Annotated in this window: 50 protein-coding genes and 3 tRNA genes (1 of these 53 running past the window's edge); 36 read left to right on the plus strand and 17 right to left on the minus strand. The window is 67.4% G+C overall.

Features of this window, described 5'->3' with window-relative positions; translation table 11 throughout:
• Positions 1 to 368 (plus strand): transposase (locus IP92_RS23355; RefSeq protein ID WP_145879772.1); only part of this gene is annotated, 368 nt, incomplete at its 5' end.
• Between the two features lie 231 nt (positions 369 to 599).
• On the opposite strand, the gene IP92_RS23360 is transcribed toward IP92_RS23355, so the two are convergent.
• Positions 600 to 2045 carry a cytochrome P450 gene (locus IP92_RS23360; RefSeq protein WP_229418938.1) on the minus strand — a complete coding sequence of 482 codons (1446 nt, stop codon included), beginning with the start codon at positions 2043 to 2045 and terminating at the stop codon, positions 600 to 602.
• Between the two features lie 159 nt (positions 2046 to 2204).
• Between IP92_RS23360 and IP92_RS23365 the strand changes: the two genes are divergently transcribed.
• Positions 2205 to 3095 (plus strand): helix-turn-helix domain-containing protein, encoded by an 891-nt coding sequence (locus IP92_RS23365; protein WP_145879774.1) that lies wholly within the window; start codon positions 2205 to 2207, stop codon positions 3093 to 3095.
• A gap of 54 nt (positions 3096 to 3149) precedes the next feature.
• Here IP92_RS23365 and IP92_RS23370 read toward each other — a convergent pair whose 3' ends face one another.
• Positions 3150 to 3845 (minus strand): sensor histidine kinase, encoded by a 696-nt coding sequence (locus IP92_RS23370; RefSeq protein WP_145879776.1) that lies wholly within the window; start codon positions 3843 to 3845, stop codon positions 3150 to 3152.
• 154 nt (positions 3846 to 3999) lie between these two features.
• Between IP92_RS23370 and IP92_RS23375 the strand changes: the two genes are divergently transcribed.
• Complete coding sequence (locus tag IP92_RS23375) at positions 4000 to 4512, plus strand: hemerythrin domain-containing protein (protein WP_145879778.1); 513 nt, start codon at positions 4000 to 4002, stop codon at positions 4510 to 4512.
• Here the strand turns inward: IP92_RS23375 and IP92_RS23380 are convergent.
• Positions 4502 to 6157, minus strand: coding sequence for a response regulator (locus tag IP92_RS23380; protein ID WP_145879780.1), 1656 nt, complete (start codon positions 6155 to 6157; stop codon positions 4502 to 4504). The genes IP92_RS23375 and IP92_RS23380 overlap by 11 nt on opposite strands.
• A 236-nt stretch (positions 6158 to 6393) precedes the next feature.
• Here IP92_RS23380 and IP92_RS23385 point away from each other — a divergent pair, with 236 nt between their 5' ends.
• On the plus strand, positions 6394 to 6813 hold the full coding sequence (locus IP92_RS23385) for a hypothetical protein (RefSeq protein ID WP_145879782.1): 420 nt from the start codon (positions 6394 to 6396) through the stop codon (positions 6811 to 6813).
• A gap of 79 nt (positions 6814 to 6892) precedes the next feature.
• Here IP92_RS23385 and IP92_RS23390 read toward each other — a convergent pair whose 3' ends face one another.
• The 3 genes from IP92_RS23390 to IP92_RS23400 all read right to left on the minus strand — a co-directional run bounded on the left by IP92_RS23390 (position 6893) and on the right by IP92_RS23400 (position 12090).
• On the minus strand, positions 6893 to 7894 hold the full coding sequence (locus IP92_RS23390) for a diguanylate cyclase domain-containing protein (RefSeq protein WP_145879784.1): 1002 nt from the start codon (positions 7892 to 7894) through the stop codon (positions 6893 to 6895).
• 308 nt (positions 7895 to 8202) lie between these two features.
• Complete coding sequence (locus IP92_RS23395) at positions 8203 to 11139, minus strand: PAS domain S-box protein (RefSeq protein WP_229418939.1); 2937 nt, start codon at positions 11137 to 11139, stop codon at positions 8203 to 8205.
• Positions 11140 to 11259: 120 nt separating this feature from the next.
• On the minus strand, positions 11260 to 12090 hold the full coding sequence (locus IP92_RS23400) for a response regulator (RefSeq protein ID WP_145879787.1): 831 nt from the start codon (positions 12088 to 12090) through the stop codon (positions 11260 to 11262).
• Positions 12091 to 12400: 310 nt separating this feature from the next.
• Here IP92_RS23400 and IP92_RS23405 point away from each other — a divergent pair.
• The 4 genes from IP92_RS23405 to IP92_RS23420 all read left to right on the plus strand — a co-directional run bounded on the left by IP92_RS23405 (position 12401) and on the right by IP92_RS23420 (position 14157).
• Positions 12401 to 12477, plus strand: a tRNA-Arg gene (locus IP92_RS23405).
• 111 nt (positions 12478 to 12588) lie between these two features.
• Positions 12589 to 12665, plus strand: a tRNA-Arg gene (locus IP92_RS23410).
• Positions 12666 to 12744: 79 nt separating this feature from the next.
• Positions 12745 to 12821: transfer RNA gene (locus IP92_RS23415), tRNA-Arg, on the plus strand.
• A 184-nt stretch (positions 12822 to 13005) separates the two neighbouring features.
• Entirely contained in the window at positions 13006 to 14157 is a 1152-nt protein-coding gene (locus IP92_RS23420) for an alpha-hydroxy acid oxidase (RefSeq protein ID WP_145879789.1), read from the plus strand.
• Here the strand turns inward: IP92_RS23420 and IP92_RS23425 are convergent.
• From IP92_RS23425 to IP92_RS23440, 4 genes are all read right to left on the minus strand, one after another.
• Positions 14145 to 15854, minus strand: coding sequence for a sensor histidine kinase (locus tag IP92_RS23425; RefSeq protein ID WP_158206857.1), 1710 nt, complete (start codon positions 15852 to 15854; stop codon positions 14145 to 14147). The genes IP92_RS23420 and IP92_RS23425 overlap by 13 nt on opposite strands.
• Before the next feature lie 56 nt (positions 15855 to 15910).
• Positions 15911 to 16777, minus strand: a complete 867-nt coding sequence (gene bla / locus IP92_RS23430; protein ID WP_145879793.1) for a class A beta-lactamase — start codon at positions 16775 to 16777, stop codon at positions 15911 to 15913.
• Between the two features lie 197 nt (positions 16778 to 16974).
• Entirely contained in the window at positions 16975 to 17928 is a 954-nt protein-coding gene (locus IP92_RS23435) for a D-2-hydroxyacid dehydrogenase (RefSeq protein WP_145879795.1), read from the minus strand.
• Positions 17925 to 18866, minus strand: coding sequence for a LysR family transcriptional regulator (locus tag IP92_RS23440; protein WP_145879798.1), 942 nt, complete (start codon positions 18864 to 18866; stop codon positions 17925 to 17927). The genes IP92_RS23435 and IP92_RS23440 overlap by 4 nt, the downstream gene beginning before the upstream one ends.
• 193 nt (positions 18867 to 19059) lie before the next feature.
• Here IP92_RS23440 and IP92_RS23445 point away from each other — a divergent pair, with 193 nt between their 5' ends.
• The 7 genes from IP92_RS23445 (at position 19060) to bla (IP92_RS23475) (ending at position 28193) form a co-directional block, all read left to right on the plus strand.
• On the plus strand, positions 19060 to 19275 hold the full coding sequence (locus tag IP92_RS23445) for a hypothetical protein (protein WP_145879799.1): 216 nt from the start codon (positions 19060 to 19062) through the stop codon (positions 19273 to 19275).
• Positions 19272 to 20141 (plus strand): alpha/beta hydrolase, encoded by an 870-nt coding sequence (locus IP92_RS23450; protein WP_145879801.1) that lies wholly within the window; start codon positions 19272 to 19274, stop codon positions 20139 to 20141. The genes IP92_RS23445 and IP92_RS23450 overlap by 4 nt, the downstream gene beginning before the upstream one ends.
• 188 nt (positions 20142 to 20329) lie before the next feature.
• The gene (locus tag IP92_RS23455; RefSeq protein ID WP_145879803.1) at positions 20330 to 21535 is read left to right on the plus strand and encodes an efflux RND transporter periplasmic adaptor subunit; all 1206 of its coding nucleotides are present in this window, start codon (positions 20330 to 20332) and stop codon (positions 21533 to 21535) included.
• Positions 21536 to 21565: 30 nt separating this feature from the next.
• Positions 21566 to 24763: an efflux RND transporter permease subunit gene (locus IP92_RS23460; RefSeq protein WP_145879805.1), complete on the plus strand. Its 3198-nt coding sequence runs from the start codon at positions 21566 to 21568 to the stop codon at positions 24761 to 24763.
• Entirely contained in the window at positions 24760 to 26241 is a 1482-nt protein-coding gene (locus tag IP92_RS23465; RefSeq protein ID WP_145879808.1) for an efflux transporter outer membrane subunit, read from the plus strand. The genes IP92_RS23460 and IP92_RS23465 overlap by 4 nt, the downstream gene beginning before the upstream one ends.
• A 322-nt stretch (positions 26242 to 26563) precedes the next feature.
• Positions 26564 to 27229 (plus strand): purine nucleoside phosphorylase YfiH/LACC1 family protein, encoded by a 666-nt coding sequence (locus IP92_RS23470; protein ID WP_145879810.1) that lies wholly within the window; start codon positions 26564 to 26566, stop codon positions 27227 to 27229.
• 97 nt (positions 27230 to 27326) lie between these two features.
• Complete coding sequence (gene bla / locus IP92_RS23475; protein WP_145879813.1) at positions 27327 to 28193, plus strand: subclass B3 metallo-beta-lactamase; 867 nt, start codon at positions 27327 to 27329, stop codon at positions 28191 to 28193.
• Between the two features lie 34 nt (positions 28194 to 28227).
• On the opposite strand, the gene IP92_RS23480 is transcribed toward bla (IP92_RS23475), so the two are convergent.
• Together IP92_RS23480 and IP92_RS23485 are read right to left on the minus strand one after the other, a co-directional pair.
• A complete protein-coding gene (locus IP92_RS23480; protein WP_145879816.1) occupies positions 28228 to 29496 on the minus strand; it encodes an MFS family transporter in 1269 nt (422 codons plus the stop codon).
• Between the two features lie 227 nt (positions 29497 to 29723).
• Positions 29724 to 30080: a hypothetical protein gene (locus tag IP92_RS23485; protein WP_145879818.1), complete on the minus strand. Its 357-nt coding sequence runs from the start codon at positions 30078 to 30080 to the stop codon at positions 29724 to 29726.
• 174 nt (positions 30081 to 30254) lie between these two features.
• On the opposite strand from IP92_RS23485, the gene ligD reads away from it, so the two are divergent.
• The 3 genes from ligD (at position 30255) to IP92_RS23500 (ending at position 34614) form a co-directional block, all read left to right on the plus strand.
• On the plus strand, positions 30255 to 32921 hold the full coding sequence (gene ligD, locus IP92_RS23490; RefSeq protein ID WP_145879820.1) for a DNA ligase D: 2667 nt from the start codon (positions 30255 to 30257) through the stop codon (positions 32919 to 32921).
• 166 nt (positions 32922 to 33087) lie between these two features.
• On the plus strand, positions 33088 to 33573 hold the full coding sequence (locus IP92_RS23495; RefSeq protein WP_145879822.1) for a hypothetical protein: 486 nt from the start codon (positions 33088 to 33090) through the stop codon (positions 33571 to 33573).
• Positions 33574 to 33798: 225 nt separating this feature from the next.
• On the plus strand, positions 33799 to 34614 hold the full coding sequence (locus IP92_RS23500) for a hypothetical protein (protein WP_145879825.1): 816 nt from the start codon (positions 33799 to 33801) through the stop codon (positions 34612 to 34614).
• Between the two features lie 87 nt (positions 34615 to 34701).
• Here IP92_RS23500 and IP92_RS23505 read toward each other — a convergent pair whose 3' ends face one another.
• Complete coding sequence (locus IP92_RS23505; protein ID WP_145879827.1) at positions 34702 to 36126, minus strand: HD domain-containing phosphohydrolase; 1425 nt, start codon at positions 36124 to 36126, stop codon at positions 34702 to 34704.
• A 43-nt stretch (positions 36127 to 36169) separates the two neighbouring features.
• Positions 36170 to 36643, minus strand: coding sequence for a carboxymuconolactone decarboxylase family protein (locus tag IP92_RS23510; RefSeq protein ID WP_199271858.1), 474 nt, complete (start codon positions 36641 to 36643; stop codon positions 36170 to 36172).
• Positions 36644 to 36831: 188 nt separating this feature from the next.
• On the opposite strand from IP92_RS23510, the gene IP92_RS23515 reads away from it, so the two are divergent.
• Both IP92_RS23515 and IP92_RS23520 read left to right on the plus strand, forming a co-directional pair.
• Positions 36832 to 37596, plus strand: coding sequence for an alpha/beta fold hydrolase (locus IP92_RS23515; RefSeq protein WP_371860966.1), 765 nt, complete (start codon positions 36832 to 36834; stop codon positions 37594 to 37596).
• A gap of 252 nt (positions 37597 to 37848) precedes the next feature.
• Positions 37849 to 38544 carry a PA4824 family protein gene (locus tag IP92_RS23520; RefSeq protein WP_145879829.1) on the plus strand — a complete coding sequence of 232 codons (696 nt, stop codon included), beginning with the start codon at positions 37849 to 37851 and terminating at the stop codon, positions 38542 to 38544.
• Positions 38545 to 38555: 11 nt separating this feature from the next.
• On the opposite strand, the gene ku is transcribed toward IP92_RS23520, so the two are convergent.
• Together ku and IP92_RS23530 are read right to left on the minus strand one after the other, a co-directional pair.
• Positions 38556 to 39632, minus strand: a complete 1077-nt coding sequence (gene ku, locus IP92_RS23525) for a non-homologous end joining protein Ku (RefSeq protein WP_145879831.1) — start codon at positions 39630 to 39632, stop codon at positions 38556 to 38558.
• 10 nt (positions 39633 to 39642) lie between these two features.
• Complete coding sequence (locus tag IP92_RS23530) at positions 39643 to 40641, minus strand: SDR family oxidoreductase (RefSeq protein WP_145879833.1); 999 nt, start codon at positions 40639 to 40641, stop codon at positions 39643 to 39645.
• A 318-nt stretch (positions 40642 to 40959) separates the two neighbouring features.
• Between IP92_RS23530 and IP92_RS23535 the strand changes: the two genes are divergently transcribed.
• From IP92_RS23535 to IP92_RS23590, 12 genes are all read left to right on the plus strand, one after another.
• On the plus strand, positions 40960 to 42615 hold the full coding sequence (locus IP92_RS23535; RefSeq protein ID WP_145879835.1) for a SulP family inorganic anion transporter: 1656 nt from the start codon (positions 40960 to 40962) through the stop codon (positions 42613 to 42615).
• Positions 42612 to 44375, plus strand: coding sequence for a DUF885 domain-containing protein (locus IP92_RS23540; RefSeq protein WP_145879837.1), 1764 nt, complete (start codon positions 42612 to 42614; stop codon positions 44373 to 44375). Before IP92_RS23535 ends, IP92_RS23540 begins: the two co-directional genes overlap by 4 nt.
• A 17-nt stretch (positions 44376 to 44392) precedes the next feature.
• Positions 44393 to 45094: a hypothetical protein gene (locus IP92_RS23545; RefSeq protein WP_145879839.1), complete on the plus strand. Its 702-nt coding sequence runs from the start codon at positions 44393 to 44395 to the stop codon at positions 45092 to 45094.
• A gap of 120 nt (positions 45095 to 45214) precedes the next feature.
• Entirely contained in the window at positions 45215 to 45445 is a 231-nt protein-coding gene (locus tag IP92_RS23550; protein ID WP_145879843.1) for a hypothetical protein, read from the plus strand.
• A 131-nt stretch (positions 45446 to 45576) separates the two neighbouring features.
• Positions 45577 to 46431: an urease accessory protein UreD gene (locus IP92_RS23555; protein WP_145879845.1), complete on the plus strand. Its 855-nt coding sequence runs from the start codon at positions 45577 to 45579 to the stop codon at positions 46429 to 46431.
• 9 nt (positions 46432 to 46440) lie between these two features.
• Entirely contained in the window at positions 46441 to 46743 is a 303-nt protein-coding gene (locus tag IP92_RS23560; RefSeq protein WP_145879847.1) for an urease subunit gamma, read from the plus strand.
• Between the two features lie 29 nt (positions 46744 to 46772).
• Complete coding sequence (locus IP92_RS23565; protein ID WP_145879850.1) at positions 46773 to 47090, plus strand: urease subunit beta; 318 nt, start codon at positions 46773 to 46775, stop codon at positions 47088 to 47090.
• Positions 47091 to 47110: 20 nt separating this feature from the next.
• Positions 47111 to 48811, plus strand: coding sequence for an urease subunit alpha (gene ureC, locus IP92_RS23570; RefSeq protein WP_145879852.1), 1701 nt, complete (start codon positions 47111 to 47113; stop codon positions 48809 to 48811).
• Positions 48812 to 48813: 2 nt separating this feature from the next.
• On the plus strand, positions 48814 to 49329 hold the full coding sequence (gene ureE / locus IP92_RS23575; RefSeq protein ID WP_145879854.1) for an urease accessory protein UreE: 516 nt from the start codon (positions 48814 to 48816) through the stop codon (positions 49327 to 49329).
• On the plus strand, positions 49329 to 50018 hold the full coding sequence (locus tag IP92_RS23580; RefSeq protein WP_145880228.1) for an urease accessory protein UreF: 690 nt from the start codon (positions 49329 to 49331) through the stop codon (positions 50016 to 50018). Before ureE ends, IP92_RS23580 begins: the two co-directional genes overlap by 1 nt.
• 23 nt (positions 50019 to 50041) lie before the next feature.
• On the plus strand, positions 50042 to 50683 hold the full coding sequence (ureG, locus tag IP92_RS23585; protein WP_145879857.1) for an urease accessory protein UreG: 642 nt from the start codon (positions 50042 to 50044) through the stop codon (positions 50681 to 50683).
• Positions 50680 to 51225 (plus strand): HupE/UreJ family protein, encoded by a 546-nt coding sequence (locus tag IP92_RS23590; protein ID WP_145879860.1) that lies wholly within the window; start codon positions 50680 to 50682, stop codon positions 51223 to 51225. The genes ureG and IP92_RS23590 overlap by 4 nt, the downstream gene beginning before the upstream one ends.
• A gap of 94 nt (positions 51226 to 51319) precedes the next feature.
• Here the strand turns inward: IP92_RS23590 and IP92_RS23595 are convergent, their stop codons facing one another.
• On the minus strand, positions 51320 to 51853 hold the full coding sequence (locus IP92_RS23595) for a 1-acyl-sn-glycerol-3-phosphate acyltransferase (RefSeq protein ID WP_307724869.1): 534 nt from the start codon (positions 51851 to 51853) through the stop codon (positions 51320 to 51322).
• A 298-nt stretch (positions 51854 to 52151) separates the two neighbouring features.
• Here IP92_RS23595 and IP92_RS23600 point away from each other — a divergent pair, with 298 nt between their 5' ends.
• The 4 genes from IP92_RS23600 to IP92_RS23620 all read left to right on the plus strand — a co-directional run.
• Entirely contained in the window at positions 52152 to 53501 is a 1350-nt protein-coding gene (locus tag IP92_RS23600) for a sigma-54 dependent transcriptional regulator (protein ID WP_145879864.1), read from the plus strand.
• Between the two features lie 299 nt (positions 53502 to 53800).
• Positions 53801 to 55768: a hypothetical protein gene (locus tag IP92_RS23605; protein ID WP_158206858.1), complete on the plus strand. Its 1968-nt coding sequence runs from the start codon at positions 53801 to 53803 to the stop codon at positions 55766 to 55768.
• A 56-nt stretch (positions 55769 to 55824) separates the two neighbouring features.
• Positions 55825 to 56403, plus strand: a complete 579-nt coding sequence (locus IP92_RS30285; RefSeq protein WP_229418940.1) for a hypothetical protein — start codon at positions 55825 to 55827, stop codon at positions 56401 to 56403.
• A protein-coding gene (locus IP92_RS23620) for a C39 family peptidase (protein ID WP_145879873.1) crosses the window boundary here: on the plus strand, positions 56400 to 56546 show its start. 561 nt of this gene lie beyond the right edge of the window; only the first 147 of its 708 coding nucleotides appear in the window; the start codon lies at positions 56400 to 56402; its stop codon lies off the right edge, out of view. The genes IP92_RS30285 and IP92_RS23620 overlap by 4 nt, the downstream gene beginning before the upstream one ends.

Here is a 56546-nt window from a genome sequence, read left to right on the forward strand (position 1 = left end):
TAGTAAGGGATGAAAACGGGAAGCGAATCGTCTTCTTGACGAACAACTTCCTATTGAAACCGGAGATGGTCGCAGCGCTCTACAAGCAACGCTGGCAGGTGGAGCTCTTCTTCAAATGGATCAAACAACACCTGCGGATCAAGGCGTTTTTTGGTACCAGCGAGAACGCTGTAAAGACCCAGATTTGGATTGCCGTCTCAACGTATGTGCTCATCGCCATCGCAAAAAAACGCTTGCAACTGCCCCAAAGCCTGTACGAAATCCTACAGATTCTGAGCCTTACGATGTTCGAGACAACACCGCTAAATCAACTACTTACCCCTCCACAGGACACCGGAGGTGAGCAAACTCAGCTCACCCTCCTATGAAAAACGTTGGGACACTACTGGGTCTGACCCCGTTTTTAGGAAATTTGTTGCCCAAATTCGGGGACTGTCCCTCGTTTTTGGAAATTGTGTGTCACACAGCCCGGCGGTTCGCGCTCGTTCGCTGATGATCGGCTGAGTTGGCGGAGATGGCTGGCGGCGTGTGAATTTGTTGCCAAAAACGAGGGACAGTCCCCGAATTTTGGCAACGGTTTTTGTGGTGGCGGCGCCACATCAGGCGCGGGGGCGCAGGGTCATCGTCAACGGGGACGGGCCCATCACGAAGCCCATCACTTCGGCGGGTTCGGGGCGGCCGGTGGCGTGGACGGCGGTGATGTCGAAGCGCGACAGCAAGGTCGCCATCGCCACCTTGATCTCCAGCAGCGACAGGTAACGGCCCGGGCAGATGCGCGGGCCGGCGCCGAATGGCAGCGCGGCTTGCCGGTCGGCGCGGTGCGCGCCTTGCGCGTCCGGCAGCCAGCGTTCCGGGTCGAAGGTGTCGGGCGACGGGAAGCAGCGCGCGTCGACGCTGTCGTGCCGCATCACGCACCACAGCAGCGTACCCGGCGGCAGGCGCACGTCCAGCACCGTTGTCTCGCGCAGCGCCTCCAGCGGCAGGAATGGGGCGGGTGGCTTCAGCCGCATCGCTTCCAGCGCACACGCCTGGACGTAGTCGAGCGGTTCGGTCTGTTCGTACGTCAGCGCCGCCACGTCGGGCACGTGCCGGCGTACCTCGTCGGTGGCGCGCGCCAGCGCTGCCGGGTTCCGCCACAGCAGCCAGATCAGCCAGGCCAGCGCGCTCGATGTCGTGTCCTCGCCGGCCAGCAGCATCGTCGTGACGTTGCCGGCGACGGCCGCGTCGTCGACGCCGCTGTCCGGATGGTCGGCTGCCACCAGCATTGCCTGCAGCAGGTTGGCGGGCCGCTCGCGCAAGCCGGGATCGGCGGCCAGCGCGGCGCGGGCGCCGGCGATGAAGCCGTCCGTTGCGCTGCGCACCGCGAGCACGCTGCGTTCGAGCCGCCGGTCCGCCGGCAGTCTTACCCAGCGCCAGTACGGGAACGGCATCAGCGAGCGCCGCGCGACGCCCGCCAGCACCGTGTCGACGTGGCGGCCGATCGCGTCGTCGCCCGCCTCGATCGTGTTGACGTCAGCGCCAAACGCGAGGCCGGCGATGACGTCCACCGCATAGCGTTTCAGGTCGCCCGTGAGATCGATCTCGTGGCCTTGCGCGGCCGCCTGCAGCCAGCCCGCTTCGAGCCGCCGCGCCACGTGCGCCAGCCGGCCGAAGTATGCCTTCACGGCGGCGGGCGAGAACGCGTGCATGACCATGCGGCGCTGGCGCTGCCACGCGTCGCCTTCGGCGAGGAACACGCCGGGATTGCCGCCCAGTTCATCGGATACCTCGGCCGTGACGGCCGGCCGGCGAAAGCCGTCGGGCCGGTCGCGCAGCACGGCGTTGATGGCCGCGCCGTCGGCGAGCACGACGACCTGTCGGCTGCCGATGCGCGCCCGGAACATCGTGCCGTAGCGGCGGCTCCAGTCTTCCATCGTCCGGTGGATCGTGCGCGGATGCAGCTGCAGTGCGTTGCCGATCAGCGGCAGGCCCGGCGGTGCCGGCAGGTCGGCGATGTCGCGGGCGGCGGGGTGGCCGGGCAAGGTCGTGCTCATCGTCTCGCTCATCTTCTGGTCCTCATGCTGATGCTGTGATGCTCCCAGTGTGCCCCCGCGCGCCGCCGCGGTCTTGAACGTTTGCGACATGCGCGTCTGCGACATGCGCGTTTGCGACATGCGGGTCTGCGACATGCGTGACGGTCCGCGCCGCGCGCTACAATCGCGGGCATGACGACCCATCCACCGGCCACGCTTGCCCGCCTCGTCGCCCCGCGCGTGGCGCTGGCATCCTGCGTGCGTGGCTACCTGCTGCGCAGCACGCTGGACGCGCCGCCGCTGACGGATGCCCAGCGCCTGAACCGCTTCCCGGCCACGCCATTCTGCGCCATCACGTGGATGATCGCGGGCAGCGGCCGCCTGGTCGAACCCGCCATCCCGGACGCCGTCGCCGGCCCCGGCGACGCGATCTTCTCAGGCCCGCGCACGCAGCCCTGCATCACCGGCAATCCCGGTCCGGTGCACACGCTGACGGTGCTGTTCTTCGCCGACGCGCTGCACCGGCTGACCGGCATCGACATGGCCGCGCAGATCGACCGCATGACGATGCTGGACGACGTGCTCGACGCCTCGTGGCAGGAGCTGTCCGCGCGCATCGTCGCGGCGCCGGACGACGACGCGCGCATCGTCGCGGCGCCGGACGACGACGCGCGCATCGGCGTGTTCGAGGAGTGGCTGGAGCCGCGCTGGCGTGCCGCGCGCGGCGACACGCATGGCGCGTGGGCGCCGGTGCGCGACTGGCTGCAGGCGTTGGCGGTACGTGCCGTCGCGGCCGGCGTGGGCCGCAGCGCGCGGATGACGGAGCGGCGCGTGCGCGCGTGGACCGGCCATCCGCTGCGCACGCTGCGCCGCCTGGCGCGGGTCGAGGAATCGCTGCTGGCCGCGCGCGACGACGAGCGTGAGGGAAGGGTATCGCTGTCGGACGTGGCGGCGCGCTCGGGCTACGCGGACCAGGCCCACCTGTCGCGCGAGGCCCGCGAGCTGATCGGCACGAGCCCGCGCGAACTGATCCGCCTGGCCCGCACCGACGAGAGCTACTGGCTGTACCGGATCTGGTCGTAGGGAAGCGCTGATTTATTCATGGCGGCGACCCACCAGCAATAAACCAGCGCTTCCCTAGGCTGCCGGCACCGGTACCGGCTTCGGCAGCACGCACGTCAGTACGCCGCCACCGTCCGGATGGGCCGCCAGGGTCAGCGTGCCGCCCAGCAGGTAGGCCCGTTCGCGCAGCAGGCGCAGGCCGTATTGCCGCGATGCTTGCGCCTCGGGCGCGGGGCCGCGGCCGTTGTCGCGCACGGTCAGCATGATCTCGTCTTCATTGTCATCGACGATGACGTCGACCTGCGTAGCCCCCGAGTGCGCCGTGACGTTCGACAGCCCCTGTTCCAGCACGCGCAGCAGCACGACGGCGTGCTCGCGCGGGCAGACGGGTTCCTCGTCCGGCAGGCTGCAGCGCGCCGTGATCTGGTACTGCTGGCCGAACTGCGTGACGAGCTCCGAGAACGCCACCTTGATGCCGAGGAACTCGAGCTTGTCGTTCCACAGCTTGTGCTGCATCTGGCGGTTGTTCTCGATGATCGTGTGCAGCAGGTTCTTCATCTGCGTGGCGCGATCGCGCAGGGGCTGCTCGGGCGGCAGCTTCGCCGTCAAGAGGCCCAGGTGCATCGTCAGCGCCGTCAACGACGAGCCGAGGCTGTCGTGCAGCTGGCGCGCCAGGGCGCGGCGCTCGTTGTCCCAGCTGCCCGCCACGTGGCCCAACAGGTCGGCCAGGTCGGCGGCGCGCTCGGCGTCGTTCGGGATTTCGTCGGGCATGATTGGTATAGGTATTGGCCTCACGGTAACACGCGGATGATACATGAGGTTTTACGGAAATGTCGCACCAGCACGATCGTGTGCTGCCGCACAGTCAGCTCCAACTGAACGGCGCATCCTTGCGCCATACCGATCAACCGTACAAGGAGCAGCCATGAGTACTACAGCCAAGCCACGCGATGCCGTCGCCCTGCTGAAGGCGGACCACGATGAAGTGAAAGCGATGTTCAAGGAGTACGAGGAATTGGGGGACCGGGCCTTTGTCGCGAAGCAGAAACTCGCCGAGAAAATCTGCCTGGAACTGACCAAGCACGCCATTGCCGAGGAGGAGATCTTCTACCCGGCCATGCGCGAAAAAGGCGACGATGCGGAGGACCTGGTGGACGAGGCCACCGTCGAGCACGCGTCGGCGAAAGACCTGATCGCGCAGATCCACAGCATGGACCCGCACGACGACCTGTACGACGCGAAGGTGAAAGTGCTGGGCGAATACATCGACCACCACGTCAAGGAAGAAGAGAAGGAGATGTTCCCGAAGGCGAAGCAGTCGGGACTCGACCTGGTCGAGCTGGGCGAGCAGATCCAGGCCCGCAAGGACGAGATCGACGAGATTCCGCCGATGCCCGTCCCGGGCAAGGTGATGTATCCGAACCAGCCTACTGTTTGATGGCGGCCGGCGCGAGGGCGGGTGCCGACACCGGCGCGCCGTCCCGCGTCAGGCTGGCGATGGCCTTCATCAGGCTGTCGATATCGACCGGCTTCACGAGGTGCATGTCGAAGCCCGCTTCGAGCACGCGGCGCTGGTCCTCGGCCAGCCCGTAGCCCGTCAGCGCGATCAGCCGGATGTGATGCGTGTCCGGGTTCGCGCGCAGCCGCCGCGCCACCTCGTAGCCGTCGATGCCGGGCAGGCCGATGTCGACGAGCGCGATGCCCGGCCGGTAATCCTGTGCCACTTCGAGGCCTTGCAGGCCGTCGGCGGCATGCCGCACCTCGTAGCCGTAGCAGGAGAGCATCATCGCCATCATCTCGCGGCCGTCGTCGTTATCCTCGATCAGCAGCACATTGGGCTTGGCCTGTTCGTTAGTGTCCATGATTTGGTGGGTAGGTTCAGTGATGCGTTCGGTGCGGGGCAGCCGGATCGAGAAGGTACTGCCTTCGCCGGGGCCCGCGCTGTCGGCTTCGACGCTGCCGCCATGCAGTTCGGCCAGGCGGCGCACCAGCGCGAGGCCGATGCCGAGGCCGCCCTGGGCGCGGTCGAGTGTGCTCGTGCCCTGCACGAACACGTCGAACACATGCGGCAGCAGCTCGGGCGAGATGCCGACGCCGGTATCGTGCACGGTCAGCACGATGTCATCATCCTCCACTTCCAGGAGGATGTCGATCGTGCCGCCGGGCGGAGTGTACTTCAGCGCATTGTCGAGCAGGTTCGAAAAGATCTGCTCGAGCCGCGTCACGTCGCCGTCGACCCAGCCGCTCTCGAGCTCCACCTGCACCTCGTAGTCCGCGGTGCGGCCCGTGGTGCGGTACGTCTCCAGGCAGCTGCCGATCAGCACGGCCAGGTCGACCGGTGCGCGGTTCAGCAGGATCTTGCCGGACATCGCGCGCGACAGGTCCAGCAGGTCGTCGACGATGCGGCCCAGGTGCTGGCTCTGGCGCTGGATGATCTTCTTCGCGCGCGCTGCCGCGTCCTGCGTCACCGCGGGCAGGGCCAGCAGCGAGGCGGCGCTGCTGATCGCCGACAGCGGATTGCGCAGCTCGTGGCCCAGCATGGCCAGGAACTCGTCCTTCGCATGGTTCTGCCGCTCGGCCATCTTGCGTTCCTCGATCTCCTGCAGCAGCCGCTTGTTGCTGCTGATGAGGTCGGTCGTACGCTGGCTGAGCTGGCGCGCCTGCCTCTTCAATTCCTCGTTCTTCATCGCCAGCGCGACGAACACGGAAATCTTCGCGTGCAGGATCTGCGGGATCACCGGCGTGAACAGGAAATCCGCCGCGCCTTTCTGGTAGGCCTTCAGGCGGTCCAGCTCGTCCGCGACGAAGGCCGTGATGAAGATGATCGGGATATTCGCCGAGCGGGCCCGCTGGTGGATCGCTTCGGCGGTCTCGAAGCCGTCCATGCCGGGCATGTTCACGTCCAGCAGGATCACGGCGAAATCGTGCATCAGCACCTGGCGCAACGCTTCCTCGCCGCTGCGGGCCGCAATGACCTCGTAGGACTCTTGTTCGGCCCATTGCGCCAGCAGGCTCGTCAAGGCGAACAGGCTGTTGGCGTCGTCATTGACGACCAGGATTTTCGGTTTGTCTATCTTGGGCACGCTAGGTTGGCACGAAGAAGTTAAAAAGCGCTTTGCAATGACTGTTTTAAAACAGTGCTGTCAGACAAACATCTAAACGATCATAGCAACAGCATATATCAAAGTCAAAAGTCCGCATGGCAACAGAGCGCGCCGGGGATTGTTTGACGGCGTGTTCGCTTACGCACATACAGTTCCGTTTTGTCATGCCATTCTGAAAGCATTGATGGTGCAAACACTAGGAAAGGATGACAACCATGAATATCGATACCGTCGTGGGAAAAGACTATTTGGGTAAATGTTTTCGTGAACTGGCCGATGCGCCGGTCAGCGCGCTGCGCGGTGTCGGTGACGAAGGCGCGCAGGCCCTGCAGCAGGCGTTCGGCGTGACCACGGTGCGCGAGCTGGCCAACCTGAACTTCATCAAGTGGGCGTCCGCCATCGCCACGCTGGCCGCGGAAGAGCAGATGCTGCCGCAAGAGAAGGCCAAGGAGGAATTGCTGGACGATGCCGTCGAGATGACGTTCCCGGCCAGCGACCCGATCTCCGTCGACGCCGGCATCACGCGCATCGAAGTGGCGCCCGAGAAGGTGAACGCGCAAACGGATCACCAGCATGCGAACAAGGTCGAGGAATCGACCGAGACGGGCAAGGAAAAGGAAGCCGCTGCGCATTGATGAGCCTGGAGTAAAGCCGCAAAAAAACCGGTGCTCGTCACCGGTTTTTTTCATGGGGCGGGGTTGTCGGTATCGTGTTTTAAGCGGCGGAAGTGGCCACGCTCTTCAGTTGATGGGGAACGGCGGCGGCTGCCGCGGCGGCCGCGGCCGTGCTGGCCGGTGCCGCACACCAGCGGTTCTTGCCGGCGCGCTTCGCGTCATACAGCGCATTGTCGGCCGCATGGATCAGGTCGCCGACGGAACCGGCGTCGTCCGGGAACAGCGCGATGCCGATCGACGTGGACAGCCGCAAGGTCAGGCCATTGACCTGGTAGGGCTCGGACACCACCTCGATCAGCTTCGATGCCGGTTCGCGGGCGTCGTGCAGGCCGCCCACGTCGCCCAGCACGATGACGAATTCGTCGCCGCCCACGCGCGCCACCGTGTCTTCCTTGCGCGACGAGCCGACCAGGCGCTGCGCGACGAGCTTCAGGATCTCGTCGCCATAGGCGTGGCCATGGGTATCGTTGATGCCCTTGAAACCGTCCAGGTCCAGGTACATCACGGCAGCCTTGCGCTGGTTGCGCAGCGCGTGCTGCACCGTCGTCTCGATCCGGTCTTCCAGCAGGCGGCGGTTCGGCAGGTTCGTCAGCGGGTCGTGCAGCGCCAGTTCCTGCTGGCGCTTGCTGTACTGGGCCAGCTCCTTGTACAGCAGCCGTACTTCCAGCATATTGTGGATGCGCTTGTGCACCTCGAGCAGGTCGAACGGCTTGCTGATGAAGTCGCGCGCGCCCGCTTCCAGGGCGGCGATCTTGAACGATGGTTGCGCTGTCAGCGCCAGCACGGGCAAATAGCCGTCCTGTTCGATTTCCTTCAAGCCCTTCATGACCTGGAACCCGTTCAGGCCGGGCATCTGCAGGTCGAGCAGGATGAGATCGTAGTTGTGCTGCCGGTGCAGCGCACAGACCTGGTCGGGCAGCATCGTGGCCGTAACGTTCGTATATCCCGCTTCGCGCAGGATTTCGAGCATCAGGTCGACGTTGTCGGCACAATCGTCCACGACCAGAATCTTGGCGTTCAGGATCTCATCCGGGCTGGGCATAGTTGTCTCGCAATACGAGCCCCGGCGAAGTCAGGGCCGGAGCGGAACACAAAGTGTAGCGCCGAAGAATTTGCTGCGGCGCACGTATTAGAAAATTCTTATCCTGAGGAAGAATTTTCAGACCATGGAGTGTATCAAACCGCGAACAAGTTTCTTGTAGGACATTGCCGCGTCTTGCGGTAGGACACTCCTCGAATTATAAATTACTTAATATGCAGGTAGTGTTTTCTTTGGGCAAACGTGCGCGCGGCGCACGATAAGGCCGCCGGGATATGCGAAAAACTTATATCCCCAGGTGCCCAGAATGCTCAGGAAGGTTCGCCGCGGCGCCGTGCCGCGGCCAGCGCGACGGCCGCCACCAGCTCGGCCGGCTCGACGGGTTTCGCGATGTGGTCGATGAAGCCGGCAGCCAAGGTGCGCATGCGGTCTTCCGTGCGGGCAAAGGCCGTCAGCGCGATCGCCGGGACCTTGCCGCCCGCTTCCTGGCCCAACGCGCGCACCTTCGCCAGCAGCTCGAAGCCATCCATTTCCGGCATGCCGATATCCGACAGCAGTAGGTCTGGTTGCAATTCAGGCAACACGCGCAGCGCATCCGGAGCACTGCCGGCCGTCGTCACGGTGGCGTTGCAATCTGACAACACTCGTTTGATCAGTTCGCGCGTATCCGGCTCGTCGTCGACCACGAGCACGCGCATGCCGGACAGGTCGCGCATCCCATGCTCCGCCGCGTCGCGCGGCGTGCCCAGCCGCGCCGGGCGGGCAGGGCGCTCGCCGGGCGGCAGCCGGTCCGCCAGCGGCAGCAGCACGGTGAAGGTGGCGCCGCGGCCTTCGCCGGCACTGTCGGCGGACACCGTGCCGCCGTGCTGCTCGACGAGGTGCTTGACGATCGACAGGCCGAGCCCCAGGCCGCCGTGGCGCCGCGTCGTCGACGCGTCGGCCTGGCGGAAGCGCTCGAACACGTGGGCCAGGAACTCGCGGCCGATGCCGATGCCGGTATCGGCGACGACGATCCGCGCCTGCCCGCCGACGGTGTCGATCGCCACGCGCACGGTGCCGTCTTCCTGGGTGAACTTGATGGCGTTCGACAGCAGGTTCCACAGCACCTGCTGCAGCCGGCCCGGATCGCCGGCGACGGCCCCGCATGGCCGGTAGTCGCGTTCGATGCGGATGTTCTTCGCGGCCGCGGCCGGGCGCACCGTCTCGATCGCGGCATCGGCCACGGCGGCCGGCGCGACGGCCTGCAGGTCCAGCAGCACCTTGCCGGACATGATGCGGCTCATGTCCAGCAAGTCCTCGATCAATTGCGCCTGGGCGCGGGCGTTGCGCTCGATCGTCTGCAAGCCTTTCTGCAGGTCGGCCTCGCCGCGGCTGCCGCGGCGCAGCACCTGCGACCAGCCGAGGATGGCCGTCAGCGGCGTGCGCAGCTCGTGCGACAGCGTGGCCAGGAATTCATCCTTCATCTGGCTGGTGCGCTCGGCCTCGGCGCGGGCGCTGCGCTCGCTGTCGAGCAGTGCGATGCGTTCCTCGGCCGCCCGGCGCGCCGCCTCGTTCAGGCGCGCGTTGTCGATCGCCACGCCGGCCTGGGCGGCGATGCCGCCGATGATGCGCTCGGTGCGCTCGCTGAACATGTGCGGTTCCGGGTGGCCGAACAGCAGCGAGCCGATCACGCCGCCATCGCGCGACGTGACGGGCGCGGCCAGGTAGCTGCGCATCTGCGTGGCATGCCGCGGGTCGAGCGCGGGCACGCATTCAGGGTGGCGCAGCAGGTCGTCGCAGCGCGTCACGCCGCTGCCGTCCAGCGCGTGGCCGAACAGGGCGGCGGCGCTGGCCCGCGTCAGGTTGCCATATGCCGGCGGCGGCTCGCCGGACAGCGTGTACAACGTCAGCGCATCGGCATCGTCGCGCAGGTTGTAGAAGAACGCGCCGAAGCGTGCGCCGCTGATGCGGGTCGCGGCATCCGTCACTTCCTGCAGCAGCGGCTGCAGGTCGCGGTGCCGCGCCAGCGCGTTGCCGGTGCTGTTCAGGAGTTCCAGCACGGCCGTCTCGTCGCGCAGCGCTTCCTGGGCGCGCTTCACCTGGTCGACGTCCGTGCTGGTGCCGAACCAGCGCAACGTCTGGCCGTCGGCCGCACGCACGGGATTGGCGCGGGTCAGGAACCAGCGGTAGCGGCCATCCGCGCCACGGATCGGGAACTCCATCTCGAACGGGCTGCCCGTCTCAATCGATTGGCGCCAGCGCTGCGACATCGCCGGGATGCATTCCGGGTCGTAGACCTGGCTCCAGCCGTCGCCCTGCATGTCGTCCGGGCTCAAGCCCGTATATTCGTACCAGCGGCGGTTGTACCAGATCATGCGGCCGTCGAAGTGGGCGATCCAGGCCAGCTGCGGGATCGCATCGGCCAGCGCGCGCAATTGCTCCTCGCTGTTCTTCAACGCTTCCTCGGCGGCGCGGCGCGCGCTGATATCCTGCACCATGCCCGTCATGCCCAGCAGCTGGTCGCTGTCGCCGTAGTTGCCGTGGCCGACGACGGACAGCCAGCAGCGCGTGCCGTCGCTCTTGGCGATGCGGCATTCGATATCGAAGTCGCTGTGCGTCTCGAACGCGTCGAGGAAGGCGAGGCGGGCGCCGGCGCGGTCCTCCGGCACCATCCTTTCCTGCAAGGCGCCCCACGTGATCGGCGTGTTTTCCGGCAGCTCGAAGATCTCGGCGGCGCGCCGGCCCAGCGTGACCTGGTCGCTGACGGCATCCCATGTCCAGTCGCCCAGCTTGCCCGCGGCCATCGCCACCTGCAGGCGGTTGCTGTATTCGCGCAGCGAGCGTTCGTCCATCTTGCGCTTGTGGATGTCCTGCAGCGTGCAGGTCAGCCCTTCGGACGACGGATAGGCGCGCACTTCCAGCCAGCGCTGGCGCGGCAGGTAGTACAGCTCGAAGCCGACGGCGCGCCGTTCCTCCATCGCCAGGCGGAACTGCGCTTCCAGCACGGTGCCGCACAACTCGGGGAATTCCTGCCACAGGTTGCGGCCCGCCAGTTCGTCACGCGCGCGCCCGGGCGGGCGCAGCATCTCGCCGGCACGCTGGTTCAGGTAGGTGATGGTCCAGTGTTCGTCGAACACGGCCAGGCCGTCGGTGATGCTTTCCAGGACCGCGCTCATCCACTCGCGCGACAGGCGCAATTCTTCCTTCGCTTCCAGCATGGAGCGCAGCAGGTCTGCTTCGGAAGGGGAGCCCCCGGTGGATAGAATCATGGGATGGTCAGGACGCCAGAACGTAGCGGCGGCCAGTGCGGCCGTCGCTGCCGATTGTAGCGCCCCGCCGCGGGACACGCTCGCACGGTTGACTGACCCGCAATACCGGCCGGGGCCGGATCAGCGCGCGGGCAGGCGGGCGGCGATCCGGTCGAGGATCGCCTGCAGCTGTTCGATGTCGTACGGTTTCTGGATCGCCTCGGCGGCGAAGTCGAGCTGCTGCGTCAGCGTGCCGCTGTAGCCGGACGCGAAGATCACCTGCAGGTCCGGCCAGTTCGCCACGGCCCGGCGTGCCAGTTCGACGCCGGAGATGCCGGGCAGGCTGACGTCGGTGAACAGCACGTCGAAGGGCGTGTCGGCCTGCGCGGCTTCCAGCTTGTCCAGCGCGTCCTCGGCGGCGGCCACCGCGTCGACTTCGTGGCCGATCGCGCGCAGCATTTCGCAGACAAGGTATTGGGCATCGAGATTGTCCTCGACCACGAGCATGCGCAGGCCGCGTGCGGTGGGCGTGGCGACCGTGGCGCTGGGCGGGGCGAGCATGCACAGGATGCCGAGCACGCTGCCGTCGCCGCCATGCAAGGGCGTGTAGTACAGGTCGAAGCGCTGCTCGCTGACGCCGTCGGCACGCCACATCTGCAGCGCCTGGCCCGGAAAGACCAGCGCCTCGCCTTGCCAGGCCCGCTCGATGGCGCGCGGGTTCCAGCTCCAGGCGGTCGGCTGCATCGCCGGCACGCGGCCGCCCGGCGGCTGCGTGGGCAGGCCGGACAGCGTGGCATAGGCATGGTTCAGCAGCAGCACCTGCTGGCGGCCCCACATGATCAGCGTGGGCACCGGCGAATTCAGCATGATGTCGGTGGCCGCGCGCAATGTCGGCGGCCACCCGTCGGGGCGGCCCACGTCCGTGCGCGACCAGTCGATGTCCGTCAGCGCGGACAGGCTGTTCATCGTCATCGAGTCTGGCTTGGGTTCGTGTTGAAGAAGGTGCATCGTACACCATGCGGGTGAGGGCGGAAGATAAAACTACGCCGATGCCAGCTGCCCCTCGGCGGAGTACTGGACAACTGGGAAAGTTCTCCCTATAATCTTGCCTCCTTTCGCAACAAACGTAGCGAAGGGAACGGCGGAAAGCAGTACCGTGCGCTCGTTAAGCAAGAAGATTCAGGATGAAAATTCAAGCTTTCCAAGTCGTAATGAATACTGTAGAATGCCGACTCGCCGAACGCTGCGGCAGTAACAAAATGCGGCAACGATGGCGAACAAAGCGGCTGTAGCTCAGCTGGATAGAGTACTTGGCTACGAACCAAGGGGTCGTGGGTTCGATTCCTGCCAGCCGCACCAAAATTTGTGGCAGGTACACCGGAAGGTGTGCTTGCGTAGTAAGGCAGTAAGAATAGTAGTGAACAACAGATGTGCGCTCCGTGCGGCATCCGTGGTTATAATGAGTTGTTTGCGGCTGTAGCTCAGCTGGATAGAGTACTTGGCTACGAACCAAGGGGTCGTGGGTTCGATTCCTGCCAGCCGCACCAGTTTCACCCGGTCGACGGAAGTCGGTCGTCGTAGTAGGTAGTAAGCCGCCGGGGTCGCCCGGTGTGCAGCAAGAGTTTTGCGGCTGTAGCTCAGCTGGATAGAGTACTTGGCTACGAACCAAGGGGTCGTGGGTTCGATTCCTGCCAGCCGCACCAAAATTGAAGAGGGACCGGGTTGAAAGATCCGGTCCCTTTTTCTTTTCCAGTCTGCTGCCGTGATGCGCCGTGGGATCGCCACGAATCGCATTTCGCTCGCAAACTGCTCAGCAATCTGATCCTTTGCTTCTTGGCACGCTCGGCGAAATCGCCGATGATTACCGGCACAACAACCGGAGTGCCAATGCCCATCATCACCACCATCGAAGACCTGCGCGTGCTGGCCCAGCGGCGCGTGCCGCGGATGTTCTACGACTATGCCGATTCCGGTTCGTGGACGGAATCCACCTACCGTGCCAACAGCAGCGAGTTCGCGCCGATCAAGTTCCGCCAGCGCGTGGCCGTCGACATGTCGAACCGTACGCTGGCATCGACGATGGTAGGGCAGGAGGTCGCGATGCCCGTGGCGCTGGCGCCGACCGGGCTGACCGGCATGCAGCATGCCGACGGGGAGATCCTCGCGGCCCGCGCCGCCGAGCGCTTCGGCGTGCCGTTCACCTTGTCGACGATGAGCATCTGCTCGATCGAGGACGTGGCGGCGCACACGACGAAGCCGTTCTGGTTCCAGCTGTACGTGATGAAGGACCGCGATTTCATCGCCCGCCTGATCGAGCGCGCCCGCGCGGCCAACTGCTCGGCGCTCGTGCTGACGCTGGACTTGCAGGTGCTGGGCCAGCGCCACAAGGACGTGCGCAACGGCCTGTCCGCGCCGCCGCGGCTGACGTTGCCGAACATCGTCAACATGGCGACCAAGCCCCGCTGGTGCCTGGGCATGCTGGGCACGAAGCGGCGCTACTTCGGCAACATCGTCGGCCACGCGCCGAAGGTGGCGGACATGTCGTCGCTGTCGTCGTGGACGGCGCAGCAGTTCGACCTGACCTTGTCGTGGAAGGACGTCGAGTGGGTCAAGCAGCGCTGGGGCGGCAAGCTGATCATCAAGGGCATCCTGGATGCCGAGGATGCGCGCCTGGCGGTGGCCAGCGGCGCCGATGCGCTGATCGTATCGAACCACGGCGGCCGCCAGCTCGACGGCGCGCAATCGTCGATCGCCGCGCTGCCGGCCATCGCGGACGCCGTCGGCAGCGACATCGAGGTGCACATGGATGGCGGCATCCGCTCCGGGCAGGACGTGATCAAGGCGCTGGCGCTGGGCGCCAAGGGCGTCTACATCGGCCGCCCGTTCCTGTACGGGCTGGGGGCGCTGGGCGAGGCGGGCGTGACGCGCTGCCTGGAGATCATCCGCACCGAACTCGATCTGACGATGGCGTTCTGCGGCCTGCGCGACGTGCGCAAGGTCGACCGGTCGATCCTGCTGCCGGGCAGTTACCCCGTCTGAGCCGCCGGCGCGGCGCGCGGCAGCCGCACGACGATGCGCGTGCCACGGCCCTCGGCGCCGGGGCCGGCGGCGATCGTCCCGCCATGCAGCGCGACGAGCGTGCGGGCCAGCGCCAGGCCGAGCCCCAGCCCGCCCTGGGCCCTGTCCGGGCTGCGCGCGCCCTGTACGAACAGGTCGAACACGTGCGGCAGCAGGTCGGCCGGGATGCCCGGGCCATTGTCTTCCACGGCCGCTTCCACATGGCCGTCGGCGCCGCCCAGGGCCAGCGTGATGCGCCCGCCCTCGGGCGTATAGCGGGCCGCGTTGTTCAACAGGTTCGACAGCACCTGCACGAGGCGCACGCGGTCGCCGTACACCGGCAGCGGATGCGGCGCCGGCACCACGGTCAGCACGTGGCCGCGGCGGGTGAGGGCGGGCGCGTTCTGCTCCAGCGCCATCGTGGCGACGTCGCGCAAGTCCAGCTCCTCGTGTTGCAGCACCACCTGGCCGCGCGTGACGCGTGAGACATCCAGCAGGTCGTCCACCAGCGCCTTCATGTGCGCCGCCTGCCGCACGATGACGCCGCTGGCGCGCGTCACCTGGGCCGGCTCGGCGCTGCCCCGCTGCAGCAGTTCGGCCGCCGTCGTGATCGGCGCCAGCGGGTTGCGCAGCTCGTGGGCCAGCATCGCCAGGAATTCGTCCTTGCGGCGGTCCGCCGCGCGCAGTGCCTCCTCGGCGCGCACGCGCTGCACGGCGTCCCAGATGCGCCCGGCCACGTCTTCCGCCATCGCGCTTTCCGCATCGGTCCAGCGGCGCGGCCTCCGCGCATGCACGTACAGGATCGCCACGCAGCGCCGCTCGCGCACCAGCGGCACGGCGAGCACGGCGCCGACGCCGATCGCCGCGTACGCCTGTGCCTGCGCGGCGGTGCGCGGATCGGCCGCCGCATCGTCGACGCGCAGGGTGCCGCCGGCCAGCAGCAACGCCTTCACGTCCGCGCCGAACGCGGCCAGCGGCAGGCTGGCGCCGGCCAGGCTGACGGCCTCGCCGCTGGTCCAGTCGCGGCCGATGTGGACGATGTCGGTGGCCTCGTCGTACTCGCCGAAGCCCATGCGGTCGGCGCCCAGGTGCGTGCCCAGCATGCGCGTGGCGCAGCCGATCACGGCGTCCGCGTCGTCCAGGCCACGCAGCGCGTCGGCCAGCGCGAGGCGGAACGCCAGCCGCTGCCGCGCCATCACGGTGTCGGTCGTGTCGACGAAGGTGACCAGCACGCCGCCGACGCCGCCATCGTCGTCCAGCACGGGGCTGTAGGAGAAGTCGAACGAGCGGTCCTCGGGCGCACCCCAGCGCTCGATCGCCACATGGAAGTCGCTGCCGCCGACGGTGCCGCCGGCCATCACGTCGCGCCACAACGGTTCGACGATGTGCCAGATCTCCGCCCATACCAGCTCGCCCGGTGCGCCCAGCGCAGCGGGGTGCTTGGCGCCGAACACGGGAATGGCGGCGTCGTTGTAGAAATGGATGTGGCCGGGGCCCCACGCAAGGATCATCGGCACGCGGCACGCGAGCACCGTCGCCAGCGTGCACGTGAGCGCCCGCGGCCAGCCGTCCGGCGGGCCGAGCGGGGTGGCGCTCCAGTCGTACGCGCGGGTCAGCGCCGGCATCGCGGCGCCGAGCGCCGGGGCGCGTTCCTGCTGTGGGTCGAAGGGCCAGGGCATCGATGGACGTCGCATGTTGGCGGAACGGCCATCATACCCCAGCGGGGGCGCGTTCTTTACAGGGCTGCCAGCGCGGCGCGTGTCGCGGCCGCCACGATGTCCTCGCGAGTTTTTGCCTCCAGCGCCGGCTGGTGCATGTAGACGACGATGACGATCGGCGCGCGCCCGGGCGGCAACAGGAAGCCGATGTCGTTGGTCACGCCGTAGTTGCCCGTGCCGGTCTTGTCGCCGACGGTCCAGCCGGCCGGCGCGGCGGCGCGGATGCGACGGTCGCCCGTCGTCGTGCCGATCATCCATTGCTTCAACTGCTCACGCTGCGCGGCCGGCAGCGCATCGCCGGTGACGAGCTTGCCGAGCGTGCGCGCCATCGCCAGCGGCGACGTCGTATCGCGTTCGTCGCCGGGAATCGCCGTGTTCAGTTCCGTTTCCCAGCGATCGAGCCGGAACGTCGGGTCGCCCAGTCCGCGCACCCAGGCCGTCAGCGCGGCCGGGCCGCCCAGCTCCTTCATCAGCGTGTTGGCGGCCGTGTTGTCGCTGACCTGCACGACGGCCGTGCACAGTTCGGCCACCGTCATGCCCTGCTCGACGTGCTTTTCCGTGACGGGCGAATACGACACGAGGTCGGCCTTCGCATAGCGCAGCCGCTTGTCGAGAAAGCCCGGTTCGCGCGCCGCGCGCGCCAGCGCCTGCGCCGCCAGCAGGGCCTTGAACGAACTGCACATCGGGAAGCGTTCGTCCTGGCGGTGGCCGACGGTCTTGCCGCTGCCGAGATCGAGCGCGCAGACGCCCAGGCGGCCATGCAGATCGCGCTCGATGTCGGCAAGGCCGCCGGCGGCCGGCGCGGCGAGCAGGTGACGGTGTACGGGGAGGGCAAGCAGCGGGGCGGCCAGCATCAGGCGGCGGCGGGGCAGGGAGATGGTCATGTGCGTCTTCGCGTGGTTGAGGGAACGCGCTCATTCTAGGGCGCACTCGCCCGGTATCGCCATGGCGCCCGTCCCACCGGCGCGGGCGTTCGCGTCATGCGGCCGAACCGGCGACCCTCGCCGCGCAGCGTCAGCAGGCTGCCCGGCGGACCGTCCCGCATTGCCGCCAGCCCGTCGCTGTGGGTGGGGCGGGCCCGTCACGCCACGACATTGACCGGTTCCCCGCGCGCGAACGCCTCGATATTGCCGATCAACTGGTCCGCCAGCCCCTGCATCGCCTCGCGGCTCGCCCACGCGTTATGCGGCGTCAGGATGAAGTTCGGCAGTCGCAGGTTCAGCAGCACGTGGTCCGCCGGTGGCGGCTCGGCGGTCAGCACGTCGAAGCCGGCGCCCGCGATCGTGCCGGAGACGAGCGCTTCGGCCAGCGCGTGTTCGTCCACCAGGCCGCCGCGCGCCGTGTTGATCAGCAGCGCCGTGCGCTTCATCCGCGCCAGTTCGGCCGCGCCGATCAGGTTGCGCGTGGCGTCCGTCAGCGGGGCATGCAGCGACAGCACGTCCGACGTGGCCAGCAGTTCGTCGAACGACACGTTGACGATGCCTTCCTCCGCTACCGGCGTGCGCGTATGCACGGCGACTTCCATGCCGAACGCGCGGCCGATGCGGGCGACCGCATGGCCCAGCGCGCCGTAGCCGAACAGGCCGAGGCGGCTGCCGTGCAGGTCGCGGATCGGGTGGTCGAACAGGCAGAAGCGGGGCGCCTCCTGCCACATGCCCGCCTCGACGTCGGCGCGGTAGGCCAGCAGGTTGCGGCGCAGCGCGAGGATCAGCGCGAACGTATGCTCGGGCACGGCGGCATACGCGTAGTCGCGGATGTTGGCGACGACGATGCCGCGCTCCCGGGCGGCCGGCAGGTCGATGATGTCGGTGCCCGTCGCGGCCACGGCGATCATTTTCAAGTCCGGCAGCTGCGCCAGCGTATCGACGCGCAGCGGCACCTTGTTCGTGATCGCGATCGTCGCACCGGCCAGGCGGGCTGCCGCTTCGGCGGCGCCGGTTGCCGGATACTCGGTCCACGTGTGCGCGAACGCGGGCGCGCGCACGTCGGCGATCAGGCTGTCGCGGTCGAGGAACACGATGCGATGGTCGGTCATGCGGCCTCCGGGTAGGCTTGTGCGGGGCTGCGCATGCGCATGCCCGGGTGGTTGGCGAACAGTTCGGCGACCCATTCGACGAACACCCGCACCTTCGCCGACAGGTGGCGGTTCTGCGGGTAGACGATGTGCACCGGCAGCGGGTCCGTCGTCCAGTCGGGCAGCAGGCGCACCATGCGGCCTTCCTGCACGTGCTGCATCAGCAGGTAGTCCGTCATTTGGATCACGCCCAGGCCCGCCAGCCCCGCCTGCACGTAGGCGTTCGAATCGTTCAGCGCGATCACGCCCGGCATCGGCACCTGGATGCGTTCGCCATCGCGGGTGAAATCCCAGTCGTAGATCTTGCCCGTCTTGGCCGAAAAATAGTTCACGCAGCGGTGCCGCGTCAGGTCGCGCGGGTGCTCGGGCGTGCCGAAGCGTTCGATGTAGGACGGCGCCGCGCAGGTGACGAAATGGATCATGCCGATGCGCCGGGCGATCAGCGTGGAGTCGCCCAGTTCGCCGCCGCGCACCGCGCAGTCGACGCCTTCCTCGATCAGGTCGACGGGGCGGTCGGTACTGCCCAGTTCCAGCTGGATGTCCGGATAGCGCTCGAAGAACGCCGGCAGCGCGGGCACCAGGACCTCGCTGGCCAGCCCCGTCGGCGATTCGACGCGCAGCCGGCCGGACGGCGAGAGCCGGGTGCGCGACAGCGATTCCTCGGCCTCCTTCACGTCCGTCAGGATTTGCAGGCAGCGCTCGTAATAGGCCGCGCCGTCGGCCGTGACGCTGACGTGGCGCGTGGTCCGGTGCAGCAGCTTGACGGACAGCGCCGCCTCGAGCTGCTGGATCAGCGTCGACACGGTGGCCTTCGGCAGCTGCATGTTGTCGGCCGCCTTCGAGAAGCCGCCCGCATCGACGACCTGCACGAAGACTTCCATGGCCTGCAGTTTGTTCATCGTGTTTCTTTCGATTGCGCCGCAAGGATCGGAGTGTATGGCCCGCTCAAAGCTTGTAATGTAGCTGTCATTGTTCGGATCCGTGAACAATCAATTCGTCGTTGGCGTATTTATCAGATTGTAGAACAAGTCTATAGTTACTGCACTGCATCAAAGTATTCACTATTTTTTGAGGGGTTACGAAAGGTCGATCATGGAACTGCGCAACTGGACGGTAAAAGGACTGATCGTGTTGGCACTGGCGCTGTATGCGCTGGCGCTGGCCGGCATCGTGAACACGGATGCCTACTCGCACGCGGCGGGTAAGGAAGCCCGTGGCGTGCACGCGCTGGTCAACGAGGTCCTGGCCGGCCAGCCGGCGGGCGGCACGGCGTTGCTGGCGGACGCGCCGGAGGCGGCGAAGCGATGAGCGCCCTGCAGCAGGTGGCCCCGATGGCCGACGATCTGACCTTGCGCGACCTGGAAGTGCAGGGGGCCGAAGGGCCGCTGCCCGCGCGCCTGTACCTGGCGGGCACGCCTGGCACGAAGCGCGACACGCTCGTCGTGTTCTTCCACGGCGGCGGCTTTGTCGGCGGCACGATCGACGAGGCGGACGACTTCCTGTCGCGCCTCGTCAGCGCCGATCCCGGCCAGGTCGCGCTCTCCGCCGCGTATACGCTGGCGTCGCAGAAGCCGTTCCCGGCCGCCGTCGAGGATGCCCATGCCGTGCTGCTGTGGGCGAAGAAGAACAAGGCCAAGCTGGCCTGGAACGGCAAGCGCATGGTGGTTGCCGGCATCGAGGCCGGCGCGAACCTGGCCGCCGTCGTGTCGCTGATGTCGCGCGACCGCGGCGGGCCGCCGCTGGCGGGCCAGGTGCTGATCATGCCGATGCTGGACCCGGCGCTGTCGACGTGCTCGATGCGCGAACTGCCGATGTGCCGCGACAAGGCGGCCGTCGTCGACAAGGTCGCCGGCACCTGTGCCGCCGGCTACCGGGGCTATCTGCCGAATGCGGCGGACCGCACCCACCCGTATGCGTCGCCATTGCAGTCGTCGCGGCTGAAGAACCTGCCGCCGGCGCTGATCCTGTCCGCCGAGGACGATCCATTGCGCGACGAAGCCGAACAATATGGCGCCAAGCTGATCAAGTGTGGCATCACGACCACCGTCAAACGCTTGCCGCCGCCCCCGCTCGAACAGCCGGGCGGGCGCAACGATTGTGCATGTGTATTTGCACTGACCGAAATCGCGGCCTTCATCCGCGGTGCAGATGGGACGGAGAACCCACCAGCCTAGTACAACGATAAAGAGACACCGTTCGGGTGCCGTCGGGCTGGCGGACCGCGGAACGTTTCCTGTAACTGAAAGTAACGCACATTAAAAAGGTGCGATGGGCCCGCTTTGTCTTCGTTGGCTTGGCGAAGGCGGGTGGCGCTTGTAAACCGCTAGGTTATTACTATTTTTCATACAAAAAGGGGTTAACAATGAAAAACACGAATAAATTGACAGCATTGGCGCGACCAATAGTCGCGGCGCTGGCTGCGGCAGGCTTGGCGGTGACGCTGGCCGGCTGCGAGGAAGCCACCGGTAAAACGGCCGAAGCGCCAGCTGCCGGCGGACCGCCCATCAGTGCAGCGCTTGTGATCGAAAAACCGATCACGGAAACGCAGGAATTCTCCGGCCGTCTGGAAGCCATCGACCGCGTCGAGATCCGCTCGCGCGTCGCCGGCTTCATCACCGCGGTGAACTTCAAGCCGGGCAGCGAAGTGAAGAAGGGCGACGTGCTGTTCGTGATCGATCCGCGGCCGTACCAGGCCGAAGCCGACCGTGCGCAGGCCGCCGCCAATTCCGCCCGTGCCAAGGCCGAACTGGCCCGCCTGGAACTGACCCGCGCCGAGAAGCTGTTGGCCGACAAGGCGATTGCCCAGCGCGAGTTCGACGAGCGCGCCTCGAGCCAGAAAGAGCTCGAAGCCGCCGCCCGTGCCGCGCAGGCCGCGTACGAATCCGCGAAGCTGAACCTGACCTACACCCGCGTCACCGCGCCGATCGACGGCCGCGTGTCGAAGGCCGAGATCACGCTGGGTAACCTGGTGGACCAGTCGGCGGTGCTGACCTCCGTCGTCTCGCTGGACAAGATCTACGCGAGCTTCGACGGCGACGAGGATACGTACCTGCGCGTCGGCGCCCAGAACCACAAGGGCCAGCCGGTCGCCGTCAAGGTGGGCCTGGCGAACGAGGAAGGCTTCCCGCACGAGGGCAAGCTGGAATTCGTCGACAACCAGCTCGATACGCAAACGGGTTCCGTGCGCATGCGCGCTGTCTTCGAGAACAAGGACCGCATGCTGGTGCCGGGCCTCTTTGCCCGCGTCCAACTGGGCGGCGCCGGTGCGACGACGAACGCGATCCTGATCAACGACCGCGCCGTGGGCACGGACCAGAACCGCAAGTTCGTGTTCGTGATCGGCAAGGACAACAAGGCCGAGTACCGCCCCGTGAAACTGGGCGCCACGGTCGATGGCATGCGTGTCGTGAAGGAAGGCTTGAAGCCGAACGAGAAGATCGTCGTCAACGGCCTGCAGCGCGTGCGTCCGGGCGCTCCCGTCACGCCGCAGATCGTGCCGATGGATGCCAATGTGGCCGCCAAGGCGGACAAGAAAGATGCGAAAGATGCGAAGGTCGCCGCGCTGTAAGCCGTCTTCGGCAAGAACAAGGACTGAACAATGAACTTTTCCCGCTTCTTTGTCGACAAACCGATTTTCGCAGCCGTGCTGTCGATCATCGTGTTCGTCGCGGGCTTGATAGCGATTTTCAAGCTCCCCATTTCCGAGTACCCGGACGTCGTGCCGCCGTCCGTGGTGGTCAGCGCCCAGTATCCGGGCGCCGATCCGAAGGTCATCGCTGAAACCGTTGCCGCGCCGCTCGAAGAGCAGATCAACGGCGTCGAGAACATGCTGTACATGTCGTCGCAGAACACCAGCGACGGCGCGTTGAAGCTGACCGTCACGTTCGCGATCGGCACCAACGTCGAGCAGGCTGAAACGGCCGTGCAGAACCGCGTGCAGCGTGCGCTGCCGCGCCTGCCGGAAGAGGTGCGCCAGATCGGCGTGACGACCGTCAAGACGTCGCCGAACCTGACGATGGTGGTCCACCTGAATTCGCCGGACGGCCGTTACGACGACCTGTACCTGCGCAATTACGCGGTGCTCAACATCAAGGACCAGCTGGCCCGCCTGCACGGCATGGGCGAAGTGGGCCTGTTTGGTTCCGGCGACTACGCGATGCGCGTCTGGCTCGATCCGCAGAAGGTGGCGGCGCGCGGCCTGACCGCGGGCGACGTCGTCGATGCGATCCGCGAGCAGAACGTGCAGGTCGCGGCCGGCGTCATCGGCCAGGGCCCCGCGAAGGATGCCGACTTCCAGCTGACGGTCAAGACGCAGGGCCGCCTGCAGACCGTCGAGGAATTCGGCGACATCGTCGTCAAGACCAACCCGGACGGCGCCGTCACGCACCTGCGCGACCTGGCCCGCCTGGAAATGGGTTCGAACTCGTACGCACTGCGTTCGCTGCTGAACAACAAGTCGGCCGTGGCGATCCCGATCTTCGAGGCGCCGAACGCCAACGCGTTGCAGCTCTCCGCCGACGTGCGCGCCACGATGAAACGCCTGTCCAAGGACTTCCCGGAAGGCGTCGAATACAGCATCGTGTATGACCCGACGCAGTTCGTGCGTGAGTCGATCGACTCCGTGATCCACACGCTGCTCGAAGCGGTGATCCTGGTTGCGCTGGTCGTGATCGTGTTCCTGCAGACGTGGCGCGCTTCCATCATTCCGCTCTTGGCCGTGCCGGTGTCTGTGGTGGGTACCTTTGCCGTGATGCTGGGCTTCGGCTTCTCGATCAACACGCTGTCGCTGTTCGGCCTCGTGCTGGCGATCGGTATCGTTGTCGACGATGCGATCGTGGTGGTGGAAAACGTCGAGCGTAACATCGAGAACGGCCTGTCGCCGCGCGATGCGACGATCCAGGCGATGAAGGAAGTGTCGGGCCCGATCATCGCGATCGCGCTGGTGCTGTGCGCCGTGTTCGTGCCGATCGCGTTCGTGTCCGGCCTGACCGGCCAGTTCTATCGCCAGTTCGCACTGACGATCGCGATTTCGACCGTGATCTCCGCGTTCTCGTCGCTGACCCTGGCGCCGGCGCTGTCGGCCGCGCTGCTGAAGGGCCACGATGAACCGAAGGATGTGCTGACCCGCGGCATGGACAAGGTGTTCGGCGGCTTCTTCCGCGTGTTCAACAAGTTCTTCAACCGCTCCGCCCACAAGTACGAGGGTGGTGTGCGCGGCGTGCTGCGCCACAAGGGCGCTTCGCTGATCGTCTACGCGCTGCTGGGTGCCGCTGGCCTGTTCATGTTCAAGGCCGTGCCGCCGGGCTTCGTGCCGGGCCAGGACAAGCAGTACCTGATCGGCTTCGCGCAGCTGCCTGACGCGGCGTCGCTGGACCGTACCGATGCCGTCATCCGTAAGATGTCCGACATCGCCAAGGACATTCCTGGTGTCGAGAACTCGATCTCGTTCCCGGGCCTGTCGATCAACGGCTTCACGAATGCGCCGAACGCCGGCATCGTGTTCCTGGGCCTCGAGCCGTTCGAGAAGCGCCGCGACAAGAGCATGTCCGCCGAGGCGATCGCCGCCGAGATGAACAAGCGCATGGGCGCCGTGCAGGATGCGTTCGTGATGGTGCTGCCGCCGCCGCCGGTGAACGGCCTGGGCACGACGGGTGGCTTCAAGCTGATGATCGAGGACCGGGGCAACCTGGGATACGACGAGCTGTACAAGGCCGTGCAGGCCGTGCAGATGAAGGCATGGCAGGAACCGCGCCTGCAGGGCGTGTTCTCGGGCTACCAGATCAACGTGCCGCAGTTGTTCGCGGACGTGGACCGGGTGAAGGCGAAACAGCTGGGCGTGCCGCTGCAGACGATCTACCAGACCTTGCAGATCAATCTGGGCTCGCTGTACGTGAACGACTTCAACCAGTTCGGCCGTACCTACCAGGTGCGTGTGCAGGCCGATGCGCAGTTCCGCTCGCACCCCGAGCAGATCGCGCAGCTGAAGGTGAAGAACAGCAAGGGCGAAATGATTCCGCTGTCGTCGCTGATGCGCGTGAAGGATACGTATGGCCCGGACCGCGTGCAGCGCTACAACGCCTACGTGGCGGCCGAGCTGAATGGCGCACCGGCGCCGGGTATCTCGTCGGGTCAGGCCCAGGAAATCATGGACCAGATCCTGCGTGACACGCTGCCGAAGGGCATCACCTACGAGTGGACGGACCTGACGTACCAGGACATCCTGGCCGGTAACACGATGATCTACGTGTTCCCGCTGTGCGTGCTGCTGGTGTTCCTGGTGCTGGCTGCCCAGTACGAAAGCTGGACGCTGCCGCTGGCCGTGATCCTGATCGTGCCGATGTCGATCCTGTGCGCGCTGATCGGCGTGAAGCTGACGGGTGGCGACAACAACATCTTTACCCAGATCGCGCTGTTCGTGCTGGTTGGTCTCGCGTCGAAGAACGCGATCCTGATCGTCGAGTTTGCGCGGGAGCTGGAAGATCACGGGCGCAGCGTCGTCGACGCCGCACTGGAGGCTTGCCGCCTGCGTCTGCGCCCGATCCTGATGACGTCGATCGCGTTCATCATGGGCGTGCTGCCGCTGGTGTTCTCCAGCGGCGCGGGCTCCGAGATGCGCCATGCGATGGGTGTGGCGGTGTTTGCCGGCATGCTGGGCGTGACGTTCTTCGGCCTGTTCCTGACGCCGGTGTTCTACGTCCTCTTGCGTACGCTGGCCAAACGCATGGAGAAGAAAAAAGCGCCGGCGCATGGCGAAGCCGATGTCGCGCTGGTCAAAATGGAAGGAACCCACGGATGAAAACCATGATTGCACGGGGTGTCGCGCCCCTGATGGCGGCGCTGCTGCTGACGGCGTGCGCGGCCCCCGAATTCAAGCAGCCGGCGATGGACGTGCCGGCGGCCTTCAAGGAACCGCAGACGCCTGATGACGTGAAGGTGGCGGCCGACGGCACGCGCTGGAAGGAAGCGCGTCCCGCCGAGCAGCAGCCGCGCGGCGAATGGTGGCTGGCGTTCAACGACCAGGGTCTGAACGACCTGATGGCCGAGGCGACCCGCAACAACGCCAACCTGGCCGTCGCGGCGGCCCGCGTCAAGCAGGCGCGCGCCATTGCCGGCATCGCCGAGGCGGATCGCATTCCGCAGGTGGGCGTGGGCGTCGGTGCCAACCGTACGCGCCTGTCGCCGCGGGAAGCGAATCTGCCGCAGGGCACGCCGGTGGCACCCGCCACCAGCTACAACGCCCGGCTGACGGCGAGTTATGAAGTGGACCTGTTCGGTCGCGTGTCGTCCAATGTGGCGGCCGCACGCAACGACGCGGCAACGGTGGAAGCGAATTACCGCTCCGTGCTGCTGGCGTTGCAGGCCGACGTGGCCCAGACCTGGTTCCGCCTGCGCGCCACGGACGCCGAACTGGCGACTGTGGAGCAGACGGTCCATTTGCGCGAGGAGAACGTCAAGGTGAACCAGCGCCGGTTCGACCTGGGCGACATCGGCGAGTTCGACCTGTCCCGCGCGAAGACCGAGCTGGCGACGTCGCGCGCCGAAGCGATCGGCCTGCAACGCCAGCGCACGACGGCCGAGCATACGCTGGCCGTCCTGCTGGGCAAGCCGGCGGCCAGCTTCACGGCGCCGACCAATCCGCTGACGGAAGCGGGCAAGCTGCCGGCGATCCCGGTGGGACTGCCGTCGGCACTGCTGGAACGCCGGCCTGACATCGCCGCCGCACAGCGCGCCATGCAGGCATCGAACGCCCGCATCGGCGTCGCCCGTTCGGCGATGTTCCCGGCGCTGACGATCAACGCCGATGGCGGTGGCGTCGGCCCGGCGTTCGCGGACGTGTTCAAGTGGAGCAGCCGCTCGTGGGTGCTGGGCGCGCTGCTGTCGATGCCGTTGATCGACGGTGGCCGCAATCGCGCGAACATCGAGCGCAGCGAAGCCGTGCTGGAAGAGTCGGTGGGGCAGTACCGCCAGACCGTGCTCACCGCGTTCGCCGAGGTCGAGGACAACCTGGCCGGCCTGCGCATCCTGTCGGGCCAGACGGCGCAGATCGACGACGCCGTCGTCAGTGCGCGCCGCTCTGCCGACCTGGCGCAGAAGCTGTACGAAGCGGGCCGCTCGAGCTACCTGGAACTGCTGGACGCGCAGCGCAACCTCGCAACCGTCGAGCGCAACGCCGTGCAGCTGCGCGGCGACCGCGCGATCACGACAGTCGCGTTGATCCGCGCGCTGGGCGGCGGCTGGGACACGCCCGTCAACACCGCCCAGGCCAGCAACTAGCGCAGCTTTCTCATTTCAATAACGATTAACCCCGTTGTCCTTTACGGCGGCCCCTCACGGTGCCGCCGTTTTTTTACAACAGGGGACTGTCCCTCAATTTTGGAAATATTTCCGAAATCGAGGGACAGTCCCCTGTTGTTTTACAACCGAAAAAATTTGGTCGGCGAAATGCCGAGGGGCGTGGCGTGCGTAGATAGGGGTGGGGGACTGTCCCTCGTTTCAGGAAATATTTCCAGAATCGAGGGACAGTCCCCGAATTTTGGAAACATTTATTGGCGCATTTTTGGCTATCATTCGCCTGTTTTGATAGCGAGGAGTTGTCTTGATCACGAGCAGGTTGCTCAGCAGTATTCCGAATATCGTCCATGGTTTCGGCACCGAGGCCCAACTGGTGCCGCATGTGCTGCAGCCCGTGTGGGACCTGCGGCCGGACAAGCGCCAGGTGCACGGCACCCGCTTCGTGCGCATCGACGAGCACTGCCAGCCGGTCGGCGATGCGGATGCGTTCCACACGCGGCACGCCGGCATTCCCGTTTCCGTGATCGCGGCAGATTGCGTGCCGCTGCTGCTGGCGCGGCGCGACGGCGCTCACGTGGCCGCTGTCCATGCGGGCTGGCGCGGGCTCGCCGATGGCATCATCCCCCGTGTGCTGGCCGACGTCGAAGCCGGCGCGCACTGGGTCGCGGCGATCGGCCCGACGATCTGTGCGGATTGCTATGAAGTGAGCGAGGAGCTGGCGCTGGAGTTCGCGCGCCGCTTTGCCGACATCGCGCCGCATGAACTGCTGCCGCGCCACCGCCACCTGAACCTGCGCGCCGTCGCCGAGCACCAGCTGCGGCAGGCCGGCGTGACGGACATCGACCACGTCGGCGGCTGCACCTGCTGCGCCCGCGACGAGCAGGGCACGCGCATCTTCCGCAGCTACCGGCGGGGCGACCGCAACTCGCAGCAGCACGCGGGCCTGTATATCGACGCAGGGAGCAAATAAGCGTGGGATGAAACGCCGGCGCGAAGGTGCCGGTGCGCGTGCATCGGCGGCGGCGCGCTCCTAGAATGACTTCATCGTCAACCAACACCAACCACCGATGAAGCAGACCGCCATTGCCACCGCCCTGTGTGCCGCAACCCTGTTCGCCCACCTGCCGCTTGCCCACGCCACCGACTGGGACGAGCCACAGGAACCGTTCCCCATCTACGGCAACACGTACTACGTGGGCCCGCACGGCGTCGGCTCGGTGCTGGTGACGTCGCCCGCCGGCCATATCCTGATCGATGCGGGCACGCCGAAGTCGCCCGCCGCCATCGTGGCCAGCATCCGCAAGCTGGGCTTCCAGCCGACCGACGTGAAATACATCCTGACGTCGCACGAGCACTACGATCACGTGGGCGGCGCCGCCGAGCTGCAGCGGTTGACGGGCGCCGTCGTCGTCGGCAGCGAGCGCAGCGTGCCGGTGCTCGTCAGCGGCAAGCCAGACAAGGCCGACCCGCAACTGGGCAGCCTGCCGGACATGGCTCCCGTCGCGCGCACCCGCGCCGTGAAGGAGGGCGACGTGATCAAGCTGGGACCGCTGGCAATCACGGCGCACGACACGCCGGGCCATACGCCGGGCGGCCTGTCATGGACGTGGCAATCGGTGGAGAACGGCCGCGCTGCGAACATGGTGTATGCGGACAGCTTGAACGCGTTCGGCCTGCACGGCTTCCGCTATGGCGGCGATGCGCGCTGGCCGCAGGCGAAGGCGCAGCTGGAAGCGTCGATCGCGAAGATCGCCGCGCTGCCGTGCGATGTACTGATCGCCGCGCACCCGGACCTGGCCGACCTGTGGGAACGCAAGGCGCAACAGGCGCAGCGCGGCAACGCGGCGTTCATCGATCCGAAAGCTTGCCGCGCCTATGCGGAACTGGGCCGCAAGCGCCTCGCCAAGCAGCTCGGCGAGGAAGCGGCCCGCTGAAGTTACGCCTGCCTGGGATTACGCCTACCGGGGATCACGCCTTCAGGTAGCCGTGCTTGCGCGAGTCCGGCATGATCCACGACGCGCCCAGCGCGACGGCGCAGACGATGCTGACGTACCAGAAGAACGCGCTCTCGTGGCCGTGCGACTTGAACAGCAGCGCCACGTATTCGGCGGTGCCGCCGAAGGCCGCGTTGCCGATCGCGTACGACAGGCCGACGGCCAGCGCGCGAATCTCCGGCGGGAACATCTCGGCCTTCACGATGCCGCTGATCGACGTGTAGAAGCTGACGCCCGCCAGCGCCGCCATCACCAGCGCGAACGCCTGCACGGGCGACTGCACCTGGCCGATGGCCGTCATCACGGGCACCGTGCCGAGCATCGTGATGACGCCGAACGCGATCATCATGTTGCGCCGGCCGATGCGGTCCGACAGCGCGCCGAACGCCGGCTGCAGCAGCATGAAGCAGAACAGCACGGCCGTCATCGTCAACGTCGCCACCTCGGCATTCATGTGCGCCGTGTTGACGAGGTATTTCTGCATATACGTCGTGTACGTGTAGAACGCCAGCGAACCGCCGGCCGTGTAGCCGAGCACCGTCAGCAATGCGCGCGGGTGTTCCAGCACGCCGGCGATCGTGCCGGCCTTTTCGCTCTTGCTCGATTCGGTCGCCGTCTCCACCAGCGCGCGGCGCAGGAACAGCGCGACCAGCGCCGCGAGCGCGCCGATGAAGAACGGGATGCGCCAGCCCCATGCGCGCAGCTCGTCCGGCGCCAGGAACTGCTGCAGCACGACGAGCACCAGCGTCGCGAGCAGCTGCCCGCCGATCAGCGTGACGTACTGGAACGACGCATAGAAGCCCCGCTTGCCGGCGACGGCCACCTCGCTCATGTAGGTGGCACTCGTACCGTACTCGCCGCCCACCGACAGGCCCTGGATCAGGCGTGCGACGAGCAGCAGGAACGGCGCCCAGAAGCCGATGCTCGCATAGGTGGGCAGCAAGCCCACCATCAGGGAGCCGAAGCACATCATCAGCACGGAGATCATCATCGACGTGCGGCGCCCGAGGCGGTCGGCGATGCGGCCGAACAGCCAGCCGCCCAATGGGCGCATGAAGAAGCCGACGGCGAAGATGCCGGCCGTGTTGAGCAGCTGCGACGTGGCGTCGCCTTTCGGGAAGAACGCGGCGGCGAAGTACAGCGACGTGAACGAATAGGCGTAGAAGTCGTACCATTCGACGAGATTGCCCGACGAGGCACCGACGATCGCGATGACAGGGTTATGGATCTTATGATCGCTCATGATGGAATTCCGTGACAAACACGGGGGCCATCATAACGGCTGCGGTGATAAAAGGGCTGCCCGATTGGGAGGGGCGATGGACTGTACGAAGGAGGGGGTGGACGGCGTGTGGGCTTGCTGCGTACCGGCCCTGCGGCCCATAAAAAAACCCGCGCCAGGCGGCGCGGGTAAGGGAGGCTCTTATGTGATTCTCAGCCTGAGAGTAGCTATAAGTATCCGGCGTGCGTTCAGTGCGTCTGCGGCGTGGTGGTGACCGCGGACTGCTTGTCTTCCTTGGCTTCGGCTTTCTTGTGCGCTGCCTTGGCGTGTGCCTTGGCTTTCTTCTCTTTTGCGTCAGCCTTGGCTTCAGCCACGTCTTTCTTCGCTTCCGCGGTTTCCTTGGCGACCTTCTCGTCGGCCTTTGCCGATTCCTTGGCTGCCTTCGCATCGGCCTTGGCTACTTCCTTCTGCTCCTTCGCGACAGCCTTGTCGTGCTTGGCTTCAGCGTGCGGAGCAGCGGCCGGCGCGGTCGTCGGGGCGGGCGTCTGAGCGAATGCGGCACCAGCGAACAGACCTGCGATCAGGGTAGCGATTACTTTTTTCATGGCGTAGTCCTCATTTGGTTACTCATCTTGGGCGACACACTCATTTGCTGTGTCGTTGTGCAGAAAACGCGGCCCGTTTCGCGCCAGTTGACGGGATTTACATCTGTTACAAATCGCCGCTCTTCTGTTAGCTGACGTACCGATGCATGCGCCGCCGGGGCCTACAGTGTGACCATGAAAGACTCCCTGAAACTCTACAAGGCCAAGCGCAATTTCGCGATCACGCCCGAGCCTGCCGAAGGCGGCGAGGAGGGTACCGAAGCGCTGACGTTCGTGATCCAGAAGCACTGGGCCACGCGGCTGCACTACGACTTCCGCCTGGAGCTGGACGGCACGATGAAAAGCTGGGCCGTGCCGAAAGGCCCCAGCTACGACAGCCACGACAAGCGCATGGCCGTGCACGTGGAGGATCATCCGATCTCGTACAACGACTTCGAAGGCGTGATCCCCGAGAAGCAGTACGGCGCCGGCAAGGTGATCATCTGGGACAAGGGCACGTGGCACCCGATCGGCGACCCGCGCAAGGGCTACCGCGACGGCAACCTGAAGTTCGAGCTGCGCGGTCACAAGATGCACGGCCGCTGGGTGCTGGTGCGCATGAGGCGCTCCGGCGAGAAGCAGGAACCGTGGCTCCTGATCAAGGAGAACGACGAATACGTGCGCGCCGCCGACGAGTTCTCCGTCGTCGACGAGATGCCCGACAGCGTGAAGGCGCTCGGCATGCCGACCGGCGAACGGCTGACGCCCGCGGCCGACGAGGCCGAGAGCACGGCGCTGGCGCACCAGGGCAAGCCGGCGCGCAAGAAGGCGGCGGGCAGCGCTGCGAAGGGTGCCGCAACGAGCACGGCCAAGCCCGCCAAGTCTGCGAAGACTGCTGTCGCCAAGCCGGGCGCGAAGGCGAAGATGCCGGCCACGCTGTCGCCCGAGCTGGCGACGCTGGTCGATGCGCCGCCGCCCGATCCCGCCGACTGGATCTTCGAACTGAAGTTCGACGGCTACCGGCTGCTGGCCCGCGTCGAAGGCGGCAACATTGGCCTGTGGACGCGTAACGGCAACGACTGGACGCACAAGCTCGAACCGCTGCGCGCGGCGATCGAGAAGATGCGGCTGCCTGACGGCTGGTACGACGGCGAGATCGTCGTGCACGACCAGAACGGCAAGCCGAACTTCGGCCTGCTGCAGCAGGCGTTCGACGGCTCCCGGACGAAGAACATCGTTTACTTCGTGTTCGACGCGCCTTACCTCGACGGCCACGACCTGCGCGACGTGCCGCTGGCACAGCGCCGCGAGCTGTTGAAGACGGTGTTGGACGCGAAGGGCAACGACACGGTGCGCTTCTCGGCCGAGCTGGATGCGCCGCCCGCCGAGATCGTCGCGGCGGCATGCCGCATGGGCCTGGAAGGCATCATCGGCAAGCGCCGCGACGCCACCTACGTATCGCGCCGCTCGGGCGACTGGATCAAGCTGAAGTGCGCGCTGCGGCAGGAGTTCGTCATCGGCGGCTATACGGATCCGCAGGGCTCGCGCGTGGGCATCGGCTCGCTGCTGCTGGGCTATTATGACGACGCCGGCAAGCTGCATTACGCCGGCAACGTCGGCGCCGGGTTCAACGAGAAGTCGCTGCGCGACATCACGGCGAAGCTGCACAAGCTGGCCAGCGACACGAACCCGTTCGCGCCGACCAAGGCGATCGAGAAGAAGGCACATTGGGTCAAGCCCACGCTGGTGGCCGAGGTGACGTTCGGCGAATGGACCGGCAGCGGCTCGATCCGCCATTCCGTATTCCAGGGCCTGCGCAAGGACAAGAAGGCGGCCAGCATCCGCCGCGAGCAGGCCGCCCACGTGGAGGACGTCATGCAGACACAGAGCACAACGAAGGCAGCACCCGTGCGCGGCAAGGCCAAGGCCAAGGCCAAGGCCGACCCGGTGGCCGAATCGGACGTCGGCAGCAAGCTGCCCGCGTCGCTGAAGGTGACGAACCCGGACCGGCTGATCGACCCCGCCAGCGGCATGACGAAGATCGGCCTGGTGCGCTACTACGCGCTGGTGGCCGACCTGATGCTGGAACACCTGAAGGGCCGGCCGGTGGCGCTGGTGCGGGCGCCGGCCGGTGTCGGCGGCGAGCTGTTCTTCCAGAAGCACTCGGAGGTCGGCAAGCTGCCCGGCGTGAAGCAGCTGCCGCAGGAACTCGACCCGGATCACCCGACGATGCTGGAAGTGGCGACCACGCAGGGCCTGCTGTCGTGCGCGCAGTGGAACGTCGTCGAGCTGCACACGCAGAACGCGTTTGCCCGCACTTACGACAAGCCGAACCGGATGATTTTCGACCTGGACCCGGGGCAGGGCGTGACGTGGGAACGCATCCAGGAAGCGGCGCAGCTGATGCGCGCGTTCCTCGAGGAGCTGGGCCTGCCGACGTTCCTGAAGACGAGCGGCGGCAAGGGGCTGCACGTCGTCGTACCCGTGAAGCCGCAGCACGACTGGGATACGGTGAAAGGCTTCTCGAAGCTGATCGTCGAGCACATGGCGCGCACATTACCGGACCGCTTCGCGTTCAAGAGCGGCCCGAAGAACCGCGTCGGCAAGATCTTCATCGACTATCTGCGCAACGGCCGCGGCGCCACCACCGTATGCGCGTGGTCGGCGCGGACCCGTCCGGGTTTGGGCATCTCGGTGCCCGTCGCCTGGGACGAGCTGCCGCACCTGAAGGGCGGCGACCAGTGGACCGTGGCCACCGTCCACACGCGGCTCGACCATGGCAACGCGCCATGGGCCGATTATGCGAAGAGCGCCGTCAGTATCACGAAGGCGATGAAGCAGATGGGGTATACGGGGGCTTGATGCGGGGGGGCTTAATGCGGGGGACTTGATGCGGGGGACTTGATGCGGCGCGCGCGGTTGGCGACGCGGGGGCGCCCGGCGCAACGGCCTGGCGCTGGCGGGACGATCGTGTGCCGACGCTCTCCCGCGCCTGCCCGCGTCGTCGGCGTGCTGGTAACATCGCCGCATGAATACTGATCGATTTGCCGATTGCCGCGGGCGGCTCGACCTGCTGGCCGACCTGAATGCCGAGAGGACGGACGTCTTCGCGGCCTACGACCTGGAACGCTTGCCCGCTGCGGCCGATCTGGAGGAGGCGGTTGGCCGTCACTTCGAACTGGTCGGAAAAACGCGGTACGACCCGCCGCGCGACTATCCCGCCGCCACCTGGCACATCACGCTGGAAGAAATCAGCGGGCCGTTCGAACATACGCTGCACCGCATGTGCGAGCGATGGTTCTTCCGCTCGGAGGTGCTGGCGGCGGTACCGTTATCGCCGCACCGCGAAAACGTGGTGAACGGTTTCCTGGCCGGCCTGGTCGCGGCCATCGGCAACTGCCGCACGTGGCGCGTCCACATCGCCCCGCAGTGCTGGTATGGAATCGAATGGGACCACGTCGCGTTCGAAGCCGTGGACGGACGCTACATGCTGTCGTTCATGCGCAGCGACTGATGCGTGCCGGTGGGTTCAACAGGCGGAGCCACCGGCATGAATGGCCTTCGGGCGAGAAGGCACCGTTGGACCGCGTCTTGATCGCGTCTTTGCAAAGGCGGCAAAATCCGGCATCATTGCCATCCTTGTAACTTCGGCCGATTGCCCGGCCTTGTCGCGATGCAGCGCATTCTGATGTTGACCACCCTCGCTTGCTTGGCCGCGTGTTCGCGGCAACAGGAATCCTTGGCGCCGGCCAATGTGGCCGTGGCCGCACCTGTCGCCGCCGCGCGGGCGGAAAGCGCCACGCCGGCCGGGCCCCGCGACCTGGGCCGCGCCAAGGCAGGCGAATGGATGGCCGCGATCTTCGGCGACCGCTACGACGCCAAGGCGCGCCGCGCGCTGACCGGCAGCGCCGACGAAGGCTTCAACGCACTATCGTTCGTCGCCGCGGCGCAGCTGGAGGCAGGGCGGGTCGCCGTGATCGTCAATGGGACTCCCGCCGACGCGGCGGGCGCCGAGCAGGCATCCCATGCGGAAGGGGGCGACATGCACGTGTTCGTGCTGCGCAGCGCGGGCGCCGGCTGGCAGGTGAGCGACCGTTACGAGAACGTCGCGAACCTTGGCTCGCACGGCCACTTCGGCGCCGTCAAGTGGATCGCCCTCGCGCCGGGCAAGCCGGGCTTCATCGTCTCGTCGGGTGGGGTGTGGCAGGGCTACGAGATACTCAGCGCGGACATCTTCGCGCTGGCCGGCGGCGTGCAGGCACTGGGTAGCTTCAACGAGCACTCGGGCAACTCGGGAGCCTGCGGACCGGAAGCCGACGAATGCTGGGACATCGGCGGCAAGATCAGCGTGGCACCCGCCGTGCCCGGGCAGGCCGGCGCACAGTACGCTGACCTCGTCGTCGACTTCACCGGAGAGCGCTACAAGGTGACGGAAGATGCCAAGGGCGGGCTCGAAAAGCACCACATCGCCGACGTGAAGCAGACTGCCCGCTATCGTTTCGACGGCAAGGCCTACAAGCTGGTGGCCGGCGAAAACCCCGTGCCGGGCGTGTAAGCTGGGGCGTGGGACGGGCCGCCCGTTGACGCCGCGATCGGCCGCCCGGCCAGGGGCAATGCCGCTGAGTGGCCCCGACGCACTCGCCTAGATCAACCCCAACGTCAACGCCTTCAACGTCGCCGCCGCGCGCGTCGAGCATTCCAGTTTGCGGAAGATGCTTTCGATGTGCGTGCGCACCGTGCTGGGGCTGATGCGCAGCGCCCGTGCCGCTTCCTTGTTGCTCTCGCCGGTGCTGATCCGCCGCAGCACGTCCACTTCGCGGTCGGACAGCAGGCCGCTGCGGCGCGGTGCCGGCGCTTGCGTGCCGCCGGCCGAGGCAATCACGGCGTCCACCGCGGCGCGGTCGAAGCGCGCCGCCTGCGCCGCCAGCAGCGCGGTGGCGGCGGCCGGTTCGTAAGCCGGCCGCCATGGGCGCGGCGAGCACAAGGCCGTCCATGCGGCGGCGGCGGCCAGCACGCGGTGCGACGGGCTCAAGGCGTCGCCCGTCAGGCTGCGGAAGTAGCCGCTGCCGTCCAGCCGTTCGTAGACGTGCGACGCAAGCTGCGCTTCGGCTGTCAGCGCCGGTATCTGGATGGCGGCGCGCGCCGTCCAGTAGGGCACCAGCCGTACCTTTTCCCAGTCGGCCGTGCGCAGCTTGCCTTCGCGCTGCCACACTCCGTTTGGCACAGCGGCGCGGCCGAGGCCATGGATCAGTGCCGCACGGCCCACGCACTGCTGCTGCGCGGGAGGCAGGCCAAGCAGCGCGGCCGCGCCGCGTGCGACGTCGGCCACGCGGCGCGAGAAGCCGGCCAGCGCGGGCAGCTTCAGTTCCAGCATGTCCGCCACCAGCGTCAGCGCCACGCGCGTCTCGCTGGGCGGCGCATCGCCGCACGGTGTGTCGTCGTCCAGCGCATCGAGCCACGCGCGCGCGTGCGGCGTGACCAGGCGCACCAGCGCGGCCGGATACTTGCGGCCGGCAAGCTCGCCGATCAGCCGCAGCGCGGCGTCCAGGCCGTGGGCGCGTGACAGGATTTCCAGGTCGCCGGCCAGCGCGACGTGGAATACGGCATTGGGAATCGCGGCGCCGCGCAGCCGGTACGGCATGCCGCTGCCGTCCACGTGCTCGAACACGTGGCGCAGCGCTTCCTCGACGGCGAGCGGCAGCCCAAGCATGCGGGCGATGTCGCCGGAGACTTCGCAATGGACTTGCGCGAGCGGCGCGACGCTGGTGAAGGTCAGCGGGTGATTGGGCGGCAAGGTGCGCGTCAGCATCGCATGGCGGCCGCCCACGTCGTCGCCCATCAGCGCCGCGAAGCCGGACGCGTTCGCCGTGCAGCCGGACCAGCGCAGCAGGGCGACGGTGCGGGCCGTGGCGCAGCCCGCGGGGCCGGCGCCATCCATGTCGGCCACGCGCGCGGCCAGGCGCGCGGTGCGGATCGAATGGTCGGTCGGCTGGCCCATCGAAAGGTCGCCGACCAGCGCCAGCGCCTGCACGGCGTCGGCGACGCTCACGGTATCGTCGAATGTCATGGCCGCTACTGTAGCGGCCACGGCGCCCCGCGGCAAGGCAGCCTTACATGCCCGGCAGCGGGTTGACCGGCAGCGGGTTGCGCAGCGAGACGTTGATCGCGTTCCAGCCGCGGATCACGGCGATCGCGAACGACAGCTCGGCGATCTCGTTTTCGCTGAAGTGTTCGCGCAGCTCGCCCCACGCGGCATCGGTGTCGTCGCGCTGCGGCAGCGCGTTGACGGCGTCCGCCCAGCGCAGCGCTGCCCGTTCGCGCGCGTCGAAGAACGGCGACTCGCGCCACGCGGCGATGCTGTTCAGGTGCCGCGGGTCGGCGCCCTGGCGGATCAGGTCGCGCCAGTGCATGTCGACGCAGACGCCGCAGCCGTTCACCTGCGATACGCGCAGGTTCACCAGCTCGACGATGCGTGCGCCCAGTTCGCTCTTCTTGACCGTTTGCGACAGGTTGACCATCGCGTGCAGGCTTTTCGGGGCGAGGTTCATCAGGGGGATGCGGGCTTCATGGATCGTGCCGGACATGTTGGTTCCTTTCAGGTTGCCGGGAGCGCACCGTGCGCCCCGTTCACAGCATTAGACGGCGCTGCCGCCGGCGTTGTGACAGGCCTCCATCTTTTTCGATGGGCCGGGGTCGGACGATCGACCGATACCGCGAAACGGGGCCGGTGCCTACACTGGTTCCATCGCAACCAACCAACAAGGAACCCGAGATGGCAACCAAAATGAAACTCGCCGCGCTGGCCGCATTGACCACTGCCGCGCTGCTGTCCTCCGGCGTGCAGGCCGCGCCGGAGCAGCCCGCCGTCGTCATCGTGCACGGCGCCTTCGCCGACGGCTCGGACTGGGCCAAGGTCATTCCGCTGCTGCAGGCGCGCGGCGTGAAGGTCACGGCGGTGCAGAACGGCCTGGAGTCGCTGGCCGGCGACGTGGCCGCCACCCGCCGCGCGATCGACAACCAGCCGGGCAAGGTCGTGCTGGTGGGGCATTCGTGGGGCGGCACCGTGATCACGGAAGCGGGCAACCATGACAAGGTCGCGGGCCTCGTCTATGTGGCGGCATTCGCGCCCGATGCCGGCCAGTCGACCGCCGAAGCGGGCAAGGGCTACCCGACGCCGCCCGGCATTGCGAAGCTCGTCGCGGACAAGCAGGGCTATCTCAGCCTGCCGCCGGACGCGCTGCGCCAGGACTTCGCGCAGGACGTGCCGGCCGCGCAGGCGGCCGTGATGGCGGCCACCCAGGGTCCGATCCAGGCCAAGGCGTTCGACGAGAAGCCCACCGCCGCGGCGTGGGCTAGCCGGCCGTCGTGGTACATCGTCAGCAAGAACGACCGGATGATCCAGCCCGACCTGGAACGGGCGATGGCAAAGAAGATCGGCGCGACGACGACGGAACTGCCGACCAGCCACGTGCCGCAGCAATCGCGCCCGGCGGACGTGGCAAAGGTGATCCTGGCTGCGGTGGCCGCTGCCCGGTGATATGCACAGAAACTGTGGATAACACTGTGCACCACGGCTGAGCTTGAATGATAAGCCTTTGATATTGTTGAGGTTTCATCGGGCGCCTGGCAATCGTGCAGGAAATCGGCAACGGCGTGGCGCGCCAGCCACGCCGTTGCCCCTCCAGCGGCCCCGACAGTGGTAATATTGCCGTGTTGCATTTTTTTCGCCAGCCCCAACCCCCGTCCTGGCATCACGAGCGTGCGGCGCGCCGCACGCAGCTTATCGTCCATGCCAATGTCACCCAACCGATCCCTGCGCCTCGGCGCAACCCTGTTATTGTCGTTTTCCTCGCTGCCCGCGCTGGCGGGCCGCCCGCTCGTCACGGACGATGCGTCGGTCGTCGCGCCGGGCATGTGCCAGGTCGAGATGTCCGCGCAGCGCGATCCGGGGCAGGGCTGGTTCATCCCCGCCTGCAACGTGGCCAACGACTGGGAGGTCGGCGCCGGGTTCGGTGGTGTGCGCCATGAAGGCGCCTGGCGGCGTGCGCTGGCGGTGCATGCGAAGACGCTGTTTCGCCCATTGACGGAAGACGGCTGGGGCGCCGGCGTCACGTTCGCACAGCAGCAGCTGACCGGCTTGAACGGGGCGCAGGAAGGCTTGCGGGACCGCTCCGCGACGCTGATCCTCAGCATTCCGATCGCATCATGGGCGATCGTGCATGCGAACGTGGGCGGCATCGAGCACAGGGCCGCCGGCCACGGCGCGCGCACCTGGGCCACCGCGCTGGAGACGACGCACGGTCATACCGGGCTGTCGCTGGAGACATTCGGCGAGCGGGGCGCGTACCGCACCTGGCAGGCCGGCTGGCGCTGGAGCGCCGTGCCGGACGTGCTGGACCTCGATGCCGCCTGGGGCGTGCAGCATTGCGACGGCGTGCGCGCCAACTACGCGGTGCTGGGCCTGACCTGGACGTTCCCCCGCTAGCGCGTCCGTGCTCAGGCGGCCTTGCGCCGCGTGGTGCCGGTGGATTTCGCGGCCGTCTTCTTCGCGGCCGGCTTCGATGCGGCGGCCTTCGCGGCGCCGCTCTTCGGCGCGGACGTCTTCGCCGTCGCCCGGGCCGTGCCGCTGCTGCGGGCCGAACCGGTGCGCGTCGTCGACGTGCGCGGCGCCGCCTTCTTGCTGCGCGGCGGCGCGGCTTCCTCTTCCTCTTCCGTATCGGTGTCGGCGGACGTGTCTTCCTCGTCCTCGTCGGCCGTGGCCTTGCGGCCCTTGGCGGGTTTCGCCCCGAGCGATTGCTTCAGCAGCGCCACCAGGTCGATGACGTTCGACGACGGTGCCGCCTCGCCTTCCTTCGACGGCGGCGTGATCGACTTGGTCTGCCCGGCCGCGATCTTCTTCTCGACCAGTTTCAGCACGTCGTCCTTGTACGTGTCGTGGTACTGGCCGGGGTCCCACTCGTCCGACATGCCTTCGACGAGGCTCAACGCCATCTGCAGTTCCTTGTCCGAGATGCCGGTGGCCTTCATGCCTTTCGCCGGCAGATTCAGGCCTTCGGTGTCGCGGATCTCGTCGGCGTAGCGCAACGTGTTCATGATGATGCCGTCCTCGCTGGCCACCAGCGCGCACAGGTGCTGCTTGGTGCGGATCACCACGGAGGCGACGGCGATCTTGCCGGCGCGGCGCAAGGTCTCGCGCAGCAGCGCGTACACCTTGTCGCCGCCGCGGCCGGGCGCGAGGTAGTAGGGCGTTTCGTAGAAGGTCAGCGGCACGTCCTCGGCGGGCACGAAGGCGAGGATGTCGATCGTCTGCGTGGCCTTCACGTTGGCACGCTTCAGGTCCTCGTCCGACAGCACGACGTATTCGCCGGCCGTGTATTCATAGCCCTTGATGATGTTGTCCCAGCTGACCTCCTTGCCGTTGCCCTTGTTGTAGCGCTTGAAACCGACGGGCGAGAAGTCGCGCTTGTCGAGCATGGTCAGGTCCAGCTCGTTCTGCTTGACGGCCGAGTACAGCTCGACCGGGATGTGGACCAGGCCGAAACTGATGGCGCCTTTCCAGAGCGAGCGGGCCATGGCGCTGCTCCTAGCCGACGCTGCCGGTAACGGGCAGCACGATGCCGGTGATGTAGCTCGAGCACACCGGCGACGCGAGGAACACGTAGGCGGGCGACAGCTCTTCCGGCTGGGCGGGCCGCTTCATGTCCGTGCTCGCGCCGAACTGCGCGATCTTCTCGGGCGTCTGGTCGGCCGGATTCAGCGGCGTCCACACAGGGCCGGGCGCGACGGCGTTGACGCGGATGCCTTTCTCCAGCACGTTCGACGCGAGCGACATCGTGAACGCGTGGATCGCACCCTTGGTGGCCGAGTAGTCGAGCAGCTTGGCCGAACCCTGCAGGCCGGTGACGGACCCTGTGTTGATGATCGACGCGCCTTTCTTCAGGTGCGGCAGCACGGCCTTCGCCATGTGGAAGTAGCCGTAGATATTGGTCTTCATCGTCAGGTCGAAGCGCTCTTCGGTCAGGTCCTCGAGCGAATCGGCGTGCTCCTGGAACGCCGCGTTGTTGACGAGGACGTCGATCTTGCCGAACGCCTTGATGGTCTCGTCCACGGCATGGCGGCAGAACTGCGGATCGCGCACGTCGCCGGGGATCAGGATGCAGCGCTGGCCCTCGGCCTCGATGCAGCGTTTGGTCTCGACGGCATCCTCCTGCTCGTCGGACAGGTAGATCAGCGCCACGTCGGCGCCTTCCCGTGCATACAGCACCGCGACGGCGCGGCCGATGCCGGAGTCGCCGCCGGTGACGATCGCGCTCATCCCCTGCAGCTTGCCGCTGCCCTTGTAGTCGGGCGCGAGGAAGTGGGGCTTGAGCTCCATGTCCGCCTCGACGCCGGGCTTGGCCAGGTGCTGCTGCGGCAGCGGCGGGCTGGGGAAATCGTGAGTACCCGTCTGCACGCCTTGCTCCTGGCCGCCTTGCTGGCCGCCGCCGGACTGGGACTTCGACTGGTCGCGCTGGTCCTGCTGCTGCTGGATGTCGCGCTGCAGGTTGCCGACGTTCTGTGACTTGTTCTCGGAATTGGACATGTCTGTGTTCTCCTTCTATACGAAAAAACAGTATTGACCCACACGCCGGGAACGACCGTGCGCTCCCTAACAAACAGCGTATCGAAGCGTGCGCGAGCGGGGAATCAAGGTTCCTAACCGATGAGCTTGTGTCCCTGGTGCCAGGCACCAGGGACACAAGCTCATCATATCGGTGGCGGTTGAAGCAATGGCTGAGCCCGTGTCCCCTTAGTGCCAGGCACCAGGGACACAAGCTCATCAGCTCGGCGGCCTTCCCTATGGTGGACAGTTGCTCAGCCATGGTAGGCTTGCGCCTTCGAACGTAAAACAGGTTGACCGATGCTGGAATGGCTGAGGCATTATCGGCGCGCCGCGCTGCCGGGGGATCTCGGCGCGGGCGTTGTCGTGGCCATGATGATGATCCCGCAGGGGATGGCGTACGCGCTCGTCGCGGGGCTGCCGCCTGTCGCCGGGCTGTATGCCAGCATCCTGCCGCCGCTCGTGTATGCGCTGTTCGGCAGCAGCATGACGCAGTCGGTCGGGCCGATGGCCATCGTGTCGCTGATGACGGGTGCGGCGATCGCGCCACTGGCCGCCGCCGGCACCGGGCTGCACGCGGTGCTGGCCGCCCAGCTGGCCCTCGTCGCCGGCGCCGTGCTGCTGCTGTGCGGCGTGCTGCGGCTGGGTTTTCTCGCCAATTTCTTTTCGCGGCCCGTGATGAGCGGCTTCACGGTCGGCTCGTCGCTCGTCATCGCCTGGGGCCAGGTCAAGCCGCTGCTGGGCGCAGCCCCGCCGCGCTGGCATGCGCCGAGCGCCATGCTGGGACTGGCCTCGCTGGCGCTGCTGGTGCTGGCGCGCGGCCATCTGGCGCCGTTGCTGCGCCGGCTCGGCGTGCGGCCTGTCGCTGCGGACGTCGTCGCCAAGCTCGCGCCGATGGTCGTGGTGCTGGCGGCAACCGGCGTCGTCGCCGCGTTCGATCTCGGCGCGCACGGCATCGCGCTGACGGGGCCGGTGCCGTCCGGCCTGCCGCAGCTGAACCTGGCCACGTCGCCCGATCACTGGCGCGCGCTGCTGCAACCGGGCCTGTTGATCGGGTTCGTCGTCTTCCTGATCAGCATGTCCGCCGCGCAGACGCTGGCGCAGAAACGGGGCGAGAAGCTCGTGTCGAACCGCGAACTGGTCGGCCTGGGCGCGGCCAATGTGGCCAGCATGGTGTCCGGCGCGTTTCCCGTGACGGGCAGCCTGTCGCGCTCCGCCGTCAACTTCGCGGCCGGCGCGAACACGCCGCTGGCCAGCGTCATCTCGGCCGTGCTGCTGGCGCTGGCGCTCGTGCTGCCCACCGGCTGGCTGGCGCTGCTGCCGCTGCCGACGCTGGCCGCGACGATCATCGTCGCCGTGCTGGGCATGCTGGAACTCGATACCCTCAAAACGGCCTGGCGCTACGACCGCGGCGACGCGCTGGCGTGGCTCGTCACCTGCATCGGCGTGCTGACCCTTGGCGTGGAGGCAGGCGTCATCGTCGGCGTCGTGCTGTCGATGGGCACGTTGATCTGGCGGGCCAGCCGGCCGCATATCGCCGTGCTGGGCCGGATTCCCGGCACGGAGCACTTCCGCAACGTCGACCGCTATCCGGCCGCCACGTCGGCGGGCCTCCTGATCCTGCGCATCGACGCCAATCTATTCTTCGGCAACGTCGAATCCGTCAACGAACGCATCGAGGACGAGCTGCGTGCCCACCCCGGCACGCGCCACCTCGTGCTGAACATGCTGGCCGTCAGTTCGATCGACACGACGGCGCTGTTCGCCCTCGCCGAACTCAATGCCAGCCTGAAGGCACGCGGCATCGGCCTGCACCTGGCGGAGGTGAAGGGCCCCGTGATGGACCGGCTGCGCGACAGCAGCCTGCCGGACCAGCTGGGCGGCCGCATCTTCCTCAGCACGGCGATGGCCGCCGATCACCTGAATTCCACGTCACCAGAAAAGGACCCCCGATGAAGAAAGTCAGTGCCGCCTTGCTCGCCTCGCTGGCCGCCGCCTGTGTGCTGCAGGCGCCGCCGTTGTATGCGGCCACGGCCAATCCGGCCGACGCGCGCCTGCGCACGATTTATGAAACGGAATGGAAGTGGCGTCTGCAGCAGCGCCAGGAAGACGAGGAAGACGACACCAACGGCATCCGCGCCAACCTGCCGAAGGTGGACGCGGCCACCCAGCTGGCGCGCCAGCGCTACTGGGAAAACGTGCTGAAGCAGCTCGATGGCGTCGCCGCGAACAAGCTGTCGCCGGCCGAGCAGGTCAACTTCGCCGTGTACCGCTCGCAGGTTGCCGCACTGGTGGCGAACCAGCGCTTCCGCGAGTACGAAAAGCCGCTGAATGCGGATTCGGCCTTCTGGTCGAACATGACCTACGAGGCCCGCAAGCCGTTCCGCACGAAGAAGGACTACACCAACTACATCGCCCAGCTGAACGACGTGCCGCGCTATTTCGGCGAGCAGGTCGTCAATATGCGCGCCGGCCTGGCGCGCGGCTTCACGCCGCCGAAGGTCACGCTGGCGGGCCGCGATGCGTCGCTGAAGGTGGTGGCCGAGGCCAAGCCGGAAGACACGGCGTTCTACCAGCCGTTCAAGGCGATGCCCGCGACGATTCCGGCGGAAGAGCAGGCGGCCCTGCGCGCCGCCGCGCTGCAGGCGATCAAGGACAAGGTGATCCCCGCCCACGCGCAACTGCTGGCGTTCATGCGCGACGAATATGTGCCGAAGTCCACCGTCAACCTGGCCGCCGAAAGCCTGCCGGACGGGAAGGCGTACTACCAGTCGAAGATCGTCGAGTTCACGACGACCGACCTGTCTGCCGACCAGATCCACCAGATTGGCCTGGCGGAGATGGCGAAAATCCGCGCCGAGATGGCGCAGGTGATGAAGGAAGTGAAGTTCGACGGCGACCTGCCCGCGTTCCTGACCTTCCTGCGCACCGACCCGCGCTTCTACGCGAAGACGCCGGAAGAACTGTTGATGCGCGCCGCCTGGATCGCCAAGAAGTTCGACGGCAAGGCCGAGCGCTACTTCGGCCGCCTGCCGCGCAGCCGCTTCGCGATCATCCCGGTGCCGCCCGAGCAGGCGCCGTACTACACGTCCGGCCGCGGTGGACCGGGCGTCTACCTCGTCAACACGTACAACCTTCCGGCCCGGGCGCTCTATAGCTTGCCGGCGCTGACCTTGCACGAATCCGCGCCCGGCCATGCGTTCCAGATGCCGGTGGCGCTGGAGCAGAAGGGCCGCCCCGCCTTCCGCAATGCGTACATCTCGGCGTATGGCGAAGGCTGGGCGCTGTATGCCGAGCGGCTCGGCACCGAGATGGGCATCTATGAAACGCCGTACGAGGTGTTCGGCATGCTCAGCTACCAGGCATGGCGCGCGTCGCGCCTCGTCGTCGACACGGGCATCCACGCGAAGGGCTGGACCCGCGAACAGGCGCAGCGCTACCTGATGGAGAACACGGCGCTGTCGCAGCACGAGGTGGAGACGGAAGTGGACCGCTACATCTCGTGGCCGGGCCAGGCCCTGTCGTACTACCTGGGCGAGATGGCGATCGTCGAGGCGCGCAAGAAGGCCGAAGCGGCGCTGGGCGACAAGTTCGACATCCGCCCGTTCCACGACACGGTGCTGGAGCTGGGCTCCGTGCCGCTGCCCGTGCTGAAGGCGCGGATCGACCGCTTTATCGCGGAGGGTGGCAAGGGCCCGTACGGCGCGGAGAGCTGAACGATGGGGTCGCGCGGATGGCCGCGAACTTCACTTTCTGCGCCACCGGCCTGAAGGACCCGAATTCGGCAGCGGCGCTGTGGGGACATTACACCAAGGGTGGTGCGGGAAAGCGCAGCGAGTCGGCCACCGGCGCCGATTTCGCGCTGGTCATCCCCGTTGGCAAGCGGTGCCGGGTCGCCATCGTGCAGGCAAAAATCACGGATGGCGGGACGGCGTCGCTGTACCAGGAGGGGACGGACAACCACCCGGCCGAGCAGATGGACAAGCTGTACGCGCTCGGCAGGTACTGGATGCGGGAACTCGGCATGGACGAAAAATGCGCGGGCGACTGGATGCACTATCTGCTCTGGACGAAGACTATTCCTCGCGCGCTGACGCTGAACCAGGCCATGCAGGACAACACCGGCAAGGGTCGCAACGTCGAGGTGAAGAAGTACGGGTCTTTCGCCACACTGGCGCTGGCTGCCTGCGCTCCCGAGGCATTCGGGGACAAAACCCTGGTGCACAAGGGCTGGCTCGAACTGGACATGCGGGAAGCGACGACGCGCTTGCCAGACCTGCTCCCGATCGTCGACGTCGTGCTTGCGGATCAGGGCGGCGGCGGCGCAGCGCTGGCCAAAGCGCTGTCGAAGCAATCGCTGACAAAGACGCGAAAGGTCGTCGCGGCGGGGAACGTCTCAGTAAAGCCCACCACTGGATTGAAGTACAAGAAGTAACCCGCCGTGCGTGGGACGCACTACCTGCCCAACGGTCCGGCAAACTTCCCATCCCGTACGGGCGTGCGCCGGCGCGCATCCGGCGTTATCATGGTGCTTTGATAACGCTACGGAGCTCCCATGCCGCTTTACCAGATCTGGTACAACGACGCCGACCAGCCACTGGTCGTCAACACCCCTTATCGCCTGCGCGACATCGAAATCGTCGGCGAAATCCTGCGCAGCGAGCAGCGGCAGAACCGTCAGAGCGCCGATCCGTCCGGCCTGACGGTGCGCGAACTGCTGCGCATTAATGGCTTGCGCAATGTGCGCTACACGCTGGACGAAAGCGAACCCACCGACCTGTCGTGAGCATCCAGGCGACGCTGCTGCACCGCCTTGGTGCGTCCGCGTTGCCATGGTGCGGCCAGGGTGCCCACCCGCCGGGATAACTCTGGCACGCTAATTGCAAGGTGTAGAGGGTCTGCGTTTTCCGCCACCCCATGCCCGACTGTCCCGAACGCCAGCCCGACCCTGCAATCCACGCGAGCGCCGCGTGGCAAGCCAGCCTTGCGCTCGGTTTCACCCGCGATGGTGCCGTCACCCGCCTGACGCGCCGCGAGCACGCAGGTCCCTTGCGCGTGCAAAAGCCCCTGTATCCGGAAGACCCCTCAGTCTGCCACGCGATCGTCGTGCATCCGCCCGGCGGCGTGGTCGGCGGCGACCAGCTGGCGATCGCCGCCCGGCTGGGCCCCGATGCGCACGCGCTTCTGACGACGCCCGGCGCGGCCAAGTGGTACCGCGCCAACGGGCGCGTGTCGCGCCAGCGCGTGCACCTGTCGGCGGAAAGCGGCGGCGCGCTCGAATGGCTGCCGCAGGAAACCATCTTCTACGACGACGCCCACGTCGATCTCGAACACCACGTCACCCTGGCTCTTGACGCGGCCTATCTCGGCTGCGAAATCCTGTGCCTGGGCCGGCGCGCGTCCGGCGAAACGTTTGCGAGCGGGCGCGTGCGGCAAACGACGTCCGTGCGCCGCGGCGGCCGGCTGCTGTGGTGGGAACAGGGCGCGCTGACGCCGGCCGTGCTGGCAAGTCCCTTGGGACTGGCGGGCCGCACCGTGTGCGCGTCCTTGCTGGCGGTCGGCACCGTGCTGCCGGCACCGGAGCTGGCCGCGCTGCGCGCGCTGGCCGACGATCCCTGTTACGGCGTGACGCAGATGAAGCATGTGCTGTCGGTACGCTGGCTCGGCGACGACAGCGAAGCGGCCCGTGAACTGATGCTGGCGGCGTGGCGCATCGTCCGGCCGGCGCTGCTGGGGCGCGCCGCGTTCGATCCGCGCAGCTGGCGCACATAAGAGAACACCATGGACCTGACACCTCGCGAAAAAGACAAGCTGTTGATCTTCACCGCGGCCCTCGTGGCCGAACGCCGCCTTGCGCGCGGCTTGAAACTGAACCATCCGGAAGCGGTGGCGCTGATCACGGCAGCCATCATGGAAGGCGCGCGCGACGGCAAAACCGTCGCGCAGCTGATGTCCGAAGGTACACAAATACTGACCCGCGACCAGGTGATGGAGGGCGTCCCCGAGATGATCTCCGATATCCAGGTCGAAGCGACTTTCCCGGACGGCAGCAAGCTCGTGACCGTCCACAACCCGATACCGTAATCCATGGGCGTGAACAGATGGGAGGAATCATGATCCCCGGTGAATACCGATTGCAGGACGGCGACGTGCCGATCAACGCAGGACGCGAGACGGTTACCGTCGTCGTGGCGAACCAGGGCGACCGCCCGATCCAGGTCGGCTCGCATTTCCACTTCTTCGAAGCGAACAACGCGCTGGTGTTCGAGCGCTGGAAGGCGTACGGCCGGCGGCTGAACATCGCGGCCGGCACCGCCGTGCGCTTCGAACCGGGCCAGCAACGGACGGTCGAACTGGTGGCGCTGGAAGGCGACCGCGAGGTGTACGGCTTCGCCGGCCAGGTGATGGGCAAGCTGAAGGACCAACCCTGAACAACGACAAGGGATAACAGATGGCGACACTAACGCGCCGCGCCTATGCGGAGATGTACGGTCCCACGACGGGCGACCGCATCCGCCTGGCGGACACGGAACTGTTCATCGAGATCGAGCGGGACCACGCGCTGTATGGCGAGGAAGTGAAGTTCGGCGGCGGCAAGGTGATCCGCGACGGCATGGGCCAGTCGCAGCGCGTGCATGCGGACGTGATGGATACCGTGATCACGAATGCCGTCATCGTCGATCACTGGGGCATCGTCAAGGCCGACATCGGCCTGAAGGATGGCCGCATCGCCGCGATCGGCAAGGCCGGCAACCCGGATATCCAGCCAGGCGTGACGATGGCGATCGGCGGCGCCACCGAGATCATCGCCGGCGAAGGGATGATCGTCACGGCCGGCGGCATCGACAGCCACATCCACTTCATCTGCCCGCAGCAGATCGAGGAAGCGTTGATGAGCGGCGTGACGACGATGCTGGGCGGCGGCACGGGCCCCGCCGTCGGCACGGCGGCCACCACGTGCACGCCGGGCCCGTGGCACATCCACGCGATGCTGCAGGCGGCCGACGCGTTCCCGATGAACCTGGGCTTTCTCGGCAAGGGCAACGTCAGCCTGCCGCGGCCGCTGGAGGAACAGGTCGAAGCAGGGGCGATCGGCCTGAAGCTGCACGAGGACTGGGGCAGCACGCCGGCCGCGATCGACAACTGCCTGTCCGTGGCCGAGCGGATGGACGTGCAGGTGGCGCTGCACAGCGATACGCTGAACGAAGGCGGCTTCCTGGAGCACACGCTGGCCGCGTTCAAGGACCGCACGATCCACACGTTCCACACGGAAGGGGCGGGCGGCGGCCATGCACCGGACATCATCGCCGCCGTCGGCGTGGCCAACGTGCTGCCGTCGTCGACCAATCCCACCCGGCCGTACACGGTCAACACGCTGGACGAACACCTGGACATGCTGATGGTGTGTCACCACCTCGACCCGGCGATCGCCGAGGATGTGGCGTTCGCCGAATCGCGCATCCGGCGCGAGACGATCGCCGCCGAGGACATCCTGCACGACATGGGCGCGATCTCGATGATGTCGTCCGATTCGCAGGCGATGGGGCGGGTCGGCGAGACGATCCTGCGCACGTGGCAGACGGCGCACAAGATGAAGGTGCAGCGCGGCGCGCTGCCGGAGGACGCGCCCGGCAACGACAACTTCCGCGTCAAGCGCTACATCGCCAAGTACACGATCAATCCCGCCATCACGCACGGCATCTCCCACGTCGTCGGCTCGCTGGAAGTGGGCAAGCTGGCCGACCTGGTGCTGTGGAAGCCGGCGTTCTTCGGCGTCAAGCCGTCGATGATCCTGAAGGGCGGCATGATCGCGGCGGCGCAGATGGGCGACCCGAATGCATCGATTCCCACGCCGCAGCCGGTGCATTACCGGCCGATGTTCGGCGCGTTCGGCGGCGGCTTGAAGAAGTCGCTGACGTTCGTGTCACAGGCCGCGTTCGATGCCGGCATCGGCGCGCGGCTGCAGTTGAACAAGCCGGTCGTCGCCGTGAAGAACACGCGCGGCCTGGTCAAGCGCGACATGATCCACAACGGCGCGCTGCCGGTGATGGAAGTCGATCCCGAAACCTATGAGGTCCGCGCGGATGGCCGGCTGCTCGTGTGCGAGCCTGCCGCGATCCTGCCGATGGCCCAACGTTATTTCCTGTTCTGACCATGATGACTTTGCATACCAAACTAGCGCATGCGGAGCACGTTCACGCATCGCTGGTGCTGCCCTACGAACTGCGTGAAAAATGCCGGCTGCGCGCGACGCTCGACACCGGCGAGGAAGTCGCCATCTTCACCGTGCGCGGCACCGTGCTGCGCGACGGCGACCTGCTGACGGGCGAAGAGGGCCGCGTCGTCAAGGTGGTGGCGGCCAGCGAGGACACGTACCGCGTCACCGCGCCGGATGCGCAGGCGCTGCTGCGCTGCGCCTTCCACCTGGGGAACCGGCATACGCAGGCCCAGGTGGAAGCTGGCTTCCTGCGCATCCGCGCCGATGCCGTGCTGCGCGAAATGCTGTATGGCCTGGGCGCCACCGTGATCGAGGAACGGGCGCCGTTCGAGCCGGAGTCCGGCGCGTATTCGGCCGGTGGGCACCATCACCACGACCATGGCCCGCTGGCGCCGATTCCCGTGCGCCAGCGCATCCACCGGCCCGGCGATCCGCGCGAGGGTGCGTCATGATCGCAGCGACGCAGTTACTGCACCTGCTGCAGTTCGCCAGCCCGCAACTGCCGATCGGCGCCTACAGCTATTCGCAAGGGCTGGAAGCGGCGCTGCAGCAGGGGCTCGTGCACGACGCGCCCAGCGCCCACGCATGGATCGCGCGCCAGCTGCACGAAGTGGTCGCGCGCTGGGACGCGCCGCTGTGCTGGCGCCTGATGCAGGCCTACACGCAGCGCGACGCGCCCGCTGTGGCGGAGCTGTCCGAGCGCGCCATCGCGTCGCGCGACACGGCCGAATTCCGTGCCGAGACGGTGCAGATGGGGTATTCGCTGGCGCGGCTGATCGAGGAGCTGGGCATCGCCGACGAAGGCGCGCTGGCGATGCTGCGCCAGGACGACACGGCTGGCGAGGTGCCGCTGGTGTCGGCCTACGCATGCGCCGTTGCCGCGCTGGGCATCCCGCACGAAGAGGCGCTGCTGGCGCTGCTGTTCGCGTGGGCCGAGAACCAGGTACTCGTGTGCGTCAAGTCGGTGCCGCTGGGGCAGGTGGCCGGGCAGAAGCTGCTGCTGGCGCTGCGGCCGGACATCGAGGCGGCCGCGCTGTGCGCGCAGTCGCTGGCCGAGCACGAGCTGTCGAACTGGACGCCGGGCCTGTCGCAACTGTCGATGCGCCACGAGGTGCAGTACAGCCGCGTCTATCGATCGTAAATTCGGCTCATAGAAAGGACATCATGCAAACCGTATCAAATCCGCTCCGGGTGGGCATCGGCGGGCCGGTCGGCTCGGGCAAGACGGCGTTGTGCGAGATGCTGTGCAAGGGCATGCGCGACACGACCGACATGGCCGTCATCACGAACGACATCTACACCCGCGAGGACATGGAAATCCTGCTGCGCGCCGAGGCCTTGCCGGCCGAGCGGCTGATGGGCGTGGAGACGGGCGGCTGCCCGCACACGGCGATCCGCGAGGATGCGTCGATCAACCTGGAGGCCATCGCCCGCATGCAGGCGGACTTCCCGCACCTGGAACTGATCCTCGTCGAATCGGGCGGCGACAACCTGGCCGCCACGTTCAGCCCTGAGTTGTCGGACCTGACGATCTACGTGATCGACGTGGCGGGTGGCGAGAAGATCCCCCGCAAGGGCGGCCCAGGCATCACGCGCTCGGACCTCCTCATCATCAACAAGACGGATCTCGCGCCGCACGTGGGCGCGAACCTTGACGTGATGGCGGCGGACGCGCGGCGCATGCGCGGCGACCGTCCCTTCGTGTTCACGAACCTGCGCACCGGCGACGGCGTCGCCAAGGTGATCGATTTCATTCGCACGCAAGGCCTGCTGGGGCAGGTGCCACCTTCCACGGAGATCGCATGAAACAGCCATACCACATCCTGTTCCTCGCCGGCCTGCTGGCCGCCGGCTCCGCGCTGGCCCACCCGGGCCATCCTGGCCATCCCGAAGGCGGCATTGCCGCAGGCATGCTGCATCCGCTGACAGGCATCGACCACCTGCTGGCGCTGCTCGCCGCAGGCATCTGGAGCGCGCGCCAGCAGCAGGGCAGGGCACTCGCCGCCGTGTTCGTCGCGATGATGGGCGTCGGTGCCGCGGCCGGCATGGCCGGCTGGCAGGTGCCTGGACTGGAAGGGGGCATCGCGCTGACGGTGCTGGTGACGGGCGTGCTGGTCGCGGCGGCCGTCACGCTGCCGGCGTGGGCCGGCGCGGCGCTGCTGGGCAGCTTCGCCATCCTGCACGGCAACGCCCACGGCATCGAGCTGCCGCATGCGGCCAGCGCCATCGGTTATCTCGCCACCAGTGCGCTGCTGCTGTTCGCAGGCCGCCTCCTGGGCCGCCTGCCGCTGGCCCGCTACGCCGGCGCACCGATCGCCATCGCGGGCCTGGGCTTGCTGGCCCTGTAGCCACATCATGTTTCCTGAAAACCGGTGTCAGACACCCGTTTTCAGGAAATCTTTCTCGGAAAAGGGGACAGGCCCTATTTTTGCCGCAACGTGTTCAATCGCGCGGCTGCTTGCGCCGCTCGCCCAGCACGATCGGCGCCGCGTCTTTGGGGTGGCGGCCCTGGTGGCCTTCGTAGACGGCGCGGATCGCGTCCATGTCGCGTTCCTGGTCGCCCGTCAGCCATAGCTGGTCCTGTACGCTCAGCACCTTGTTCGGGTAATCCATGTAGACGAGCACGAGCGGAACCTTCGCTTCCAGCGCAAGGTGGTAGAAGCCGCTCTTCCAGTGCGGGCGGTAGCCGCGCGTGCCTTCCGGCGTGATCGCCAGCCAGTACCACTCGGCCGCGTGCATGCGCTCGGCCTGGGCACGGATCATGCCTTGCGGCGCCGTGCGGTCCACGGGCTGGCCGTTGAGCCAGCGGAACCAGCGGCCCAGCACGGGAATGCGGAACAGCGAATCCTTCGCCAGCCAGCGGAACTGCAGATCCAGCGCCCACTTGCCGAACAGGCCGATCAGGAAATCCCAGTTCGACGTGTGCGGGTAGACGACGACGATGCCGCGCGGCCCCGGCAGCGGGCGATACATCATTTTCCAGCCAAACAGGTGGAGGACGCGCAAACAAAAGCGCTGTCGGAACGTTGGCAGTTGGGTGGCCTCTAGCCTATATTGGTTCATACCTCTCCCTGACGAATGGCGCGGCCGGCAGGTCAGTTTCGCACTGATTTGTCTTTGCTCTTTTCACTTTATGAAACCGCGGACGGCATTCTATCCGGGCTGATCCGGTGCGGCAAGCCGCGCCCAGCCATTGTTGCGGAACAACCCATACGCTCCAGAATGGCGCCGTTACACGGTCCGGCGCTGTCATTGCGTAATTATCAATAAGAAAATGACATCAAAACAACTGCTCTGCCTGACGATGGGAACGCTGGACGCCGGCGCGGCGCTCGGCGTGGCCGCCATCGATTTCATCGTCACCGCCGCGCACGATCCCGCCCACGCGCGCGCGTTGTTGCGCGAGCGGCCGATGCCGGTCGGCGCCATCGTTCTCGATCGCGCCGTGCCCGACGGCCGGCTCCGCGGCGACCTCGACGCATTCCTGCGCGAGCACTGGTGGATGCGCTGGGTCGCGCTGTGCCGGCCCGCCGCGTTGGAAGAGCCCGGCGTGCGGCGGCTGATCCACGACTACTGCATCGACTTCCACACGCTGCCGGCGGACCCCGTGCGACTGCGCTACACGCTGGGCCATGCGCACGGCATCGCCGCACTGCACGACAGCGACCCCGGCGCCGGCCTGCACACGCTGCGGCTGACGGGCAACAGTGCGCCCATTGCGCGGTTGCGCCAGCAACTGCTGAAGGTGGCCGCCGCCGATGCCCCCGTGCTGATCTGGGGCGAGAGCGGCACCGGCAAGGAGCTCGCGGCGCGCGCCGTGCACGAGAACTCGGCGCGCGCGGCAGGCCCGTTCGTGCCGATCAACTGCGGCGCGATCCCCGCCAGCCTCGTGCAGTCCGAGCTGTTCGGTCATGAACGGGGTGCGTTCACGGGCGCGGGCAAGGCGCGTCACGGCCTGATCGAATCGGCGGCCGACGGCTCCGTGTTCCTCGACGAGATCGGCGACCTGCCGCTGGAGATGCAGGCGAACCTGCTGCGCTTCCTGCAGGAGAAGACGATCCACCGGCTGGGCGGCACCCGGCCGTTGCCGGTCGACGTGCGCGTCATCGCCGCTTCGCACGTGCGGCTGCAGGATGCCGTCGCGCGTGGCGCGTTCCGCGAGGACCTGTATTACCGGTTGCACGTGTTGACCTTGGAAATGCCGGCGCTGCGCGAGCGCCGCGACGACGTCGTCGCGCTGGCCGAGACGTTCTTCCGCGACCATGCGCGCGAACGCTCGGCGCACGTGAAGGGCTTTACCGGCGCGGCGCTGGAGGCGCTGCGCGCGCACCACTGGCCCGGCAACGTGCGCGAGCTGCACAACCGGGTGCGGCGCGCGGCCGTGATGGCGGAAGGGCGCCTCATCACGCCGCAGGACCTGGGCCTGTCCGAGGCCGACGCCGCGCCCGCCGCCGCGTTGCACGGCGCCCGCAAGGAAGCGGAACGGCAGGCCATCGAGGCGGGGCTCGGCGCCGGCAAGAGCATCACGCACGTGGCGCGCGAGCTGGGCGTGTCGCGCATGACGTTGTACCGCCTTATCGCCAAGCACAGCATCGTGGTACCGGCCCGCAAGCGCACTTCCTGAAACGCGGCCGCGTTCGCCGCACGGTGTCACTGTCACACCGCTGTGACAGCCGCTGCGACACCGGCTTCCCTCCCACTGTCGGGCTGACACGCGTGCGGCGCGCTCCGGAGCGCCGCGCCCGCCTGGCACACGCGCGTGACAGAGGCCGCTTCGATACCCCCATCCCATGCGCCGCCGCGGCCAGGAAGGCCAACGATTTCAACCATTTAGCGCGATCGCCAACTGATGGCACCAAGCTTGCGATAAGGAGCAGGCTGGATATCCAGCGAACATCGGCCAACTTTTAGCGAGGACATCAAATGAAGAAAACGATGCTTGCCGCGGCAATCGCGCTTGCCTTCAGCGCTGCGGCGCATGCGCAGACCACCGAACCGACAACGGCGGTCTCGCAGAGCGGCGCAGGATCCCATGCCAACGACAACTCCCAGGTGAGGGTGGACAACAGCAGCAACCGCGACAACGACTCCAGCTCCAACCGTGACAACTACCAGGCCAACAACAATAACAACAGCAGCGGTGCGGCCAGCGCGCTGGCGGCGGGTGCCGCAAGTGCGAACAATGGCGCGACCGCTACCTCCAACCTCGATAACGCATTCAATACGTCCACCGCCACGGCGGTCAGCACGTTGACGGGCACCGTCAGCGGCAACAACGTCCAGCACATCGGCAATATGGCGACGAACAACGGCAGCGCCAACGGCGGCAACGCCGCGGGTGGTGTCGGCGGCATGGCCACGGGCGGCAATGCGAACGCCACGGCCGGCGCGGGCGGTAACGCGGCCGGCGGCATGGGCGCGGCCGGTGGCATCGGCGGCGTCGCCACGAACGGCAGCGCGAACGGCGGTGCCGGCACGGGCGGCATGGCGACCGGCGGTGCCGCCACCACGGGCGGAGCCAATGGCGGCGCGGGTGGCGCGGGCGGCCTGGCGCAAGGCGCGTACACGGGGGCTGGCGGTGCCGGCGGCATGGGCGGCCTGGGTGGCGCGGGCGGCAACAGCGCCGGCGGTAACGGCGGTGCCGGCGGCAGCGGCGCGGCCGGTGGCATGGGCATGGGCGGCGCGGGCGGCTATGCCGGTCCGGCCACGGGCGGCGCCGGTGGTGCCAGCGGTAACGCGATGGGCTCCAACGGCGGCAGCGGCGGCGCGACGGGCGCGGCTGTCGGCGGTGCGGGCGGCAGCGGCGGCTACGGCGGTGTCGGTGGTGCCGGCGGCATGGGCGGTTCGGGCGCGGCAGGTGGCTATGCATCGTCCGGCGGTGCTGGTGCCGGCAGCACGTCCACCGGCGGCAGCGGCATGGGCGCTACTGGCGCCGGCAGTGGCGGCGCGGGCGGCATGGGTGGCGGTGGCATGGCGACATCGGGTGGGGCGTCGGCCGGCAATACCAGCGGCATGCCGTCCGGCGAACCCCCGCCAAGCACGGGTAATCAGTCGGCCGCCGCCAGCTCCGGCGCAGCGACGGCCGGCGCGGCAGCTGGCGGTGCGGGCACCGGTGGCACCGGTACCGGTGGCGCGGGCACGGGCGGCACGGCCACGACGGGCGCCACGACGGCCAACGCAGGTTCGACGACGGGCGGTGCCGGCGGCGCGGGCGCGGCCGGTGGTGCCGGGGCAGCCGGCGGCATGGGCGGTGCCGGCGGTTCCGGCGCTGCCGCGACCAATACCGCGGGCGCCGGTGCGGCGGGCGGCTCTAACACGTCCGGCGCGGGCGGTGCGGGGGCGATGGCCAGCGCCACCGGTGGCGCCGGTGCCGCGGGGACGGGCGGCGCCGGCGGTAACGGCGCGGCCGGCGGTAACGGCAGCAGCACGGCCGGCGCGGGTGCGGCAGGCGGTGCCGGCGGTGCGGGTGCGGCCAGCGGCAACGCCAGCAACACGGCGGGCAGTGGCGCGGCAGGCGGCGCAGCGACGGGTGGTACGGCCACGGCCGGCACGGCAAGCGGCGGTGCGGGCGTTGGCGGCGCGGCGACGAACGGCAGTGCCACGGCTGGCGACGGCGGCATGGGCGGCTCGGGAGGTGCGGCAACGGCCGGCGCGGGCGGTGCGACGAGCGCCACGACGGGCGGCAGCGCGGCCGGCGGCATGGGCGCGGGCGGCACCGGCGGGGCCGGCGGTTCGAACACCGTCAATGCCGGCACCTTCAACATGTCGAACACGATGAGCGGTGTCGCGCAATCGGCGGCCGGCGTCTCCGTGATCAGCCAGAACAGCGGCATCAGCTCGCTGGTGCAGCAGAGCGTCAACGTCCAGGCCAACCTGGGCGTGGGCCGCTGACGCGGTGGAGCGCCGGTCTGGCCGGCGCTCCTGTTGATCATTCTGACGGAGGCGACATGCATCATCGAATCAGTCGGATGGCGGCGTGCAGTCGCGCGCCCCATCCGGTGCGCGGCAGTGCGCGCAGCTGGCCGTGCGGCTGTGCGGGCAGCATGGCGTGCAGTCCGGCGTGCAGTCAGGCGCGCAGTCAGGCGATTGGTGGCGCTTGCCGTTCGTCTCGCGGGCCTGCCGTTCTGGCGCTGCTGCTGGCGCTCGGCGCACTGCCGGCGCATGCGGCACCCGGCCTGCCGGATCGGCCGGCCCGCCCGTTCGCGGTCGGCCATCAGCCGTTGCCGCTGCCGGCATCCATCGGCGGCGTCGTGACGCCGGCACGGAGCGGACCGGCGGGTGCGCTGGACGATACGCGCCTGGCCACGCTGCGAGGCGGGACGGACACGCCGTGGAGCGCACCGTGGAGCGACATGAAGTTGAACGGGACGGTGGACCACAACACGGCCAGCCAGATCGTCACGGGCGCGAACATCGTTACCGATGGCGCGTTCAGCAATGCGTCGGGCTTGCCGATGGTGATTCAGAACTCGGGCGCCAACGTGTTGATCCAGAGCGCGACGATCGTCAACGTGCAGTTCCGATGAACCCTGCGCGGTCGTCACGCACGGGCCGCGTGCCGGCATTGCTGGCAGTGGCGGCATTGCTGGCCGCGGCCGGTGCCGTGCCGGCGGCGGACTTGCCGTTCGCCGCCGGCGGGCCCGTGTCGGTGCGCGTCACGAGCTTGAAG

Origin of the sequence: Pseudoduganella flava, assembly GCF_007830495.1 — a bacterium.
Classification (GTDB): Bacteria; Pseudomonadota; Gammaproteobacteria; order Burkholderiales; family Burkholderiaceae_D; genus Rugamonas; species Rugamonas flava.

Bases quoted from the DNA above. Each gene is read 5' to 3' on its own strand.
- IP92_RS23420 (WP_145879789.1), top strand. From the start codon at position 13,006: ATGCCCATCATCACCACCATCGAAGACCTGCGCGTGCTGGCCCAGCGG.
- IP92_RS23520 (WP_145879829.1), top strand. From the start codon at position 37,849: ATGCCAATGTCACCCAACCGATCCCTGCGCCTCGGCGCAACCCTGTTA.
- IP92_RS23485 (WP_145879818.1), bottom strand. From the start codon at position 30,080: ATGAAAAAAGTAATCGCTACCCTGATCGCAGGTCTGTTCGCTGGTGCC.
- IP92_RS30285 (WP_229418940.1), top strand. From the start codon at position 55,825: ATGCATCATCGAATCAGTCGGATGGCGGCGTGCAGTCGCGCGCCCCAT.
- ligD (WP_145879820.1), top strand. From the start codon at position 30,255: ATGAAAGACTCCCTGAAACTCTACAAGGCCAAGCGCAATTTCGCGATC.
- bla (WP_145879813.1), top strand. From the start codon at position 27,327: ATGAAGCAGACCGCCATTGCCACCGCCCTGTGTGCCGCAACCCTGTTC.
- IP92_RS23530 (WP_145879833.1), bottom strand. From the start codon at position 40,641: ATGTCCAATTCCGAGAACAAGTCACAGAACGTCGGCAACCTGCAGCGC.
- IP92_RS23560 (WP_145879847.1), top strand. From the start codon at position 46,441: ATGGACCTGACACCTCGCGAAAAAGACAAGCTGTTGATCTTCACCGCG.
- IP92_RS23545 (WP_145879839.1), top strand. From the start codon at position 44,393: ATGGCCGCGAACTTCACTTTCTGCGCCACCGGCCTGAAGGACCCGAAT.
- IP92_RS23390 (WP_145879784.1), bottom strand. From the start codon at position 7,894: ATGCCCAGCCCGGATGAGATCCTGAACGCCAAGATTCTGGTCGTGGAC.
- ureE (WP_145879854.1), top strand. From the start codon at position 48,814: ATGATGACTTTGCATACCAAACTAGCGCATGCGGAGCACGTTCACGCA.
- IP92_RS23495 (WP_145879822.1), top strand. From the start codon at position 33,088: ATGAATACTGATCGATTTGCCGATTGCCGCGGGCGGCTCGACCTGCTG.
- IP92_RS23550 (WP_145879843.1), top strand. From the start codon at position 45,215: ATGCCGCTTTACCAGATCTGGTACAACGACGCCGACCAGCCACTGGTC.
- IP92_RS23435 (WP_145879795.1), bottom strand. From the start codon at position 17,928: ATGACCGACCATCGCATCGTGTTCCTCGACCGCGACAGCCTGATCGCC.
- IP92_RS23515 (WP_371860966.1), top strand. From the start codon at position 36,832: ATGGCAACCAAAATGAAACTCGCCGCGCTGGCCGCATTGACCACTGCC.
- IP92_RS23555 (WP_145879845.1), top strand. From the start codon at position 45,577: ATGCCCGACTGTCCCGAACGCCAGCCCGACCCTGCAATCCACGCGAGC.
- IP92_RS23450 (WP_145879801.1), top strand. From the start codon at position 19,272: ATGAGCGCCCTGCAGCAGGTGGCCCCGATGGCCGACGATCTGACCTTG.
- IP92_RS23600 (WP_145879864.1), top strand. From the start codon at position 52,152: ATGACATCAAAACAACTGCTCTGCCTGACGATGGGAACGCTGGACGCC.
- IP92_RS23365 (WP_145879774.1), top strand. From the start codon at position 2,205: ATGACGACCCATCCACCGGCCACGCTTGCCCGCCTCGTCGCCCCGCGC.
- IP92_RS23480 (WP_145879816.1), bottom strand. From the start codon at position 29,496: ATGAGCGATCATAAGATCCATAACCCTGTCATCGCGATCGTCGGTGCC.
- IP92_RS23400 (WP_145879787.1), bottom strand. From the start codon at position 12,090: ATGACGATGAACAGCCTGTCCGCGCTGACGGACATCGACTGGTCGCGC.
- IP92_RS23590 (WP_145879860.1), top strand. From the start codon at position 50,680: ATGAAACAGCCATACCACATCCTGTTCCTCGCCGGCCTGCTGGCCGCC.
- IP92_RS23465 (WP_145879808.1), top strand. From the start codon at position 24,760: ATGAAAACCATGATTGCACGGGGTGTCGCGCCCCTGATGGCGGCGCTG.
- IP92_RS23535 (WP_145879835.1), top strand. From the start codon at position 40,960: ATGCTGGAATGGCTGAGGCATTATCGGCGCGCCGCGCTGCCGGGGGAT.
- IP92_RS23445 (WP_145879799.1), top strand. From the start codon at position 19,060: ATGGAACTGCGCAACTGGACGGTAAAAGGACTGATCGTGTTGGCACTG.
- IP92_RS23395 (WP_229418939.1), bottom strand. From the start codon at position 11,139: ATGATTCTATCCACCGGGGGCTCCCCTTCCGAAGCAGACCTGCTGCGC.
- IP92_RS23510 (WP_199271858.1), bottom strand. From the start codon at position 36,643: ATGTCCGGCACGATCCATGAAGCCCGCATCCCCCTGATGAACCTCGCC.
- IP92_RS23540 (WP_145879837.1), top strand. From the start codon at position 42,612: ATGAAGAAAGTCAGTGCCGCCTTGCTCGCCTCGCTGGCCGCCGCCTGT.
- IP92_RS23425 (WP_158206857.1), bottom strand. From the start codon at position 15,854: ATGCCCTGGCCCTTCGACCCACAGCAGGAACGCGCCCCGGCGCTCGGC.
- IP92_RS23360 (WP_229418938.1), bottom strand. From the start codon at position 2,045: ATGAGCGAGACGATGAGCACGACCTTGCCCGGCCACCCCGCCGCCCGC.
- IP92_RS23595 (WP_307724869.1), bottom strand. From the start codon at position 51,853: ATGATGTATCGCCCGCTGCCGGGGCCGCGCGGCATCGTCGTCGTCTAC.
- IP92_RS23605 (WP_158206858.1), top strand. From the start codon at position 53,801: ATGAAGAAAACGATGCTTGCCGCGGCAATCGCGCTTGCCTTCAGCGCT.
- IP92_RS23565 (WP_145879850.1), top strand. From the start codon at position 46,773: ATGATCCCCGGTGAATACCGATTGCAGGACGGCGACGTGCCGATCAAC.
- bla (WP_145879793.1), bottom strand. From the start codon at position 16,777: ATGACCATCTCCCTGCCCCGCCGCCGCCTGATGCTGGCCGCCCCGCTG.
- IP92_RS23505 (WP_145879827.1), bottom strand. From the start codon at position 36,126: ATGACATTCGACGATACCGTGAGCGTCGCCGACGCCGTGCAGGCGCTG.
- IP92_RS23385 (WP_145879782.1), top strand. From the start codon at position 6,394: ATGAATATCGATACCGTCGTGGGAAAAGACTATTTGGGTAAATGTTTT.
- ku (WP_145879831.1), bottom strand. From the start codon at position 39,632: ATGGCCCGCTCGCTCTGGAAAGGCGCCATCAGTTTCGGCCTGGTCCAC.
- IP92_RS23375 (WP_145879778.1), top strand. From the start codon at position 4,000: ATGAGTACTACAGCCAAGCCACGCGATGCCGTCGCCCTGCTGAAGGCG.
- IP92_RS23440 (WP_145879798.1), bottom strand. From the start codon at position 18,866: ATGAACAAACTGCAGGCCATGGAAGTCTTCGTGCAGGTCGTCGATGCG.
- ureG (WP_145879857.1), top strand. From the start codon at position 50,042: ATGCAAACCGTATCAAATCCGCTCCGGGTGGGCATCGGCGGGCCGGTC.
- ureC (WP_145879852.1), top strand. From the start codon at position 47,111: ATGGCGACACTAACGCGCCGCGCCTATGCGGAGATGTACGGTCCCACG.
- IP92_RS23370 (WP_145879776.1), bottom strand. From the start codon at position 3,845: ATGCCCGACGAAATCCCGAACGACGCCGAGCGCGCCGCCGACCTGGCC.
- IP92_RS23455 (WP_145879803.1), top strand. From the start codon at position 20,330: ATGAAAAACACGAATAAATTGACAGCATTGGCGCGACCAATAGTCGCG.
- IP92_RS23460 (WP_145879805.1), top strand. From the start codon at position 21,566: ATGAACTTTTCCCGCTTCTTTGTCGACAAACCGATTTTCGCAGCCGTG.